Origin of the sequence: Microbacterium sp. VKM Ac-2923, assembly GCF_022815605.1 — a bacterium.
In the GTDB taxonomy this organism is placed as follows: domain Bacteria; phylum Actinomycetota; class Actinomycetes; order Actinomycetales; family Microbacteriaceae; genus Microbacterium.
Genome location: NZ_JALGRP010000002.1, coordinates 429897 through 486725 on the forward strand (window position 1 = coordinate 429897; position 56829 = coordinate 486725).

A 56829-nucleotide genomic window follows, 5' to 3' on the forward strand; every position below is an offset into this window, starting at 1 on the left:
GAGGGACGGGTCCGCACGACCTCGACGCGCGAGGGACGGGTCCGCACGACCTCGACGCGCGAGGGACGGGTCCGCACTACCTCGACGCGCGAGGGACGGGTTCGGACTACCTCGACGCCCGGCCGACGGGTCAGACTGGAGGCATGCCCGACACCCAGACCGCCCGCGTCGCCGTCTATCTCGACTTCGACAACATCGTCATGTCGTGGTACGACCGCGTGCACGGGCGCAACGCCTACTCGCGCGACCGGCAGAAGATCGCCGAGAATCCCGTCGACCCCGAGATCACCGAGCGGCTGACCAAGGCGACGATCGACGTGGGTGCCATCATCGACTACGCGGCATCCTTCGGCACCCTCGTGCTGACCAGGGCATACGCCGACTGGTCTGCGCCGGTGAACGCCGAGTACCGCTCCCAGCTCGTCGCCCGTGCGGTCGATCTCGTGCAACTCTTCCCCGCCGCGGCCTACGCCAAGAACGGCGCCGACATCCGTTTGGCGGTGGATGCCGTCGAGGACATGTTCCGCCTGCCCGACCTCACCCACGTGGTCATCGTCGCCGGAGACAGCGACTACGTCCCGCTCGCGCAGCGGTGCAAACGCCTCGGGCGTTACGTCGTCGGCGTCGGTGTGGCGGGCTCGACGGCGAAGTCGCTCGCCGCGGCCTGCGACCGCTTCGACGCGTACGATTCCCTCCCCGGCATCCCCAAGCTGTCGGAGACCAAGAAGGATGCCGCCCCTTCCCGACCGCGCACGCGCAAGCGCTCGAAGGACCCGGCGGTCGACCTGCTCGAGCGGGCCATCCAGCTCGAGGGCGAGCGCGCCGACGGGGAATGGCTGCACGCGTCCGCGGTGAAGGATCTGATGAAGCGGCTCGACCCGTCATTCAGCGAGAAGGCGCTGGGGTTCCGCAGCTTCTCGGACTTCCTCAAGGCGCAGACCGAACACGTCGAGGTGGACGAGGAGTCGAACGTCGTGCAGGTGAAAGCGGTCGTGCGCGGCTGATCCGCGAGGTCGGCGGTGCCGCCTGCCGCCGCGCCTTCGGGACGGTGCGTCTTCGGGACGGCGCATCCGCGGACCGGTGCGCCTTCGGACGGGCGCGCCGTCGGGCCGGCCCGTCTTCGGACCGGCGCGTCCGGCGCCTATCGATTGCCGGCGCGGGGCGGGCGGTCAGCGGCGCTCGGCGCCGGGTGCCACGTGCGCGAGAACGCGCTCCCACACAGAGGTGAGGGTCACGTGCCCGTTGACCGAGGCGATCTCGTCGGCGGGAACGACCTCGGCGTCGGCAGATCGCATCCGTTCGACGTACCATCCGGCGTCGTCGGCATCAGCCGGTCCCTCGCCACCCACGATGACGAGCACCTCGGCTTCGAGATGGTCGAGGAGGGGCGTGCGCAGGTCGCGGCTGAGGGGGTCGGAGGGACTCTCGACACCGACGATGGCTAACCGATCGACGACAGGGCCCATCGCCGCAGCGAGGTAGATCGCGATCGGCCCCGCGGACCGCTCCCCCACCAGCCCGACGGTCGCGCCGGGCGCCTCACGCTCCATCAGCGCCCGGAGCGCCTCGACGGTCAGACCTGCCGGCGTCTGCCCCCCGAAGACCGGCGGATCCTCGAGTTCGGGCGCGTCGAGCCCCACCGCGACGATGCGGACGTCGAAGGCGGAGGTGACGCGGGCATCGGGATCGGTGGTGGCCACGTCGCCGGTACGCAGCACGAACACGGCGCGAGGGGCTCCGGGTGTGCCGAAACTGCGGTAGCCGAGCTCGCCGTCGAGCCAGGGGGCAAGACTCATCGCATCGTCCTCTCGTGGTGGTGGTGTGCGGTGAGGCGACCGCCGCGAGCGACCGCTGCGTCGCACCGCGGCCTCACGTGAAGGGGCGTCGCCTTCGGCGTCATCCCTCACTCGTCTCGTCGGAACCGGATGCTGCGCCGCCCCCGGGGAGCAGGGAACGCAGCGTATCGATGGTGTCTGCGTCGACCGCGGGCTTGTCGGCACGGTATGCCTTCACGCGCGCGAAGCGCAGCGCCACGCCGCCCGGATACCGCACGGAGCGCTGAACTCCGTCAATCGCGATCTCGACGACCGTGTCGGGCACGACGCGGATGCCGCCCGGCAACTCCCCCGTCTCGCGCTCGGCGAAGTGCGCCGTCTGCCAAGTCAGGAGATCATCGGTGAGTCCCTTGAAGGTCTTGCCGACCATCACGAACCCGCCGGGCTCACCGAAGCGGCCCTCCGGGTCACGTGCCCCCAGGTGCAGGTTGGAGTACCAGCCCGCGCGACGCCCCGATCCTCGTTCCACGCCCAGCACCACGAGGTCGAAGGTGTGCACGGGCTTCACCTTCAGCCAGCTCTTGCCGCGCCGTCCCGCGGTGTAGGCGGCGTCGAGACCCTTCACCATCACTCCCTCGTGACCTGCCGCGAGCGCTTCGCGCGCGAAAGCCTCGGCCGCCTCCCCGTCGTCGGTCGTCACGGCGGGGATGCGCCATGACGCGGCGATGCGGTCGAGTTCTTCGAGCCGTGAAGAGAGGGGCTCATCGACGAGGTCGCGACCGTCGAGGTGAAGGATGTCGAAGAACCAGGGCCGCAGGGCGATCTCTCGCGCCGTCTCGGCACCGAAACGCGCCATCGTGTCTTGGAACGGGCGTGGACCGCCGTCTTCGTCGAGCGACAGCGTCTCGCCGTCGAGGATCACGTCCGACACCGGCAGATGGAGAGCCACCTCGACGATCTCGGGCACGCGATGGGTGACGTCGGCCAAGGTGCGAGTGAACACGCGGACCTCGTCGCCGTGCCGGTGCACCTGCACGCGCGCGCCGTCGAGCTTGTATTCCACCGACGCCCGGCCGCTGATCCCCAGAGCCTCGGAGACGGATGCCGCCGTCGAGGCGAGCATCGGCTGAACCCCGCGGCCCACGACGAGCCCAACCGCGGCGAGGTCGTCAGCCGAGCCGACGAGCGCCACGCGTGCCGTCTCGCCCAGGTCGCCGGAGAGCATCGCTGCCCGCCGCACCGCGGCCCCGTCGCGGTCGGAGGCGCGGGCAATGGCATCCAGAAGCACCCCCTCGAGTGCACCGGTGCGCAGCTCACCCGTCATGACGCGGATCAGCAGCTGCCACTCGGCGACGGTCGCGCGTTCGGCGAGGCCGTCGAGGACTTCGGTGCGGATCGCTGCCGAGCCGGCGCCGCCGACCTCGGTCAGCCGCGAGAACGACGCGTCGATATCGCCCACCGTCAGTGACGGCGCGTCGGCGTGGGAGCCTCCGCGCTGCCACAGGGTGCGCCACCCGACGCCGAGCCGCCCCTGACGCGGCGCTGCCGTGAGCAGGCCGACCGCCGGGACGATCTCGTCGGGCGCGAGGGCCCGCAACACCGGCGCGAGCGCGTCGACCTTGGCAAGCCGGGAGCGCGTGTTCGTCACGGCCACCAGGGTCGTCTCGATCTCGCTGAAGAGCATGTCGGCATCCTGGCATCCCCCTCCGACATCGGCGGCGTGGTTGCGTCGGCGCGGATGTCGTGAGATCCGGAAGGCGGGTCCACGATCACGAGCCCGTATGCCGTCGACCAGACCGTGCGCCTCGTCGGGACCGCGCCGGGTCGTCGGGAACACGCGCACCGTCGAGAACGCACGGCCTTGCTGAAACCGCATCGAATCGTCACCGATCACGAGCGCGCTCGGACATCTCGTTCGGTCTCGGCGGCGGCGATCCGCGCCGCGCGTGGACCACACGTCGCTGACGGCCGCAACCCCCGACACGATGTCGGAGGTCTGAGATGTGCTGGTGACCTCCCCCAGGAATGAGGCTCCCGTGAACGCTCCCGCCACCCTCGAACAGTCCGCCCGCACCGCCCGCGAGGTCTTCGGGTGGGACGACCTGCTGCCGGGGCAGGCCGAGGCGATCGACGCGGTCGTCGGCGGGCGCGACACCCTGGTCGTCTTCCCCACCGGCGCGGGCAAGTCGGCGGTGTACCAGATCGCCGGGTGCGAGCTCGGGGGTGTGACCATCGTGATCTCGCCGCTGTTGGCGCTGCAGCGCGACCAGATCGACTCGATCGACGCCGCCCCCGATGCTCCCGCCGCCGTCGCACTGAATTCGCGCACGAGTGCGGCCGGCAAGAAAGCCGCCTGGGCGGCGATCGAGAGCGGCGACGCCGTCTACGCCTTCCTCGCGCCCGAGCAGTTGGCGAACACCCAGGTCTTCGATCGTCTCGCGCGTGCCGACGTGCGCCTGGTCGTCGTCGACGAGGCGCACTGCGTCTCGGCGTGGGGCCACGACTTCCGTCCCGACTACGCGCGCATCGGCGACGCCGTCGAGGCGCTCGGGCACCCGCCGGTGCTGGCACTCACGGCCACCGCATCCGCTCCCGTCCGTGAGGACATCGTGGCGACACTGGGCATGCGCGAGCCGCACCTCGAGGTGCGCGGCATGGACCGCCCCGAGATCCACATGGCGGTGCGCCGCCACGAGCACGACATCGACAAGCGTCGCGCCGTCCTCGACGACGTCCGGGATGCCGAAGGCGCGGCGCTGCTGTACGTCGCCACACGCAAAGAGACCGAGGCCTATGCCGACGAACTCGGCGCTCTAGGCCTGCGCGCGGCCGCCTACCACGGTGCGATGGCGCAGAAGCGCCGCGATGAGGTGCACACGGCCTGGAGTGCGGGCGAGCTCGACGTCGTGGTCGCGACGTCGGCGTTCGGGATGGGTGTCGACAAGAGCGATGTCCGCCGCGTCGTGCACGCCGACGTCACCGAGTCATTGGACTCGTACGCGCAGGAGATCGGCCGCGCGGCCCGCGACGGCGAGCCCGCCCGGGCGATCCTGCACTACCGCGCCGAGGACTTCTCGTTGCGGTCGTTCTTCGCGGGCGGGCACACCAAGCGCGCCGACATCGCCGGGGTGTGGGACGCATTGCTCCGCGCGACGACGCCCTTGCGCGCGAAGGACATCGCCGACGAGAGCGGTCGTTCGACCCGCGCCATCGGTCGGGTGCTGAACCAGCTCGTGGCGTGCGGTCTGGCCGTGTCGGGTGCCGAGGGCATCACCGTGGTCGAGAAGGTGTCGGCCGGCGACGCCGTCAGCGCCGTGCGCGAGCGCGATGAGGCCGAGGAGCGCATCCGCGCGTCGCGCATCGAGATCATGCGCGGCTACGCCGAGACCACCCGCTGCCGCAGGCGGGCGCTGCTGGAGTACTTCGGCGTCGAAACGCCTGAGCACTGCGGCGCGTGCGACCGCTGCGACGCCGGCGCCGTGGCACCGGTCGAAGACGTCGCCCCCGCCGAAGCTCCCGCTCCCGCGGACGCCGCGCCCGGCGACATCCGCATCGATTCAACGGTGGAGCACGGGGAGTTCGGCACGGGCACGGTCATGGGCATCGAGGACGACCGGCTCACCGTCTTCTTCCCCGAGCACGGGTACAAGGTGCTTGCCCGAGCCGCCTTCGAGAACGGCATCCTGGAGCTCGGCGAGGCGGCGTAGGTGCGTTCGGGCCCCACGCGTGGTCGCGGCGTCGCGTGGTCGCGGATCGCGGCTTCACGGGGCGCCGTGCGTTCGGGGCGCTCTACGTGCAGCGGGGCAAACAATGGCCGCCCCGCAGCACACGACGCGCCCCGAAAGCCCACGTCCGCCCCCCACAACGCCGCGATGCGCCCGTTCGGGGTGCGATTTGTGCAGCGGGGCGAACAAGGGCCGCCCCGGCAGCACATCACGCGCCCCAAAGACCACGACCGCCTCACAACGCCGCCAATGCGCGCGTTCGGGGCGCACTTTGTGCAGCGGGGCGAACAAAGGCCGCCCCGGCAGCACATCACGCGCCCCAACCAACGACCGCCTCCCCGACCCCGCGATGCGCCCGTTCGGGGCGCACTTTGTGCAGTAGGCCGAACAAGGGCCGCCCCGGCAGCACATAACGCGCCCAAAAGGACCACGACCGCCTCACAACGCCGCCAATGCGCGCGTTCGAGGCGCACTTTGTGCAGCGGGGCGAACAATGGCCGCCCCGCAGCACATGACGCACCCCGAGGATCAACGACCGCCCCCACAACGCCGCCGGTGCGCCCGTTTGCGGCGCCGTCCACCGGGGGCATCCGAGTGAGCGGCGCCCAGAGACCCGCCCCATCCTGGACGAGGCCGTTCCGCGAGTGTCAGCGCTCCCGCGTCGCCCACCACGCCCACGCAACGAGCGGCGGCTGCAGGAACAGGCGCACGAGACGCGCCCGGTCGGTGTTCAGTCCCGGCGCTGAGCGCCCGGTGCGCCACTGGTGCACATTGCCCGGGAAGACCGCGACGAAGAACGCGGCGATGACCGCGCCGATGCGACGGCGCTCGCGCGGCAACGCGACCAGCGCCGTCCCGAGGATCATCTCGACGGCTCCGGATGCCACAACGATGGCGTCCTTATCCGTGCGCAGCATCCGCGTGGCCCAGCCGGGCACGACGATGCGGTAGCCCCGCCGTCCCCACGTGAGATGACTGACGCCCGCCCCGACCAGCAGCAGTGCCAGCGCCCCGCGCGCGACCGAGCGGATGGTGAGACCTCGACGACGTGGCATCCGGTCAGTCTTCCATCCGCGGGAGATACGCGGGTCGCGGGACGCTGAGCATCAGTGTCGCGAGACGGCGCATCCGCAGGGGCGTGGTGACCCGGTCAGCCTGTCGACGGCGCCGCTCGACGTATGAAGTCGAGGTACCCCTCGACCGTGTCGTCGGGCACGACCGCGCGCAGCACGACCTCGTCGGCCGCCGCCGCGTATGCCTGGAGCGCATCGCTCAGGCGCGTAACGTCGCGGATGGTGGTGTCGGCGGCATCCACCCCCATCCGCTCGAAGTTGGCGGCGTAGTGCGGGAACGACGCGTAGCGTGCGGTTTCGGCGTCGAGGCGTGCGCGGGCGGCGGGGACCATGGCCGTGCGCACGTAGACGGCGATGTGGGCCGCGGGAGCGATTGCGTGCAACGCTTCGGATTGCGCGCGCGCCTCGAGTGGCGGCACCCAGTTGAGCACCACACCCTGTGCCCGCTCTACTCCCACACGGCGCATCTTGGGCCCCAGTGCCCCGACGACCACTCGCGGTACCCCGGCGTCATGCAGCACGTCGATGGCCTCGCGGACGCGGGAAAGCGACCCCTCCTTCGCCACACCCGAGCCGATCCCGATGGTCAACCGGTCGACTGGGAGGCCGAGAGATCGCACGTCGGCGGCGATCGTTTCGGCCGGGCGGCGATCGACCGGGATCACCCCTGTCGCCAGATGCAGGCGGCCGGTGACGCGGGCGGCCGCGGCGAGCGCCACGAGGGCATCGCCGTCGGGGGTGTCGTTGATCCAGAGCGTGTGGAAGCCTGCGCTCTCGACCGCGGGGGCGATCTCGGCCACGGCATCGGGCCCCAGCGACCCTGCGAGTCCGAGCGAGACGGCGCCCCGCGTCACGACACGCCCCCGGCGGCGGGGAGGGCGAGCGCGACCTGGCCGACGGCAGCGGAGAACGCCGCCAGATCGACGTCGTCGGTGGGGAGGAGCACCACGTCGTCGACACCGGCGGCCTGGAACCGCGCGACTCCTTCGGCGACCTCGGACACGGAGCCGGCCAGCACGCGATCGGCGGCATCGGGGCGGTCGCGCATCACCGCGGTCGCGCGCTCGCGAGCGTCGGGACCGAATGCCGTGAGCACGTACGCCACCACGTCGGCACGGCCCTCACGCCCCGCGTCGGCGCGCCCCGCCTGCACGGTCTCGACGGCGGCGGCGATCTCGGGCACGGTGTGCCGGCTGTCGAGGATGACCCCGTCGGCCTCCGCCCCGGCGAGGGCGAGCGTCTTCGGGCCCTCGGCCGCGGCGTACACGCGCAGCGGAGAGGCGGGCGGCCAATCGAGCGCGACACCGCGAAGCTTCACGTACCGCCCCTCGGTGCTGACCGTCTCGCCCGCGAGCAGGGCACGGAGCGCCGGCAGGTGCTCACGCATGAGCGTGAGCGGGGATGCGGCCTTGGCGCCGACCTGTCGCATCCAGTCCTGCACACCGTGGCCGAATCCGGGGAGCAGACGACCGGGGAACATGCGCTCGATCGTCGCCACCTCCATCGCCGAGGCGGCGACGTTGCGAAGGGGGAGCGGCGCGATGCCGACCCCGATGCGCAGATGGTCGGTGACCGCGAGCGCCGCCGCAGCCGCCGCCCACGCCGACGATCGGAAGCAGTCCTCCCACAACCAGAGCTCTTCGACACCGGCGTCTTCGGCCGCGCGCGCGGCGTCACGGAGTTGCTCGGGCGGGTGGGGGTACGGGCTGAAGATCGTGCCGATACGACTCATGGGTCTACTCTGCCCCGAACCTCCGACATCGCGGCAGGGGTTCCGTCCGTGCACGACTCCGGTAGAACAGGGGCCACCGCCCCCTCCCGGCGCCGATCACGACACAACGCAGGAGTTCTGCGGGCGACCGGGCCCGACGCCCCGCCGAATCGAGGATCCCGCCGCGAAACTCCTGCACTGTGTCCGGTGGATCCCGCGCAACGCCCATCGAGGGATGCCGAACCTCCCACATCGCGGCAGGCGTGTCGTCTATGCAGGACTCCGGCAGAACGGTGGCCATCGCCCTCTTCCGGCACCCACGACGACACAACGCAGGAGTTCTGCGCGCGACCGGGCCCGACGCCCCGCCGAATCGAGGATCCCGCCGCGAAACTCCTGCATTGTGTCCGGTGGATCCCGCGCAACGCCCGTCAGGGGATGCCGGAGCCCCGACACCGCGACCGGATACCCCCGCAGAGCCGTCCGGGATCCCGAACACCGAGACGCCCCCGGCGCCGAAGCACCGGGGGCGCAACCCGCGCGCGAACCCCCGCGCGGGAGGAACGACTCAGGCGGCGAGCGCCGGTACGACCGGCATCACCACGAAGCCCGCGCCGGTGGCATCCACCGTCACCGCGCCGCCGTCCGTCAGCTCCCCCGAGACGAACAGGTCGGCGATGCGGTCGTCGACCTCCCGCTGGATCACCCGTCGCAGCGGACGGGCGCCGTACTCGGGCTCGTAGCCGACCTCGGCCAGGCGGTCGATCGCGGCATCCGTCACCTCGAAGGTCACCTCGCGAGAGGCGAGCCGCCGCGACGTGGCTCCCAGCAGCAGCCCCACGATCTCGCGCAGCTGCGCCCTCTCGAGCTTGCGGAACAGCACGATGTCGTCGATGCGGTTGAGGAACTCCGGCCGCATGGCCTCGCGCAGCTTGCCCATCACGCGGTCGCGCAGGTCGTCGTCGGCGAACTCGCGGCCCGTCGTGGTGAACCCGATGGCACCGGACCGGGATGCCAGCACCTCGGCGCCCAGGTTCGAGGTCATCACGATGACGGCGTTGCGGAAGTCGACCGTGCGCCCCTGGCCGTCGGTGAGCCGCCCGTCGTCGAGCACCTGCAGCAGCAGGGTGAACACGTCGGGGTGGGCCTTCTCGATCTCGTCGAACAGCACCACCGCGTAGGGGTTGCGGCGCACACGCTCGGTGAGCTGACCGGCCTCGTCGTAGCCGACGTATCCCGGAGGGGCACCGATCAGGCGCGAGACCGTGTGGCGCTCGCCGAACTCGCTCATGTCGAAGCGGATCACGGCGCCGTCGTCGTCGAAAAGGGATCCGGCCAGGGCTTTGGCCAGCTCGGTCTTGCCGACGCCGGTGGGGCCGAGGAAGAGGAATGACCCGACCGGGCGGTTCTCGTCACCCATGCCCGTGCGATTGCGGCGCACGGCCTTGGCGACGGCGGCGACCGCGTCGTCCTGCCCGATCACGCGAGCGTGCAGCTCCTCCTCCAGGTGCGACAGTCGCCCGCGCTCAGTCGCGGTGAGGCGCGCGACCGGGATGCCGGTCGCCCGACTGATGACCGCGGCGATCTCGGGCTCGTCGACGACGGCGGCGGCGCTCGGCCGGCTGGTCGCCTCGTCGAGGCGCGTCTGCACCGCCGCGATCTCGTCGCGCAGGCGCGAGGCCTCTTCGTAGTGCTCGGCCGAGACCGCGGCGTTCTTGTCGGCCTCGAGGGTGGCGAGGCGCTCCACCACTGCCGAGGTGTCCACGCTCACCCCCAGCTTCAGGCGCAGGCGCGCCCCCGCCTGATCGATCAGGTCGATGGCCTTGTCGGGCAGCACCCGATCGCTGAGGTACCGGTCGCTGAGCTCCACCGCGGCACGCAGGGCATCGTCGGTGTAGGTGACGGCGTGGTGCTCCTCGTACGCGGGACGGAGCCCCCGCAGGATCTGCACGGCATCCGGGATCGACGGCTCCCCCACGCGCACGGGCTGCAAGCGCCGCTCGAGCGCGGGGTCCTTCTCGATCGTCCGGTACTCGCGCAGGGTGGTCGCGCCGATCAGGTGCACGTCGCCACGGGCGAGGCGCGGCTTGAGGATGTTGCCGGCGTCCATCGAGCCGTCGCCGCTGCCGCCGGCCCCCACGAGCGTGTGCACCTCGTCGATGAAGACGACGAGCTTGTCGGATGCCGAGATCTCGTCCATCGTCTGCGTCAGACGTTCTTCGAAGTCGCCGCGGTACCGGGCCCCGGCGAGCATGGCGGCGAGGTCGATCGACACCACGCGGGTGCCGCGCAGCTGTTCGGGTACCTCGTCCGCGACGATGGCGCGCGCGAGTCCCTCGACCACCGCGGTCTTTCCCACGCCGGCTTCGCCGATGAGCACGGGGTTGTTCTTGGTGCGGCGGCTGAGGATCTCGATGGTCTGCTCGATCTCGTCGCTGCGTCCGATCACCGGGTCGAGCTCGCCCGCCGCGGCGCGCGCGGTCAGGTCGGTGCCGAACCGGTCGAGATGGGGAGTGGCGGATGCCGACTCGTCAGGCGTCTGGGCGGGCTCGCCGCCGACGACCGTCTGGCGGACACCCTGGGTCAGCGCCTCGGCGGTCACTCCCGCCTGCGCGAGGATCTGACCGGCCGGCGCGTCCTGCGCCAGCACGAGCGCGAAGAAGAGGTGGTCGGGGTCGACGTACGTCGAACCCGCGGCGCGCGCGACCTGGAACGCATGGAACAGCGCGCGCTGGACGGAGCCTGCGACGACGGCGCCGTCGACCTCGGCCGGGGCGCCGGCCGCGGGGAGCCGACTCTCGGCGGCGCGGGCGATGGCGGCTGGGTCGGCGCCGAGACGGCTCACGGCCTCGTTCGCGGGCGAACGCCCAACGAGCACGTGAAGCACGTGCAGCGCGTCCAGTTCGCGCTGGCCGCGACCGATGGCGAAGCGGCCGGCGGCCTGGAGGGCGTCTTGCGTGCGGGCGCTGAGGAACCGGCTGAGGTCGATCGAGCGCTCGGCGCGCGCCTGCTCACCCGCGAGGTAGCGCGCGAGGAACTCGTCGAACGACTGCGCGCCGTCGCCGGCGCCGGGGGTGACATTCTCGGGCAATTCCGTCTCCTGTGATACGTGAGCGCGATCGACTCAAGTTTGCGACTTGAGCGTCGCCGTATCAAGTTCAACGGCGTGGCGCTTCGCCTATTCCCGGTTCGCCCTCAGGGTCGGGTCGGGGTCGTTCCACAGCTCCACGGTCTGCACGATCCAGAACACCGCGAACAGGACGAGGGCGACGGACTCCCCCACGAGCACGACAGGAAATCCGGCGTTCTCGAGGCCGACCAGCATTCCGACGGCGAGCAGGATGAGGGTCAGCACCATCGCCGCGGCGACGACGGCGTAGGCCACCCCAACACCGCTCCGATGCGGTCGCCACGCCGCGATCGCGGCCACCACGGCGATCAGGGAGAAGAACGCGACCGCCGCGACCGTGTGAGCGGCCGCCAGGAACGACTCGGGCGCCGCCACCGCCCACAACGCGCCGCCGACGACCAGCGTGGCGATCACCGCGATCGTCCAGGCCACACCCCGGGTCGCCGTCCCCTGCGTGCGCGCCAGAATCCCCGCGGCGACCGTTCCGACGACGACGATGGATGCCACCGACACGGCGTTGTTCACCACGGTCGGTCGCACCTCGGGGGGAACGCACGAGGCGCCCACGGCGACGCAGTCGAGGGTGGTGGGGACGAAGGTCACCACGAGGAGGAGGACGGCGGCGATGTCGAGCAGCCCCTGCTCGAGGCTCCGCCCCGACAGCGCGAGCAGGGCGAGGGCGATGGCGCTGAGCGCGCCGACGAAGACCGGTCCGGCGGAGGTGTAGTACGACGCGCTCACCGAGGCCAGGTCACCGCCGCCGCCGAGTTCGAGACCGACGGAGATCGCGAGGAACACCGTCGCGCCGACGATCGCGAGACGCACGTACCGGTACGTGCGCTGGGTCGAGGTGGTGCGCAGGCGCATGACGGCATCCTCGCAGGCCCCGCCGACACTCCCCCTTCCCGATGTCGGTGGTCCCGGACATACTGGCCGCACGACGAGAGGAAGTCAGCCATGGACTGGAAGATCGAGCTCATCTTCGTGCCGGTATCCGACGTGGACCGGGCCAAGGAGTTCTACGAAGGCATCGGATTCCACGCCGACCACGATCAGCAGGTCGACGACGGCCTGCGCTTCGTGCAGATGACACCGCCCGGTTCGGCCTGCTCGATCGCCTTCGGCACGGGACTGGGACTGACGCTCGCGCCGGGGCAGCAGGACACGATCCAAGTCGTGGTCCCCGATGCCGACGCCGCGCTCGCCCAGCTCCGGGACGCCGGCGCGACGGCCGAGGGCGTCGACGAGCAGGACTGGGGGCGCTTCGTCACCTTCGCCGACCCGGACGGCAATCGCTGGACACTCCAGCAGTTGCCCGCTCGCTGAGAGGTCCTGCCCACCCGGCCCGGTCTGGAAGACTTCCCGCATGCGCGAATTCCTCGCCGGAGCCGGTCTGCTCGCTCGCGGCCTCGGGCAGTGGCGCCGCACCCCCGGCGCGATGGCTCTCGGCCTCATCCCCGGCACGCTCGTCGGACTCGTGTTCGGCGCGGCCCTCGTGGTGTGGGGTCTCGCCCTGCCCGGCCTCGTCGAGGACTGGACGCCGTTCGCCGACACCTGGGCGCCGTTCTGGGCGGGGGTGGTCCGCACCGCCATCGGGGCGGCCTCGTTCGGAGCGGCCCTGCTGCTGGTGGTCGTGTCGTTCACGGCCGTGACCCTCGCCGTGGGCGAGCCGTTCTACGACCGCATCTGGCGCGCCACCGAGCGCAGCGCGACCGGCACCGTGCCCGACGCCGATTACGGCTTCTGGCGCGCGGTCGGCGACAGCATCCGTCTGATCCTCCGCGGCGTCGTGGCTGCGGCCCTGGCGTGGGTGATCGGGCTCATCCCCTTCGTCGGCGGTGCACTCGGCTTCCTCACGGGTGTCGCGCTGACGGGCTGGCTCCTCGCCGACGAGCTCACCTCCCGCGCCCTCTCGGCCCGCGGGCTCGACCGGGCGGCGCGGCGCGCGATCCTGCGGGCGAATCGCGCACGCGCGCTCGGCTTCGGCGTCGCGACCCAGCTGTGCTTCCTCATCCCCCTCGGGGCCGTCGCCGTCATGCCGGCCGCCGTCGCCGGCAGCACGCTCTGGGCCCACACGGCGCTGGGCGTGCGGTCGCGCCACTCCGGGCCGTCGAGTGCCGCCGCCGTCGCCCAGGACGCGCCCGCCGCGCAACCCGCCGCACCCGCCATGCAACCCGCCGCACCCACCACCCGCCCCGCCGCACCCACCACACAACCGGCCGCACCCACCACCCGCCCCGCCGCGCCCGCCACGCGACCCGCCCCACCCGCGGACCGCCGCGCGGACTCGGCACGATAGCCTGGAGCGACCGAAGGGATCCTCATGTTCATCGTCTCGCTCATCCTGTTCGTCGGCGGAATGCTGCTGACCGGCCTGTCCTTCTCGATGGCCGCTCCCGCACTGTTCTTCGCGCTCGGCGTCATCCTCGTCTCGGCCTCGCTGGCCCTCCCCTTCCACTTCGGCACCCGGTAAGCGGCACGGCGGCCATGACGGCGTACACGGTCGCTGATTATCTGCTCGACCGTCTCGCCGAGGCGGGCGTCCGGCATCTCTTCGGTGTTCCGGGCGACTTCACGTTGGCCTTCCTCGACCATGTGGAGCGCCACCCGACCGTCGACTGGGTCGGCTGCGCCAACGAACTCGGCGCCGGGTACGCGGCCGACGGCTACGGTCGACTGCACGGTCTCGGTGCCCTGAGCACGACGTTCGGCGTCGGCGAGCTCTCAGCGATCAGCGCCGTCGCCGGCAGCTACGCCGAGCACGTGCCCGTCGTGCACATCGTCGGCGCGCCGACCACGGCTGTGCAGGCCGCCGGTCGGGCCAGCCACCACTCCCTCGGCGACGGTGACTTCGCCCACTTCGCGCGCATGACGGCCGAGGTCACCGCGTCGCAGGAGGTGCTGTCGGTCGCCGACGCTCCCTCGCAGATCGACCGGCTCATCGCCGAGGTGCGCCACCGGCGCCTGCCCGGCTACCTGCTCGTCCCGGCCGACGTGGCCGAGGCACCGACCGAACCACCCACCTCTCCCCTGCCCGACGCCGACGTCGTCACCGACCCCGTCGTCCTCGCGTGCTTCCGCGACGCCGTCGCCGCCCGCCTGGAGGCGGTCGACACCGTCGCCGTGCTCGCCGACATCCTCGTCGCACGCCTCGGCGCCGAAGACGCGCTGCACCGCCTGCTCTCGCACGGACTCGCCCACGCCTCCCTGCTGTGGGGTCGTCGCGTCGTCGACGAGTCGGCATCCGCCTACCTGGGCCCGTATCTCGGAGCGGCGAGCGCCCCCGCGGTGCGCGCCGGCATCGAGGACGCCGACCTGCTCGTCCTGGCGGGCTTGCAGTTCACCGACCTCACCAGCGGCTTCTTCTCGCAGCGCATCGATACGGCCCGCACGGTCGAGATCCGCGGCGAGCACGCGCGCGTGGGCGACGACGACTTCCGCCCGCTGGCGATGCGCGACGCGCTGGACGCCGTCGCCGCCGAGGTCGCGGCGCGGGTCGACCGTTTCCGCCTCCCCGACCCGGCGCCGGCTCCGCCGACCCCGCAGACCCCGGATGCCACCGGCCGGCTCTCCCAATCGACTCTCTGGCACGAGGTGGCGGCGTTCCTCCGCGACGGAGACACGGTGCTGGCCGACCAGGGAACCTCGTTCTACGGCATGGCCGGAGAGCGGCTCCCGCACGGCGTCGTCTTCGGCGGCCAGCCGCTGTGGGCCGCGATCGGCTTCACCCTCCCCGCCATCATGGGTGCTGCTCTCGCGCGCCCGGAGCGACGGCCGGTGTTGCTCATCGGCGACGGCGCCGCCCAACTCACCGCGGCCGAGCTCGGGACGCTCGTGCGTCAGGGCGTCCCCGCGATCATCGTGGTCGTCGACAACGCCGGGTACACCGTCGAGCGGGTCATCCACGGGCTGCACGAGAAGTACAACGACATCGCGACGTGGGATTGGACGACCCTGCTCGCGGCGATGGACCCCGGCCGGACGAGCACCGGCGTGCGGGTCGACACGACGCACGATCTGCGACGGGCACTGGCCGAAGCGCGGGAGTCGCCGACGTTGACGCTCATCCAGGCGGTGGTGCCGCAAGACGACGTGCCGCCCGTGCTGGCCGATCTCGCCGCCGCGGCGGCCGCGGCGAACCGCCGCGCCTGAGCCGGCTCCACCCGCGACGAACAGCCCCACCCGACCCGGGTAGCGTGTGACGATGCCCTTCTCCCTCGACGCCCTCCGTCGCCGTCCCGACCTCGAGGGTCCCGACCTTGTCGCCGTCGACGCCGCCGACCGCCTGCTCCTCGACGAGTCGGCTGCCGCGCGTGTCGACCTCGCCGACGGCGCCCTCGTCATCATCGGCGACACGCACGGCGCGCTGACCCTGACCGCAGCGGATGCCGGCGCGCGCGGCATCCGGGTGCACCAGGACGAACTGCTCGGCGAGCGGGCCCTCGCCGCCAACGCCGCCGACGCCGGGCTCGACACGGTGTTCACCTCTCACCCGCTCGACGCGGAGCTCCTCACCGGCGCACGCGTGGTTCTCCTGCGCCTCCCGCGTTCCCTCCGCGCCCTGGCCGACATCGCGGGACTCATCGCGCTGCACGCCGATCCGTCCGTGTCGGTGTTCGCGGGCGGGCGGCTGAAGCACATGACCGTCTCGATGAACGAGGTGCTGCGTGCGCACTTCGACCGCGTCGACGTCTCGCACGCCCGGCAGAAATCCCGTGTGCTCCTCGCCCGCGGGCCTCACGACGGGGTCGCCCCTGTCCCCGAGGCGGCGGAGATCGACGGCATCCGGGTGCGCGCTCTCGGGGGTGCCTTCGCGGGAGCGTCCATCGATATCGGGACGCGGCTGCTCCTGGAGCACCTGCCCGCGCCGTCGGGCCCCGAGGCCATCGACCTCGCCTGCGGCACGGGGGTCGTCGCCGCGGCCCTCGCGGTGCGGCATCCGTCCCTTCGAGTGCTCGCCTGCGACCAGTCGGCGATCGCGGTCGCTTCGGCGCGCGCCACCGCCGAGGCCAACGGCGTGGCCGATCGCGTGCGGGTCGTGCGCGACGACATGCTCGAGACACAACCGGATGCCAGCGCGTCGTTCATCGCGCTCAACCCGCCGTTCCACGCCGGGGGCGCGGTCGCCGACCGTCTCGCTCCACGCATGTTCGCCGACGCCGCCCGGGCGCTGCATGCGGGCGGAGAGTTGTGGACGGTGTGGAACTCCGCGCTGCAGTACCGGATGCCCCTCGAGCGCATCGTCGGGCCCACTCGCCAGGTCGCGCGCGATCGCAAGTTCACCGTGACGGTGTCGACGAAGCGTTGACACCGTCGGGTCTCTTGACCCGACGCCGGTTCCCCACCCCGCCTGCGCGTCAGCACGCGACCCATGGCGCGAGACGACCGGCGGGCGTAGATTCGCAGGCGTCCACGGGGAGGTACGGCATGCGGATGCGCTGGATCGTGGCGACGGTGTGCGGCCTGGGGCTGCTCACCGCTCTGCTCGCGACCGCCCCCGCAGCCATGACCACGGCCACCTCCGCAGCCGGTGTGCCGCACATCCCGTTGTCCGAGAGCGTGTCATCGCCCCTCCTGGCCGACTGCTCGAGCGTCACCACCAACGGTCGCGGCTACGCCCGGTTGCACGGCATCGCCCTGTGCGGCGCGGACACGATCCCGCCGGATCAGCCGTTGCGCGTCGAGACCGTGGGGGGCGAGGAGTGCGGGTCGGCGTCGATCAGCCTGACCAGCCGCGGGGGCGGGCTGGCCACCGTCGCGTGGCGAGTGACATCCACCTCGGGTCCCATTCTCGACGTCGAGCTCGACGCGTCGTTCTCGGGCCGGGCGGGCGGTGCGATGCGCCGATTCGCGGTGCGCGAACCCACTCTGCATGCGGCCGGCAGTTCCGTCGCCCTCCTCGGCTCCGGACGCGCGACGGCCACGATGTCGGGCACGGTCGAGACGTTCACCGCCACGTGCCGCATCGCCCCCGCGAGCGTCCACGTGCACCTGCGCTGACGCGCCGGGACCCGCGTCCGCGACACAACGCAGGACTTCTGATCGACACGGCGGCTCGAATCGGCCAGGTGTCGACGCCAAGCCCGCTACATTCCTGCGTTGTGTCCGTCGCGCTCGCGACACCCGCGGAAACCGCGCCGAATGCGGATCGCGTCGGGCCGGGCTCAGCCCTTGCCGCCGGGCGGCCCCACGATGAGCAGCACGACGAACGCCAGCGCCACCGCAGCGACGAGGGCGAGCGCGAGAATCCAGGGTCGCCGCAGGAAGAACCGCAGCAATCGGTCGATCGGCCGCCGGTCCCGCGGATCGGCGGTTTCGTCGAGCCGCCACGCGCCGCGCAGGCGACCGGTGCGGTGCAGCCAGATCTCGGTCGGCACGGTCGCGTACGGGATCACGGCGCTCACGATCGCGAGGGCGGTCGGGCCGACACCCCAGCGCTGGTTCAGCGCCACGAGCACCGCGGTCGCGCCGTAGGCGAGGAACACGAAGCCGTGGATGCCACCGCCGATCGTCACGGCGAGCGGCAGGTCGGCGGCAGCGCGCAGGATCAAGCCGCCGATCAGCAGTGTCCACGAGATCGCCTCGGCGATCGCGAGCGTACGGAACAGGGTCAGGGGCGTGCGGAACACGTCTCTCCTCGCTCGGGTCGGGGTTCTTCCCACCCTATGCACGCCCGCCGCCCTCCCCTGCGGCTCACCTCGACGTCGAGGAGTCACTCGATGGGCTGATCGTCCCCGTCCAGTGAGGAGTCGGAGGTCGCGCCCTCCGCGGCGGTCGTCGTGTCGGGTTCGGGTCCGGGCTCGATCGGGGGCATCTCACGTTCGGCATCCATGGGTCCACCCCACCAGAAATGCGACCGGATGCCACGGCCTTGACGCCGCGCGCACCGCCGGCCCGTTCGTCGGGGCGGCAGCCGGAGCCCCCGTCGATCCGACCACCGGCCCGACCGCCGCCGAAGCGTAGGGTGGTCGGGTGGCGGAATCCCGGGGGCGCGTATGGACCGGAGTCCTTCGCGTCGGGCCGCGCCAGGGAGACCACCGCGTCGCGGTCCGCGCCGTGCTGAGCGTCGGCGTCCCGCTGCTGGCTCTGCTCTTGCTCGGCCGTCTCGACCTCGCCGTCTACGCGAGCTTCGGTGCGTTCGCCGCGCTGTACGGACGCACCGATGTCCCACGCACGCGGGTGCGCATGCAGGCTGCAGCGGGCGGCATCCTCGTCGCCGCGATGCTCGTCGGCACCGCCCTCTCGATTCTGGCGACACCCGCACTCGTGAGCGTGGCCGTGGTCGCCGTCGTCGCGGCATCCGTGACGCTCTTCCCCTATCGGGCGCAGTGGCATCCGCCGGGCGGGTTGTTCGCCGTCTTCGCGGCCGGGGCGACAGCCAGCTTCCCGGCCGTCGGCGCCACGTTCGCGACCGTGCTGCTCGTCGGCGGCGCGAGCGTGGCGTGGAGCCTGCTGGTCACGACGGTCTTCGTGCTCGCGCGCCGCGGCTCGTGGAGCCGCGCCCGCCGGCCCCGCCCGTCGATCGGTCCCGTCGCATGGGAGATGACCGCGACGGTGGGCATCGCCGCGCTCCTCGCGGGCGTCGCGGGTGTCCTGCTGGTCCAGACGCACTGGTACTGGGCGATGGTCGGGGCGGTCGCCGCCGTGGGCGGAGCACACGTGACGGCGCGGCTCATCCGCGGCGTACAACGCCTGGTCGGCACCCTGCTCGGCGTGCTGATCGCGGCGGGACTCCTCGCCCTGCAGTTGCCGCCGTGGCTCGTGATCATTGTCGCCGTCGTTTTGCAGGCCGGGGCCGAACTGTTCGTCGGGCGCGATTACGGCATTGCGATGCTGTTCATCACCCCGCTGGCGCTGCTGATGGTGTCGCTCGCCTCCCCCGTCGCCCCCGGACTCCTGCTGCGAGACCGTGTCATCGAGACCCTCATCGGGGTCGCGGTCGGCACAGCCGTCGCCATCGTCTCCGCCCTTCTTCGCCGTCGACCCTCGAGGAGCTGACACCCCCATGGCCACGTCGAACGCCAAACCTCTCGGTCAGGTCGCCGCCGAACGCATCAGTGCGGGATGCTACGGCGCCCTGGTCTCGGCATCCACCCTGATCGGTCTCGGAACCTCGGACCTGGCTGTCGTCATCGCGGTCGTTGCCCTGACGAACGTGGTCTACTTCGCGACCCACGTCTTCGCCTACTCCGTCGGAGACACATCGTCGGAGCGCCCGTCGAGGATCATCGCGCACCACCTCCGCGTCAGCGCCCCGATGGTGTCGGTGACGTTCCTTCCCCTGCTCGTTGTGGTGCTGTTGGTCGGGTTCGGGGTCGGTCTGTCGACGGCCCTGCTCTGGGGTGTCGGGGTCGCGATGTCGTACCTCGTCGTCGTCGCCACCGCCGGAGCACGCCTGCGCGGCTACTCCGGCCTCGGCGTCGTGCTGACGGCGATCGGTGCGGCACTGATGTCGGCTCTGCTGATCGTGGCGAAGCTGCTGCTGCACTGAACGGACGGATGCCACGACGCTGTCGTCCCTCAGCCAGCAGCGCGACGAGTGACGCCGCGCTGCTCGCTGCGTGCTGCCTTCGCGAGGTGGTCAGGAGCGGGTCGACGACAGGACCGCTTCCAGATCCATCCGCGCCTCACCGGGACCCCCGCACTGCTCCGAGCCACCGACCCGTGTCCACTCCACGGCGATGCCCTCGCGAACGAGCACGGCCCCATCCGTCCCGGTCGCGCGCACGGAGATGACATCGGGCGTCGACATGTCGGGGAGAGAGAACGTCCAGACGGTCCCGTCGACCGATGGCGGTTGGATGCCGAGGAGATCCGGCCGGCGGGCGCTCTCGGCGGCGCAGCCCCGTTCGTCGCACAGGTCCACCGCGCTGACACCGTCGGCGGGTCCGGTGACGACGATCGTGTTCGACCACCCGATGGCCGGACACTCCACGGGGAACACGCTCCCGCACCCGCTGAGCACGACCGGCACCATCAGCACGATGCCCGCCAGCGTGGCCCGCCACGAAACGTCCGTCACGTGCTCCAGCCTGGCGTGCGCGGACCAGACGGCGCGCGATCGTCATCGAATCGCAATTCGGTTCGACGCCGGACAGTGTGCTTACGAGGCCCCTGCGTACCGTGGTCTCGCCGTCACATGGTGGTCGTGGTGTGGTCGCCGTGACGGTGGACGATGCGCCAGACGCCGTCCTCCCGACGCCAGACGTGCGTGACCCGCACGACGAACGAATGAGGCTCCGCCCCGTCGACCGACAGGGTCCCCCGTTCCCGCCCGGCCGTCATCGCCCAGTCGTCGCCGACGAGCACGCGGTCGTACTCCGGCACGAGGGCTCCGCCGTGGAACCGTCGGGCCACGGCCCGCAGGGTCGACTCCACCTCCGCAGCGGTCGTCGCGTGCGTGCCAAATCCGCCCATCAGGGTGGCGTCGTCGGACGGGGTCCACAGCGCCGCGAACGGATGCGGATCGCCGTGCCCCATGGCATCCAGAGCCGCCGCCACCGCGCGGAGCGCATCATCGAAGGGCTGCAGCGACGGCGCTGCCGACGTGTCACCGAGGGGTCCGCTCGTCATGGACACATCATCCCGTGTCGCGGCGCGGAGCAACTCAGTGCGTGACAGGGTGGATTCTCGTGACCCCTCCTCCCCCGACGCCCGAACTCACCGTGGTCGGCGCGATCAACGTCGACCTCACCGCCCGCGTCGAACGGGCACCCGCCGCAGGTGAGACCGTCGCCGACGGCGTGCTGCATCGCGGACCCGGCGGCAAAGGCGCGAACCAGGCGGTCGCCGCCGCCCGGCTCGGAGCCGCCGTGCGGTTGATCGGTGCCGTGGGCGACGACCTCGACGGTCGTGGCATCCGGGATCAGCTCGTCTCCGTCGGCGTGGATACGACCGGCGTCCAGACCTCGGATGCCGCCACCGGCACCGCCCTGATCGTGGTCGACGCGACGGGTGAGAACTCGATCGTCGTGTGCGCCGGCGCGAATGCGGCGATCGACGCCGAGGCGCTCGACATCGAGTCCGGGGCGGCGGTCCTGATGCAATTGGAGGTGTCGGATGCCGTGGTCTCGGCCGCCGCGCGCGCGGCCGGGTTCTTCGCCCTGAACGCCGCCCCCGCGCGCCCTCTCCCCGACGGGGTGCTCGAACGCTGCGACCTCGTCATCGTGAACGAGACGGAGTACGCGCAACTGCCCGAGGTGCACGACGCCCCACTGCTGTGCGTGACGCTCGGAGCCCAAGGTGCGCGCCTGTACCGGCACGGTGAGGTGGTGGCATCCTCACCCGGCGTCGCGACGACCGTCGTCAACACGGTCGGCGCGGGTGATGCCTTCTGCGCGGCCCTGGTCTGCGGGCTGCTGCGCGGCGACGATCCCGACGACGCGCTGGCGCGCGCGTGCGCCGTCGGTTCAGCGGCCGTCGCCGACGAGGCCTCGCAGCCCGCGCTCCAGAACCTCGACGCGTACGAGGTGGCCCCGTGACCCGCCGCCCGATCCTCGTCGACTGTGACACCGGCATCGACGACGCCCTCGCTCTCGCGTACCTGCTTGCCGAACCCGCGGTCGAGATCGTCGGCGTCACGACGGTGTCCGGGAATACGGATGCCGCCCGCGCCGCCGCCAACACCCTCTCGCTGTTCGACCTCGCCGGGGCCGACGACATCCCGGTCGCGGTCGGCGCGCACGACTTCCGCGGCCGGGCCTATGCGGGGGGCGCCCCGCACGTGCACGGCGACGACGGCGTCGGCGGGATCGCGCTGACCGCCTCGGCCCGCGCACACGACGCCCGCGCCGCCGTCGAACTGATCGACCACCTGGCGTCGCGGCATCCGGATCTCACCGTGCTCGCCCTCGGACCCCTGACCAACCTCGCCGCCTACGCCGAGGCTCCCGGCGTGGCCCGATTCGACCGGCTGGTGGTCATGGGTGGGGCGTTCGCGCACTCGGGCAACGTCACGGCGTGGGCCGAGGCGAACATCCACAACGACCCCGAGGCCGCCGCCGTCGTCTTCGCGCAGGATTGGGACACCACCCTCGTCCCCCTCGACGTCACGATGACGCAGACCCTGGATGCCACCGACCTCGTGCGCCTCGAAGCGATCCCGGGTGCGCTCCCCCAGGCCCTGGCCGCGATGCTGCCGCTCTACCTCGACTTCTACGCCGGCCGCGTCTTCCCCGACCGGCGCTGCGCGCTGCACGACCCGCTGGCGGCGATGGTGGCGGCGGGGGTGCTGCGGGGCGTCAGCGTCTCGTCCGGCCAGGTGGAGGTGCGGCTCGAGCGCGGGGAGCGCGGGCGGACGGTGTCGTCGCGCGGGTCCGACACGCAGCGGTGGGTGCGCGGGATGGAGGGGTCGGCGGTGGAGGTGCTTCTCGGCGCCCTCGAGGCTCGGGAGTGGCCGGAGTAGTCCCGTCGCGGGCCACTCCTAGGGCCGCGTGATCTGCACCACGTGTGTTTCGTCAAACTCGGGAAACGAGATAGTCGCCTCGAGGGGGACGGCGTCGCCGACCCGATCAGCGGAGAAGGTGTGCGTCGTCGCGGCGATGTCGGCGGTGCACACGCCCTGGCTCGACGTGGAGAACACCACGACGAGCGAGTCTCCGTCGTTGTCGAAGGTCGTCGCCGTCGCCGGGCAGCTGCTGCTCCCCCACGTCACGACCGCGACCGATCCATCCGACTGGAGGTGGACGACCGGTTCGAAGTCCATCCCCGTCGCCGGGATTCCGGTGGGCATGCCGGGCGTTCGCGAGTCCGCGGCGCCGGCGTCAGAACAGGACGTGAGGACCGCGGCGAAGACCGCCAGCGCGGAGACGGCGACGTATCGTCGAGTGCGTCCGGGAACCATGTCCTCATCCTGACGCACACGCCGGCCACGCGCACGGAGAGCATGGGCCACTGTCCGCGAGTCTCGCCCTGTCGCCGAGTCGCCCTCCGCACGACGGAACCGCCGCTTCACCCACGCCTTCACGCAGTCGGCGTGCCGATGGGTGAACTCGTTCGACAGCGCGAGCGTTTCAGCGCCGACGTCGGCTCCGGCGTTGATGGCCTCGATCGACGGGATGGCTCGACGTTCCTGCTCGTCGGCGTCGCGTTCCATGGCGTCCATCGTAAGAACGGTGCGAGCGAGGCGGCCCGCACGGAGCCCACGCCGGAGAGCATCCACCTCCGGGTCACGGCGGCTCAACTTCCGGTTCTCGACCTGTGAGGCTCGGTGAGGGCCAGCGCGGTATTTCGCTCGACGGTGGCTCTCATGACCTCCACGTGGTCGTCGTCCAATTGCACCCAGGCACTGTCGTTCATCTCCGCCATGCCGATTGCAACACCGGAGACGATGGACACCACGTCATCCGGGTCCATCGCCACTCGGCGGGCGAACTTTCGCCAGTGGTCACGGCTGACCGCCTGCGGGTAGCGGGCGCCGGAAATGCGCATCGCGAGTTCCTGCTCGAACGACGGGTACAACCCGGTTGGCACGACGTCGTAGATCGGTGCGAGACTCACCCCGCCCGGCCGTAGGAGGACGGAGTAGTTCTTCGCATGGGCGTCAGCGTTGCCGACCAAAACGTTGAACGCCAATTGCTGAATGAAGGCCCGGGCGAGCGAGCCGGTGCCGTCCACCTCACGGAGTTTTCCGACGATCTGCTCTGCTGTGACGCCGTACTTTTCACCGGGCGAAAGACCGATCGACTGGGCGAGGTCTTCGGCGTGCAGGCGTTTCGCAAGGAGAGAAGTGGATGTCACGGCTCTGTCGAAGCGCTCGATGATGAAGGCGGTCTGGTCGTACGTGTGCAGGATCGCCACCTTCGGCGCGGGTACGCCGACGTCCGCGGCAAGGGTCATCGCCGCCGCCTCCGCGAGTTCACGGTCGCGATGCTCTCTGTTGCCCGGCTTGAGGATGTGGGTGGATGGGACGGACTCGTTAGACCAATACCAGTCGGCGTCTACCCGAGCCAGAGCGAACTTCCCTTGCGTGCCGGCAAGAGAAAACCGCGCGGGGACATCTCTCGGTGCCCATGCGTCCGGGTCGAGCTTGATGCTGTTGATGCGGTCGGCCACATCGCGATCGAGCGCCGGGTTCAGCCGAGCGGGGCCCGCGGAAGGCACCTCGCCTTCTGGAAGGAGAAGCAGCCCGCCGGCGACATCTCCCCCGGCCTTCTGGAGCAACTCGAAGGTGCCGGTCCCGGACGCTCCGTACACCTCCGCCATTCTGCGCCTGGCGTGCTCCCTGTCCGGGACGAGGTTGTCCAACAGATTTGTCGGCGCAGCCCGGGTCCACCCCCCTTCGCGCGGGAGCGAGAGGGAGATGGGGGTCGCTGGAGCGTCCTCCGAGTAGGTGAAGGTCACGACACCGTCGTCTGCTCGGGCGAACTGACCGGCGTGGATGCCCTCCAGCCATGCCTCCAGACGTTCGCTCACGCGAGAGCTAGATCCGGTAGGGCCGTCGGTTCGATGTCGAGTACCCGGAGCACACTCCTGCTGGTGGTGGGCGAAGACAACGGACGACCGTTCTCGATGGCGCGGACATCTGCGACGGAAACCTCGGCCTCTCGCGCAAGCTGTTGAAGAGACAGCCCGCGCACCCGTCTCTCGGTGCCGACCACCTCTGCCAAATCTTCCGGGCGGCGCAGGTACTCCCGGCGTGGGCGTCGAAGGGCTTCGCGAACGTATCCTGCGTGGCCGGCGAGGGCGTGGCGGACGAGGTTCGTACCGAAGTTGACGGGCGCGTTGTCGACGTTCCCTCGCCACCAGTCCACGAGGAGCTCGGCGGGGTTCTCAGACGAACGAAGCTCACGGATGCGCGCCGCCGTCCGATACAGTTCTTGCCCATGCACGCCTGCAAGGCTCCGCGTGTGCAACGCCCGCGCAAGCAGCGACTGCGACTTCTTCGACAGCGGACGACGCCGGGACCGCACGCTGGGCACCTCGGTGATCTGCCAGCCTCCCCTGGCCTTCGTCGCGGTAATCTGCCCGGCGGCGATCATTGCGACGACGCGGCGCGGAGAGACATCCAGGGCTGCCGCCGCCTCTCTCACGTTCATGACACAAGTATGCCGTCGAGGGAGACCCCGTGGGCGAGATCCGGGTACCTTGGTGCCCTCGTTCACTGCCGACTGGGTCGCTCGGCACATCGCGCGGACGGTTCGGGCGGCGGGCTAGCGTCGGCGAACGCCAGGAAGGTTCGGTCGGCGGTAACCCCTGAAGGTGGTCACTTCTCGCCGAGCGAGCCCATCTCCCACTCGAACGACAGTTCGCCGGCGTCGCGCTCGAGATGGTTCCGGATATCGCGCGAAAGTTCATCGGCGCAGGCCAGCGCGACGAGACGTTCACTCCAGACGTCGACGAGGCAGCCTCGCTGCGCGTAGGTCTCCGTGAGCTTTTTCCACGTCCTGGCGCACTCATCGCCGAGCCAGACCCGGAAGGTGGTGTAACCGCCCCTCGCGATGACCTTCGTGATGACCTGCGGACCTTCCGCAGACGCGACGACGCCCACCGTGTCTCCGTAGTGGATCCCGTAGACGTGTGTGGGAACGGCCCAGACGCGCGCGGTGTCATCCCCGATCATGGTCGCATTGAGCGCTTCCCAGAGTGTGCCGTTCGCCTCGGCCAGGTGGCCCAGACCTCACTGGTCGCCGCAGCAGACTCGGCAACGGATTCGAGGTCCGTGCCCGTCCATCGCGTCACAAGACTGGAATGCCGGCGGTAGAGGTCCTGGGGATGAGGGGAGGCCACTGCCCCATCATCCGGCAGAAACCATGCTGAAGGATGCAGGGACGTTCCCGTTCACGACCGAGGACCATCGCGGAACTAGACCGGCGCCCGCAGCCTGCACCGACGCCTCAGCTCCGACAGACGACAGACCCGCCGTCGCGAGTGCGACGGCGGGCAAGTCGATCATGTGGCGGACTGTCAGAAGTCCCAGTCGTCATCCTCGGTCGCCTCGGCCTTGCCGATGACGTAGGACGAGCCCGACCCGCTGAAGAAGTCGTGGTTCTCGTCAGCGTTGGGCGACAGGGCCGACAAGATCGCAGGGTTCACGTTCGTCACCGAGGCGGGGAACATCGCCTCGTAGCCGAGGTTCATCAGCGCCTTGTTGGCGTTGTAGTGCAAGAACTTCTTGACGTCCTCGCTCAGGCCGACCGAGTCGTAGAGGCTCTGGGTGTACTGCACCTCGTTGTCGTAGAGCTCGTACATCAGCGAGAACGTGTAGTCCTTGAGGTCCTGACGACGGGCCTCGTCGACGGTCTCGAGACCGCGCTGGAACTTGTAGCCGATGTAATACCCGTGCACGGCCTCGTCGCGGATGATGAGGCGGATCAGGTCGGCCGTGTTCGTCAACTTCGCCCGGCTCGACCAGTGCATCGGCAGGTAGAAGCCGGAGTAGAACAGGAACGACTCGAGCAGGGTCGAGGCGACCTTGCGCTTGAGCGGGTCATCGCCACGGTAGTAGTCCATGACGATGCGCGCCTTCTTCTGAAGGAACTCGTTCTCGCTCGACCAGCGGAACGCCTCGTCGATCTCCTTCGTCGAGCACAGCGTCGAGAAGATCGACGAGTAGCTCTTGGCGTGCACCGACTCCATGAACGCGATGTTCGTGTAGACGGCCTCCTCGTGCGGGGTGAGCGCATCGGGGATGAGGGAGACCGCACCGACCGTGCCCTGGATCGTGTCGAGGAGCGTGAGCCCCGTGAACACGCGCATGGTGAGCGTCTGCTCCTCGGGGGTGAGCGTGTTCCACGACTGGATGTCGTTCGACAGCGGCACCTTCTCGGGGAGCCAGAAGTTGTTCACCAGACGGTTCCAGACCTCGAGGTCCTTGTCGTCTTGGATGCGGTTCCAGTTGATGGCCTGCACGTGGTTCAGCAGCTGCAGCTTCTCAGCCATGGGGTTCCTTCGTCCTTGATCTCGGTCGTGATCAGCGGCTCAGAGCATGCACGAGACGCACTCGGTCATGTCGGTGCCCTCGAGCGCCAGCTGACGCAGACGGATGTAGTAGATGGTCTTGATGCCCTTGCGCCACGCGTAGATCTGCGCCTTGTTGATGTCGCGCGTGGTGACAGTGTCCTTGAAGAACAGCGTCAACGACAGGCCCTGGTCGACGTGCTGCGTCGCCGCAGCGTACGTGTCGATGACCTTCTCGTAGCCGATCTCGTACGCGTCCTGGTAGTAATCCAGGTTCTCGTTCGTCATGAACGGCGCCGGGTAGTAGACGCGACCGAGCTTGCCTTCCTTGCGGATCTCGATCTTCGACGCGATCGGGTGGATCGAGCTCGTGGAGTTGTTGATGTACGAGATCGAACCGGTCGGGGGCACCGCCTGCAGGTTCTGGTTGTAGATGCCGTGCGCCTGCACAGACGCCTTCAGCTCGCGCCAGTCGTCCTGCGTGGGGATCTGCACGCCGGCGAAGAGCTCCTTCGCCTTGGCCGTCTCGGGAGCCCACACCTGATCGGTGTACTTGTCGAAGAACTCCCCCGACGCGTAGGTGGAGTTCTCGAAGCCGTCGAACGAGGTGCCACGCTCGATCGCGAGGCGGTTCGAGGCCCGCAGCGCGTGGAACAGCACCGTGTAGAAGTAGATGTTCGTGAAGTCGATGCCCTCGTCGGAGCCGTAGTAGACGTGCTCACGGGCGAGGTAGCCGTGCAGGTTCATCTGGCCGAGGCCGATGGCGTGCGAGCGGTCGTTGCCGTCTTCGATCGAGCGCACCGAGGCGATGTGACTCTGCACGCTGACGGCGGTGAGGGCACGGATCGCCGTTTCGACCGTGAGGCCGAGGTCGCCGCCGTCCATCGCCAGGGCGATGTTCATCGACCCGAGGTTGCACGAGATGTCTTTGCCGATCTCGGCGTAGGACAGGTCTTCGTTGTACGTCGTGGGCGTGTTGACCTGGAGGATCTCCGAGCACAGGTTCGACATGTTGATGCGGCCGGCGATGGGGTTCGCCTTGTTCACCGTGTCTTCGAACATGATGTACGGGTAGCCCGACTCGAACTGGATCTCGGCGAGGGTCTGGAAGAACTCGCGCGCGTTGATCTTCGTCTTCTTGATGCGGGGGTCGTCGACCATCTCGCGGTACTTCTCGGTGACCGAGATGTCGCCGAAGGGCTTCTTGTAGACCTTCTCGACGTCGTACGGCGAGAAGAGGTACATGTCTTCGCCGTTCTTGGCGAGTTCGAACGTGATGTCGGGGATGACGACACCCAGCGACAGCGTCTTGATGCGGATCTTCTCGTCGGCGTTCTCGCGCTTGGTGTCGAGGAAGCGCAGGATGTCGGGGTGGTGCGCGTTGAGGTACACCGCGCCGGCGCCCTGGCGGGCCCCCAGCTGGTTGGCGTAGCTGAAGCTGTCTTCGAGGAGCTTCATGACGGGGATGATGCCCGACGACTGGTTCTCGATCTGCTTGATCGGAGCCCCCGCCTCGCGGACGTTCGACAGCAGCAGGGCGACGCCCCCGCCGCGCTTCGACAGCTGCAGCGCGGAGTTGATGCCACGGGCGATCGACTCCATGTTGTCTTCGATGCGCAGCAGGAAGCACGACACGAGCTCTCCGCGCTGGGCCTTGCCTGCGTTGAGGAAGGTCGGGGTCGCGGGCTGGAACCGGCCCGAGATGATCTCGTCGACGAGCTGCACCGCGAGACGGGGATCGCCGTCGGCGAGCGCGAGGGCGGTCATGACGACGCGGTCCTCGAAGCGCTCGAGGTAGCGCTTGCCGTCGAAGGTCTTGAGCGTGTAGCTCGTGTAGTACTTGAACGCGCCGAGGAAGGTCTCGAAGCGGAACTTCGCCCCGTAGGCGCGGTCGTTCAGTTCCTGGATGAACTCCATGGAGTACTTCGCGAGCACCGTGGGCTCGTAGTACTCCTTCTCGACGAGGTAGTCGAGGCGCTCCTTGAGCGAGTGGAAGAACACCGTGTTCTGGTTGACGTGCTGCAGGAAGTACTCCCGCGCCGCGCGTTTGTCGGCGTCGAACTGGATCTTGCCGTCGGCGTCGTACAGGTTCAGCATCGCGTTGAGGGCGTGGTAGTCCAGTCCCTCGAAGCGCGCCTCGGTCGTGAAGTCCACGTCGGTCAGCTCAACTTCCACCATCGTTCCAATCCCTCGTTGACCCGCTCGACATCGTCGGGGGTGCCGAAAACTTCCAGCCGGTACAGATGCGGCACCGCGCACTTACGCGCGACGATGTCGCCGGCGAGGCAGAACGCGTCGCCGAAGTTCGTGTTTCCCGCGGAGATGACCCCGCGGATGTTGCGTCGATTCCGCTCCTCATTGAGGAATCGGACGACCTGCTTGGGGACCGCGCCCTTCTCGACACCCCGGCCGGCACCCCCACCGTATGTGGGGGTGACCAGCACGAACGGTTCGTCGACCCACAGGGGCGGATCCGTCGGCAGAAGCGGTATGCGCACGGCCCGCTTGCCGAGCTTGTCGATGAAACGTGCGGTGTTGCCCGACACGCTCGAGAAGTAGACCAGCAGCGGAGCCTCGGTCGCCGACATGACAGCGCTCATGACAGGGGTCTGAGAGCCTGTCGCAGGATCAGGCGAGGCGCGACGCGAGCTCGTCGATCTTGTCGGGACGGAAGCCCGACCAGTGGTCCTCGTCGGTGATGACGACGGGTGCCTGCAGGTACCCGAGCGACTTGACCTGCTCGAGTGCCGACGGGTCTTCGGACAGGTCGAGCACGTCGTACTCGATGCCCTTCGAGTCGAGTGCGCGATAGGTCGCGGTGCACTGGACGCAGGACGGCTTGGTGTAGACCGTGATCGCCATGTCGTTTCCTCTTTCCCCTGGAAAATCATCGTCCGGGCGGGCAGGGCTCGCCGGGACCTCAATACTACATATGGGGACAGACATCGGAAGGCACCACAAGGGCTAGTAGTTACATCCGTGTGATTTTCCACCGTCTCTCCCCATGTACAACACAGGTTGTCCACGATTTCATCCACAGATCGACCCCCTTCCAGCGTCTTGTTAACAGGCGCGATTCCGCGGTTGTCGCGGCGCCCGCCGGTGGTTGTCCACAGCTCGGACGGTAGACGGGGGTTCCGACATTGCACAGGGCGTCGAGTTCGACACCCGGCGTGTCTCGGCGTGTCGCGGCATCCCCCGTCCGACGGCCCCGAAGCGGGTGTCGGAGGTCGGCGGTAGCGTGGTGCGGTGGCCGGCTACCGCGTACTGCTTCGAACCCCTGGCGTGGGGCGCATCATCGCCGCGCAGCTGACGGCACGCTTCCCCAACGGCATGACGAGCCTCGCGGTGCTGCTGCACATCGAGCACGTCACCGGTTCGTACGGGGCGGCGGGCCTGGTGCTGGCCGCCACGAGCATCGGCCAGGCCATCGCCGGTCCCGTCACGAGCCGTTGGATGGGCATCTGGGGCATGCGCCGCGTCCTCACAGCGACCCTGCTGGTGTGCGCGACGGCGATCGCCACGCTCGCGCTCATCGAGATGCCCCTCCCCCTCTACATGGCACTCGGACTCGTCGCCGGCCTGTCGACCCCGCCGATCCAGTCGGCGGTACGCACCATCTATCCCAAGATGGTGCCGTCGAAGCAGCTCACGCCCCTCTACTCGCTCGACGCCTCCCTGCAGGAGATCATCTGGGTGCTCGCGCCCGTGGTGATCACCCTCGTCGCCACGCAGATCGGCACCGTCCCGGGTCTGCTGCTGGTCGTGGTCATCCTGCTCGGCGGCGGTGCGTGGTTCATCCTCAGCCCCGAGGTGGGTCGCGTCCGCATCCCGCGCAGCCGCCGCGCCCTCGGCCGCGTGCTGGCCAAACCGCCCGTTCTCCTCGCCACCGCCACGGGCTTCCTGCTCATCGGCGCGTGCGCCGCGGTCGAAGCGGGCGTGGTGGCGACGTTCGATCACGGCGGGCTCGAGGCGGGGCTCATCCTCGCGGTGTTCGCCGTCGGCAGCCTCGCGGGCGGCCTCTCGTTCGGTCACATCCCCATCGGCCCGTGGGCCATGGCCCGCCGCTTCGCCATCGTCGCGCTCGGTCTGACGCTGACCATCGTGTCGCTGAACGCGTGGTGGCTCGGTGCGACACTCCTCGTCGCCGGCGCCGGCATCGCGCCCGCCCTCGCCGTCATGTTCGCGATGACCTCGGCGAGCGTGCGGTTCAGCGAGACCGCCGAGGCCTACGGGTGGATCGGCACGGGTCAGCTCATCGGCGCGGCCGCGGGATCGGCCGTCGCGGGCTTCCTCGTCGACGGCGTCGGACCCACCGGTGCGTACGTCGCCGCGGCCGGCTTCGCTGTGGCCGGCTTCATCGTGTCCGCAGTGTTCGTCCGCGGCTTTCCCGACCTGCGCCACCGCGACTCGAGCCCCATCCCCGACACCGAACCCGTCGAGACCATCACCTGATCGGATGCCGCGGCGCCCGGCATCGCCTCTCTCTCGGACCGCGCCTCCCACATCGAGGCGCGACGGGCCGACACGTGCACCTCCCGGTTCGGGGCGGATTCCGCACCCCGGGGCGCGAATCACCCGCCCCAAGCCGCGGAATGCGCCCCAAACCAGCTCACGCGACCGCGCCGCCCACGACGAGGCGCGACAGGCCGACACGCGCACCTCCCGGTTCGGGGCGGATACCGCACCCCGGGGCGCGAATCACCCGCCCCAAGCCGCAGAATGCGCCCCAAACCAGCTCACGCGACCGCGCTGCGCGTCCCCGTGCATGCAGCGAACCAACTCACACGACCGCGCGGCGCGTTTTCAGTGCGTGCGGCGCAGCAGCTCCAGGACCGCGAGGGCGTACGCGTCCGCCGGCGCCGGGTGATCGAACACCAGGGTCGACCCGCCGATCGAGATCTCGACCTCGAACGTGTCCGACAGACGCCGCAGCGACCGGAACGTCGCGCGCAGGAGCTCGCGTAATTGCGACTCCGAAGGCAGCCACAGCGCGTCCTCGGTCGCGACCGAGTCGAGCGCCCACTCCGTGGTGCCGTTGAAGGCGAGGATGCGTCCGGTCGGGTAGTCGCGCGGCTCGACGGTCATATCGCTCACCGTGAAGACGTCGGCCTCGAACTCCGGCTCGTCCAGTTGGAAGCGGTCGCCGGAGCGCGGGTGCCACACCAATCCCGCCGCGCGGAGCGCTTGGGCCATCTCGGTCGAGATCATGGCATCCATTCTGGGGGCGATCCATGGGCTCGGGCCCTCTCGCGCCGTTCCGGGGCGGAAGAATGGATGCCATGCCCGCACCCGTGACCCTCCCCCGCCTGTCGTGGGGCCCTTTCGACGGCCCGCACGCGCTGCTCGCCCACGGCCTCGGCTCGGACGGCGCCCTGATGTGGCGCTACGGCACGGCGCTCGCGGATGCCGGGTGGCACGCGGTGGCGGTCGACCTGCGCGGGCACGGCGTCGCCCCTCGCGCCCTCGACTACTCGATCGCCGCGTACGCCGGCGACCTCGCCGCCACCGCACCCGTCACGGGCGGCGAGTGGGACGCCGTCATCGGGCACTCGCTGGGCGGGGCCGCGGCGACCGCGGTGGCGGCGGATGAGCCCGGATGGACGCGCCGGCTCGTCCTGATCGACCCCGCCATCTCCCTGTCCGACGACGATCGCGAGACCGTCCGCGCGAGCCAGGAAGAGGCGTTCGCCGATCCGAGCATCGAGGCGGTGCGTGCGGCGCACCCCGACTGGCATCCGATCGACATTGAGTTGAAGGCCCGCGCGACGCAGCGGGCGAGCCGGTGGGCGGTCGAGCAGACGAGCCTGCAGAACGCGGTGTGGGACGTGCGAGCAGCGGCCGCCGCGCTCACGGTGCCGACCCACGTCATCGGCGCCGATCCCGCCGTGCTCTCCCTCTTCACGGGCGATCTCGCCGCCGAGGTGCTGCAGAATCCGGTTGTGACGATGAGCGTCATCGCGGGCGCCGGTCACTCCCCGCACCGCGATCGGCCCGAGGCGACCGTCGCAGCGCTGCTCGAGGCGCTGGCCTGAGGAGCCGCCCCCGAGAACGCCACCGTCTGCGCGTTCCCTGTCACCCCCGGGCGCAATGTCGGTGGTGCCGAGCACAATGGATGCCATGACCTCGTTCGATCCGGCTCGGTACCTGCCCGACGATCTGCTCGCGCGCATCCGCGAGCGGGCGGCGGTGCACGACCGTGAGAACACCTTCCCCCACGACGATCTCGACGACCTGCGCGCGGCGGGGTACCTCCGCATCCTCGCCCCCGAAGACGTGGGCGGCGGCGGGTTGAGCCTTGCCGAGGCGTCGCTGCTGCAGCAACGACTCGCGGGTGCCGCTCCGGCGACAGCGCTCGCAGTCAATATGCACCTCGTCTGGACGGGCGTCGCCAAGGTGCTGCGCGACCGCGGCATCGACGATCTCGCGTTCGTCCAAGAGGGCGCCGTGGCCGGGGAGGTGTTCGCCTTCGGCATCAGCGAGGCCGGCAACGACCTGGTGCTCTTCGGCAGCGACACCGTCGCCGAACCCGATGGAGCGGGCGGCTACACCTTCACGGGCACCAAGATCTTCACCTCGCTGTCGCCCGCGTGGCAGCACCTGGGGGTGCACGGCCTCGACACCGCCTCGCCCGACGCCCCCAAGATGGTGTTCGCCTTCCTCGACCGCAGCGACGCCGTCGTCGCCCGCGACGACTGGGACACCCTGGGAATGCGCGGCACGCAGAGCCGCACGACCGAACTCCGCGGCGCGCACGCCCCCGCCGATCGCGTCGTCCGGCGGATCGATCCGGGGCCACAGCCCGATCCGCTGATCTTCGGGATCTTCGCGGTCTTCGAGATCCTGTTGGCCTCGGTGTACACCGGCATCGCCCGACGCGCTCTCGACCTCGCGGTCGAGGCGGCGACGTCGCGCCGGTCCAAGAAGACGGGCACCACCTACGCCAACGATCCCGACATCCGGTGGCGCGTGGCCGACATGGCCCTGGCGTACGAGGCCCTGCCCCCGCAACTCGCCTCCCTCGCGGGCGACGTCGACGCCGTGACCGACCACGGAGGGCGCTGGTTTTCCCTTCTGGCCGGGGTCAAGTACCGCGCCGTCGCCGCCGCCAAAGACATCGTCGACGACGCGATCCTCGTCGGGGGCGGAGCCGCCTACTTCACGCAGAACGAGCTCAGCCGCCTCTACCGTGATGTGCTGGCGGGCATGTTCCACCCCTCCGACGCCGAGTCCGCTCACTCGACCGCCGCGTCCGCGTGGCTCGGACCGGTGACCGACTGATGGCGCGCACCCCGGCCACCGCACTGAGTCCGGCCGACCAGGAGAGGCGACGCGCCCTCCGCGTCATGAAGGGGGTCGCCCTCGGCGCGCTGCTGGGCATGGCAATCGTCTTCGCCGTCTCGTTCTCGCTCCAGCGCGAGGTCGAATGGCTCCAGTACGTCCGCGCGGCCGCCGAAGGCGGCATGGTCGGCGCCCTCGCCGACTGGTTCGCGGTGACGGCGCTGTTCCGGCATCCGCTGGGGCTGCCCATCCCCCACACCGCGATCATCCCGCGGCGCAAAGACGAGATCGGCCAGCAGTTGGGCGAGTTCGTCGAGACGAACTTCCTCGAGGGCGACGTCGTGCGCACCAAGCTCGAGTCGACCCCGCTGTCGGCGCGCGCGGGCGCGTGGCTCGCCGCGCCCGCCCACGCCGATCGCGTCGCCGCCGAAGCCGCCACGCTGGCATCCAGCGTGCTCACCGCCCTCGACGACGACGACGTGCAGGGCCTCATCGAAGACCTTGCGCGCGAGCACCTGCTATCGCCCGACTGGGGCCCCTCCCTCGGCGGGTGGCTCGAGCGCGTCGTCGACTCGGGCGCCCACCACGGCGCCGTCGACCTCGCACTCGACAACATCGCGGTCTGGCTCGCCAACAACCGCGAAACTTTCCACGGGCTCGTGTCGCGGCGCCTCCCCGCGTGGGTTCCGGGGGTCGCTACACGCTTGGTCGACGACACCGTATACCGCGAAGCCGTGCAATTCGTGGACGCCGTGCGCGCCGACCCCCGGCACCAGGCCCGCGGAGCGATCGACGGCTACCTCCGCCGCCTCTCCGACAACCTTCAGCACGACCCGGCGACCATGGTGCGCCTGGAGGAGGCGAAGGCGGCGGTGTTCGACAGCCCGCGGGTGCGTCAGCTCGCCGCCGACGCGTGGAACACGGCCAAGGCCGGCCTCCTGCGCTCGCTCGCCGACCCCGAGAGCGGTCTGCGTCGCCGGGCGTCGGCGGCCCTCGCCGAGGTCGGTTCCCGTCTGCAACGCGACGAGACCCTGCAGAAGCGGGTGGACGGGTGGATCACCGACGCCGCCGTGTTCGTGGTCGGCCGATACCGCCACGACATCGCCTCCATCATCACCGACACGGTGGAGCGATGGGATGCCGAGGAGACCACCGAGAAGATCGAGTTGATGGTCGGCCGCGACCTGCAGTACATCCGTCTGAACGGAACCATCGTGGGCGCGCTCGCGGGCCTGGTGATCTTCACCGTCGCCCACTTCGTGTGGGGCGCATGAGCACCGTCCTACCCCGGAAACGAACGATCCCGCGTCGCAGCACTGCCCGCCGCAGCCGGATGGGTACCCTGGGCCACGTGAGCGACGGTTCGGGGACCGCGGAGTCCCTCTTCACCTACGGGGCGCTCCAAGCGCCCGACGTGCAACTCGACACCTTCGGTCGCCTGCTCGGCGGAGAAGACGACGCCCTCACCGGGTTCCGCCTGGCCGATGGCGAGGGTGGAGACGAGCGGGACGGGCACCTCGCGAGCGCCCCCCGCCGCCGGATCCTGCGGCAGACCGGCGATCCACTCGACCGCGTGTTCGGCCGGGTGGTGCACCTCAGCCCCGTCGAACTCGACGCGGCCGACGAGTACCTGATGTCGGGAGCCCGCCGCATCTCGGTCGTGCTCGCGAGCGGGCTGAGCGCCTGGGTCTACGTGGCCGCATGAGCGCCCTCTCGGTCGATGCGCTCTGGCCCCGCGCCGGAGACTGGCCCGCGCCCGAGTCTCTGGAGGCGCCCGATGCCGTGCTGCTCGGGGTGCCCGCGTGGCGCACGTCGCTGTCGCCGACCGGCGCGGGCGAGACACCCGCCGCCGTGCGGGATGCTCTGCGCCGTTACTCCACCACCGTGATGGGCCCCCCGCCCCTCGATCTGAACACGGTCCTGCGCATCGCCGACGCCGGCGACGTCGACGAGCCTGACGGTCGCGCGGGCGAAGAGCGCGTGCGTGCGGCCGTGGCGGCGCTGGGCTCCGCGACGCTGCTGATCGCCCTCGGCGGCGACAACTCGGCCACCTACGCGGTCGCGCAGGGCCGACGAGCACGCGGCCTCATCACCCTCGACGCCCACTTCGACCTGCGTGACGGCGAGTCCAACGGCTCCCCCGTGCGTCGCCTCCTCGCCGACGGCCTCGACCCGCGAAGAGTCGTGCAGATCGGCATCGCCGACTTCGCCAACTCCGCGGCCTACGCCCGGCGCGCCGCCGACGCCGGCATCACCGTCATCACCCTCGACGAGGTCCGCCGGCGCGGCATCGACGCGGTCGTCGCCGACGCGCTGCGCATCGCCGGCGGGGGCGCCGACGAGCCGTCCCCTCGAGGATCACGCGCCGACGACGCGCGCGCTGCACGAGCGGGAACCGACGAACCGAGCGCTGCGGGAGCAGGAACCGAAGCACACGCCGCGCGAGAAGGAACCGAAGCACACGGAGCGCGAGCAGAAACCCAAGCGCGCGCCGCGGGAGCGGGAACCGACGATCCGCGCGCGCTTCCGGGGGCCGAAGACAGCGGCATCCACCTCGACATCGACGTCGACGTCTGCGACCGCTCGGTCGCTCCGGGCTGCCCCGCCAGTGTGCCGGGCGGACTGGCCGCGTGGGAACTCCGCGCGCTGGTCCGCCGCATCGCGCAGCACCCGCTCGTGATCAGCGCCGACATCGTCGAGGTGGATGCCACGGCAGACACCGCCGACGCCCGCACCGTACGACTCGCCGCACTCTGTGTTCTGGAACTCCTGGCTGGATTGGCGGAAAGACCATGATCCAACTCATCCTCGCGCGACACGCGAAATCGGACTGGGCCGACGAGGGACTCGACGATCACGACCGCCCGCTCAACGACCGCGGGCGGCGCGACGCCCCCCAGATCGCACGTACGGTCCGGCGCGCGGGAGTGCGTCCCTCGGTCCTGCTCTCGAGCACGGCCCTGCGCGCGCGGCAGACGGCGGACGCGTTCGCCGAGGCCTTCGACGTCGACGTCACCGAACTCCCCGAGCTCTACCTCGCCACGCCCGATCGCCTGCTCGACGCGGCCCGATCCAGCGGCGCCGACGAGGTCATGGTCGTCGCCCACGATCCCGGTATGACCGCGCTGGTGTCGCGCCTCGCCGATCGCGACGAACGCATGGTGACCTGCGCGGTCGCCGTCTTCACCTGGCACGACGGCACCTGGGACGACGTCGACGAGACGCCGCCCGATGAGTTCGACCTGTACACGCCGTAGGCCGTCTCGTCCGCGCGCCATCTCGACCAGGAACACGGGTTTCGTCATCCGCCCGACATCGGTTCGGCTCACGGCGCGAACATTCGTCTGGTAGAACTGTCTAGCCCGACGCGGTCGTCTGCGCCACGTGGGGACCCGGCGAGCGCACACGGCGGATCTGAGGAATGGTCATGACTGCCGAAATTCCATCTGCGCCCGCGCAGAGAGTCGCGTGGATCGATGTTGCGCGCGGCATCGCGATCACGCTCGTGGTGTTCCACCACTCCATCCAGTTCCTCGATGCCACCGGCTGGCAGGTCGGCCCGCTGATCGAGGTGACCGCCGCGCTGTCGACGTTCCGGATGCCACTGTTCTTCCTCGTGTCCGGTCTGCTCGCATCGTCTGCGATCGCGCGGCTGCGCTTCACCTCCCTGTTCTGGAAGCGCCTGGCGCTGCTCGTCTACCTGTACGCGTTGTGGTGCGTCATCTGGTGGGCCTGGTTCCTGGTGGTCCCGCGTCCGTTCGACCCGCAGACTTCGCCGGTCGGCGACCTGGCGACGGCGCTTTACCTGCCGTGGTCGGGCCTGTGGTTCCTGTACGCCCTCATCCTGTACACCGTGGCGGCATGGCTGCTGCGCCGCCTCCCCCGCCCCGCGCAACTCGGCATCGCGTTCGCGGTGGCGTGTCTGTTCGCCACCGGCATCGTCACGATCAGTTCCTCGTACACGTGGCGGTCTGTCGGAACGTACTTCGCCCTCTTCATGACCGGGGTGGTCTGCCGGAAGCTCGTCGAGGACTACGCGCGTCGCGTCACCGTGTGGTGGCTGTTGGGAACGGGAGCGGTTCTGGCCGCGGGGACCATCGTGCTCCCCTCCCTGCCGCTGCAGGGTGTCGTCCGGGTCGCATTGTGCGTCGTCGGTGCGGCATTCGGCGTCTCCATCGCGGTCATGCTGTCGCGTTCCGCAGGGGCCCGACGAGCGATCGGGGCGCTCGGCTCACGCACCCTGCCGATCTACGTGCTCAACTCGCTGCTGCTCGCGCTCGCGGTCGCTCTCCTGCCCGTCGAGCTGGTCCCGGGGTGGCTCGCCGCCGTGCTCCTGACGGCCCTCGTCGTCACGACGGCGTTGATCATCCGCCGCGCGGTCGGATCCGTTTCGGGCATCTTCACCCTCCCCTCCCCAATTCACCGCTTCGCCCAGCGACGCCTCGAAGCCGATCGCCTCGGAGCCGGACGTGGTCGCTGACATCCTGACCAGACCGACAACGCGCCGTCGGCGTGGGCGCCTGGTCGTCGCACTGGTGGGCGTCGCCGTCGCGGCCCTCGTCGCGGCGATCACCGTCTCGGCCTACGTCTTTCCCGCCACCGCCGCGCTCCCCGCTCGTGCCGACGTCATCTACGTGATCGGCCCGCCGACAGAGGGTCGGATCGCGCTGGCCGAGCAGCTGAGGAGTGACGGCGTCGCCGACGAGATCCTCATCTCGGTTCCCTCGGAGGGGGAGCAATCGGCGGCGAAACTGAGCGCCTGCCAGGAAGCGTGGGTGACCTGCGGGCATCCGGAACCGTTCACGACCGCGGGAGAGATGGCACTGCTCAACTCGCTCTACGGGGCCGACGCGCGGGCGGTCGTCATCACGTTCACTCCCCACGTGAGCCGGACGCGCTTCATCGCGTGGCAGTGCGCCGCCGCGGAGGTGACCGTGATCGATGTGCCGACCTCCATCGCTTTCGGTCAGTGGGTCTACCAGTTCGCGTATCAGACGGGCGGGTTCGCCAAGGCGCTCGCGTTCCCCTGCTCCTGAGGCACTCCCGCGCGAGTCACCCCTCCTCGCCGTCCTTCCACACCCGGCTCACCAACGGAACGCCGGGGCGATAGGCCAGGTGCACGCGCGAGGGCGCGTCGAGCAGCACGAGATCCGCCCGAGCTCCGGGTGCGATCACGCCGACGTCGGTGCGGCGCAGCGCCCGCGCGCCCCCGGCGGTGGCCGCCCACACGGCTTCGGCCGGGGTCATCCGCATCTCGCGCACGGCGAGCGCGACCATCAACGGCATCGAGGTGGTGAAACTCGAGCCGGGATTGCAGTCGCTGGCGAGCGCGACGGTGACGCCCGCATCGATCAGCCGACGCGCGTCGGGATACGGCTGGCGCGTCGAGAACTCCACGCCCGGCAGCAGCGTCGCGACGGTGCGCGATCCGGCGAGCGCGAACACGTCGTCGTCGGACAGGAACGTGCAGTGATCGACGGCGGCCGCGTCCAGCTCGACCGCGAGCCGCACCCCGTCGCCGTACCCGAGCTGGTTGCCGTGCACCCGTATGCCGAGACCCGCCGCCCGGCCCGCCTCGAGCACCCGCCGGCTCTGGTGTGCGGTGAAGGCCCCCTCGTCGCAGAACACGTCGACCCACCGTGCGTGCGGGGCGACCGCGTCCAGCATGTCGCCCACCACGAGGTCGACGTAGGCCTCGGCGCGGTCGGCGAATTCGGGGGCGACCACGTGCGCCCCGAGGAAGGTCACCTCGTCAGTCACCTCCGCGGCGAGCCGGGCCAGACGCGCCTCCGTTTCCACGTCGAGGCCGTACCCGGTCTTCACCTCGAGCGTCGTCGTCCCCTGGGCGCGGCACTCCGCGACGAGCGCGTGCAGTCGTCGGCGGAGGTCGTCGTCGGTCGCCGCCCGCGTCGCGGCGACCGTCGTGCGGATGCCCCCCGCCGCGTACCGCTCCCCGGCCATGCGCGCCGCGAACTCCTCGGCGCGGTCGCCGCCGAAGACGAGGTGCGTGTGGCTGTCGACGAACCCGGGGATGACGGCCCCACCCGCCGCGTCGACGACGGTGACGCCTGTCAGGTCGTCGGATGCCATGGCATCCGGGATCTGCGTCCGGGGCCCCGCCCACGCGACGCGCCCCTCGCGCACCAGCACGGCGGCATCGAGGATCGTGCCGCAGGGGTCGGCGTCGAGGCGGGCGTTGGTGGTCAGTTCGCCGATGTTCGACAGCAGGAACGTGCTCACGGCATCGGCACCTTGAGCCCTCGCTCGGCGGCGACCTCGCGAGCGCGGTCGTAGCCGGCATCCACGTGCCGCATCACGCCGGTCCCGGGGTCGTTCACCAGCACGCGCGCCAGCTTCTCGGCCGCGAGCGGGGTGCCGTCGGCGACGCACACCTGACCGGCGTGGATGCTGCGACCGATGCCGACGCCCCCGCCGTGGTGGATCGACACCCACGCCGCCCCGCTGGCGGTGTTGAGCAGTGCGTTGAGCAGGGGCCAGTCGGCGATGGCATCCGACCCATCGGCCATGGACTCGGTCTCGCGATAGGGCGAGGCGACGGAGCCGGCGTCGAGGTGATCGCGACCGATGACGATGGGCCCCGCCAGCTCACCGGACGCGACCATCTCGTTGAACTTCAGTCCGGCGAGGTGACGCTCCTGATAACCCAGCCAGCAGATGCGCGCGGGGAGTCCCTCGAAATGCACCTGCGCGCTCGCCTTGTCGAGCCAGCGGTGCAAGGCAGTGTCGTGCGGGAAGAGCTCGGCCACGGCGCGATCGGTCTTGGCGATGTCGTCCAGGTCGCCCGACAGCGCCACCCATCGGAACGGTCCCTTGCCCTCGGCGAAAAGCGGACGGATGTACGCCGGCACGAACCCCGGGAACGCGAACGCGCGGTCGTAACCGCCGAGCTCCGCCTCGCGGCGGATCGAGTTGCCGTAGTCGAACACCGCCGCCCCGGCATCCTGGAATCCCACCATCGCCCGCACGTGCGCGGCCATGCTTTCGCGCGAGCGGCGGGTGAAATCCTCCGGGTCGCGCGCGGCCTCGGCCTGCCAGGCGTCGACGGACACTCCGGCGGGCAGGTACGACAGGGGGTCGTGGGCGCTCGTCTGGTCGGTGACGATGTCGATCCGGATGCCGCGGGCGAGCAGCTCGGGAAAGACCTCGGCCGCGTTGCCCGCGACGCCGACCGACAGCGCCTCGCCCGCCTCGCGCGCGGCGCTCACCCGCTCGATCGCCGCATCGAGGTCGTCGGCCACCTCGTCCAGGTAGCCGTGGGCGACGCGGCGATCCAGGCGCGTGCGATCGACGTCGACGATGAGCACGGCGCCACCGTTCATCGTCACCGCGAGGGGCTGCGCGCCTCCCATTCCGCCGCACCCGGCGGTGAGGGTGAGGGTTCCTTTCAGCGAGTCGTGTCCGAGCGAGGCGGCGACGGCGGCGAAGGTCTCGTAGGTGCCCTGCAGGATGCCCTGCGTGCCGATGTAGATCCACGATCCGGCCGTCATCTGCCCGTACATCGTGAGTCCGAGGTGCTCGAGCCGGCGGAACTCCGGCCACGTGGCCCAGTCGCCCACGAGGTTCGAGTTGGCGATGAGCACGCGCGGCGCCCACTCGTGCGTGCGGAAGACGCCGACGGGTTTGCCCGACTGTACGAGCAGGGTCTCGTCGGGTTCGAGCTCGTCGAGGGTGCGCACGATCGCCTCGTACGCCGCCCACGAGCGCGCGGCCTTACCGGTGCCGCCATAAACGACGAGGTCGTCGGGACGCTCGGCGACCTCGGGGTCGAGGTTGTTCATGAGCATGCGCTTCGCGGCCTCGGCGCCCCAGCTCTTGGCGGTGCGGACGTTGCCGCGGGCGGCGCGGACGACGTGGGCCGACGGTGAGGCCGGAGCGGATGCCGTGGGGGCGGGCGCGACCTCGGGGGTGGCGTTCGGTTCGCCGGAAGGTCGTGTCGTCGTGTCGGTCATGCGTGATCTCCTTCGATCCGGGTGAGAGCGGCCGCAGCGACCGCTCCAGAGGCGACGAGGTCGGTGACGGCCTCGATCTCGGGCGAGACGAATCGGTCGGGGCCGGGGCCCGCGACGCGCGTGCGCACGAGGTCGCGCACGGCACCGGTGGCCGCCGCGGGACCGAGTGGGGCGCGCAGGTCGAGGGCACGGCATCCGGTCATCACCTCGATCGCGAGCACGCGCGCGAGTCCGTCGAGGGCGCGGCGGAGCTTGCGCGCCCCCGCCCAGCCCATCGACACGTGGTCCTCCTGCATGGCGCTCGAGGGGATCGAATCCACCGACGCGGGCACCGCCAGACGCTTGAGCTCCGACACGATCCCCGCCGCGGCGTACTGCGCGATCATGAGGCCCGAGTCCACCCCCACCTCGTCGGCGAGGAAGGGCGGCAGTCCGTTGCTGCGCGCCACGTCCAGCGCGCGGTCGGTGCGTCGCTCCGACATGGATGCCACATCGGCCACCGCGATCGCGAGGAAGTCGAGCACGTAGGCCACCGGCGCGCCGTGGAAGTTCCCGTTTGACTCGACGCGTCCGTCGAGGGTCACGACGGGGTTGTCGATCGCGGATGCCAGCTCACGCTCGGCGACGACGGCCGCGTACGCCAGGGTGTCGCGCGCGGCGCCGTGCACCTGGGGGGCACAGCGCAGCGAGTAGGCGTCCTGGACACGCGTGCACCCGGGTCCGCGGTGGCTCGCCATGATCGGGGAGCCCTCGAGCAACGCGCGGAGGTTCGCGGCGGATTCGGCCTGACCGAGCTGCGGCCGCAACGCCATGAGATCGGCCGCGAACACGGCATCCGTCCCCAGCTGCGACTCGATCGACAGGGCCGCCGCGACGTCGGCGGTGAGCAGCAGGGTCTCGAGGTCGTGCACGGCGAGCAGCAGCATGCCGAGCATGCCGTCGGTGCCGTTGATGAGGGCGAGCCCCTCCTTCTCGCGCAGGGCGACGGGGGCGATGCCGGCGGCGGCGAGGGCGTCGGCTGTGGGGAGCGCCTGGCCTGAGGCATCCCGGACCTCCCCTTCGCCCATGACGGCGAGCGCCACGTGCGAGAGCGGCGCGAGATCGCCCGAGCAGCCCAGCGAGCCGTACTCGCGGACGATCGGGGTGATTCCGGCGTTCAGCAGCGCCGCGTACGTCTCGACCACGACGGGGCGCACGCCCGTGCGACCGGTGGCGAGCGTCTGCAGGCGCAGCAGCATGAGCGCGCGCACCACCTCGCGCTCGACCTCGCCGCCCGTGCCGGCGGCGTGGGAGCGGATCAGGCTCGCCTGCAGCTGCGCGCGGCGGTCCTCGGCGATGAACGTGGTCGCGAGGGCGCCGAATCCCGTGGAGATGCCGTAGTGCGGCTCCGGGTCGTCGGCCAGACCCTCGATGAGGGCGCGGGTGTCGGCGACACGCTCGAGCGCGTCGGCGTCGACCACCACGCGAAAGCCGTCGCGCGCGACATCGACCACCTCGCGGGGAGTGAGAGGGCTGGCTCCGACGGTGACGCTGGCGTTCATACGGCGATTCCACCGCGATCGCTGGCCCGCGGCGAGGGGGTTCTGGCATCCTGTGTCTGTCATGCCAGACATTCCCCGCCCCCAGGTTCCCGCCGCAGACCAGACGCTGCGGATCCTCTCCCTGCTCGCGCGCCAACCGGGCCCGGTCGCCGCGCATACGATCGCGACGAGCCTTCGCATCCCCCGCTCGAGCACCTACCATCTGCTCGCCACCCTCGAGGAGCACGGCTACGTGGTGCACCTGCCCGGTGACCGGCGGTGGGGTCTCGGCACTGCAGCGTTCGAGCTCGGCGGCGGGTACGCCCGGCAGCAGCCCCTGGCCCGCTTGGGTCGGCCCCTGCTGGCGGCGCTGTCCGACCGCGTCGGGGAGTCGGCGCACCTCGCCGTGCTCGCGGGTCGCGACGTGCTGTACATCGTCGAGGAGCGTGCCCCGCGCCGTCCCGCGCTCGTGACCGACGTCGGCGTGCGCCTGCCCGCCCATCTCACCGCGACGGGGCGGGCGATGCTCGCCGCCCTCCCCCGCGAGCAGGTACGCGCGTCGTTCCCGGATGCCACGGCCCTCACCGAGCGTCACGGTTCGGGCCCCGCCACGCCGCGGGCATTGCGGGAGCTGCTGCGCGAGGTGCGCGTCGCGGGCTTCGCGAGCGAAGACGGCGAGGTCACGCCGGGATTCCGCTCCGTCGCCGCCGCGGTACTCGACCACACCGGCTGGCCCGCGGCCGCGGTGGCGATCACGTGGCCCACGGACGGTCCGGAGAGGGATGCCGCCTTGCTCGCGGACGCCGCGTCCACCACCGCCGCCGAGCTCGCGCGTCGCATCGGCCGCCACCCCTGACCCGCTTGTCCGCCGGTTCGCCCTGGCGCCGCGTCGGCATTCCGCCCCGCCGGTTTGGGGCGAATTCCGGTTTCGGGGCCCATGCCGGTTTCGGGGCGCCTGCCGGTTCTGGGGCGCGTAATGTGCACCGGGGCGATCGCCGACCGCCCCACTGCACATTTCACGCCCCCATGCTGTTCAACACGGCCCGGCACCACGCCGCGGCATCGACGCGTCGGCCGGTTCGGGGCGGATTCCGCCCGTCATGCGGGGTGCCACGCCGGCTGTGGGGGTGCCTCGCCGGTTCGGGGCGAATTCCGCCGTTCGGGGCGCGACCTCCCCGCCCCAACCGGCCGATCCCGCCCCAACCCGGAGAATGCACGCGGTCACCCCCTCCGGGGCACGAAATGTGCACCGGGGCGAACGCCGACCGCCCCGATGCACATTCTCCGCCCCCATGCTGCTCACCACGGCCCCGCACCGCGCCATGCTGCATTCACGCGCCGGCCGGTTCGGGGCGGATTCCACCCGTTGCGAGGGGGTGCCTCGTCGGTTCGGGGCGGATTCCGCCGTCCGGGGCGCGACCTCCCCGCCCCAACCGGCCGATCCCGCCCCAAAACCAGAGAATGCACGCCGCCACCCCCTCCGGGGCACGAAATGTGCACCGGGGCGAGCACCGACCGCCCCACTGCACATTCCACGCCCCAATGCTGACCCCCACAGCGACGCCTCAGCCGCTGACCCCCACGGCTGAGCCCCACAAGCCACGCCCCCACGGCTGAGCCGCACAGCCACGCCCCACAGCCAGCCCCCACAGCGACGCCCCAGTGCAACGCCCCACCCGCGGCTCAGCGCACGACGAGCCGCGGCTCCACCAGCACGTGCGCCGCACCCGCGGTCGCGGCACGTGGCGCGACGACCGTCCCGTCGCCCATGAGCAGATCGAGGGCCCCGGATGCCACCCGCTCGGGCAGTTGCTCCACGCTCGAGAGCCCGAGGGCTTCGGCGGCGGGGGTGTTGTCGAAGCCGACGACCGTGATGTCGGGGCGGCCGGCGAACGACGTCGCGAGGTGCGCCCCGACGGCCAGGGAATCGCTCGCGCACACGATGCCGGTGACACCCGGATCCGCCACGAGACCGGCCGCGACCACCTCGCGCGCGGCCGAGACGTTCTCTTCGACGACCCACCGGGGTCCGTCGCCGGCGGTCTCGCGCCAGCCGCGCTCGCGCTCGTCGCCGGTGCCCGACCCCGCGGGCCACCCGAGGAAGGCCACCCGTCCGCCGCCGCGCGCGCTCGCGTGCTCCGTCGCGGCTCGTGTTCCCGCCGCTCCGTCGACGTCGACCCACAGATGCGCCGGTGCTTCGACGTCGTCCTCTCCCCATGGCCGGCCGAACGACACGAACGGCAGGCCGCGTGCCGTCAGCCACCCGGTGCGGGGGTCGCCGTGGAACGTGCCGGTGACGACCACGGCATCCACTTCTCCGCCCTCCAGCAGATCGCCGAGGCGGGCGATCTCCTCTTCGGGCGTGCGCGCGGCGTACAGCAGCACGCGCATGTCGCGCTCTCCCGCGCGTTCCGTGAGGGCGTGCACGAACCGGTCGAGGACCACGCCCGAAATGCCGCCCGCATACGGATCGAGATGGATGCCGATGGTGGAGCTCCGACGCATCCGCAACCGGCGCGCGGCGGCGTGCGGGCGGTAGCCGAGTTCGGCGATCGCCGCCTCCACCCGCTGCCGTGTGGCTTCGCGGACGATGCCGGGAGAGTTCACCACGTTCGACACGGTCTGCCGCGAGACGCCGGCGGCTCGGGCGACGTCGTCGACGGTGGGCGCCTTCGCCATGTCATCCCTCCCCCGTGTCGGTCGGCGCAAGCCGCTCTCGGTCGGCGACCCGCTTTCGGTCGCGCAAGCCGCCCTCGGTCGGCGAGCCGGTGTCGGCCGGCCCGAGCCGCTGTCGATCCCCGCCGGCCGATCTCCGTCGGTGCCAGTCGGTGTCGACCGCCACGATCCGGTGCCGGCCCGCGGAAGCCGCCGTCCGATGTCGCGTCCGCAGACCGATGACGACCACAGCAGACCCCGGAGGTACGCCCAGACCGACAGCCTAGGCCGAGCGGCAACCTCTTGACATCTGCCGCGACGGGTTCGTACCGTGGAACAACCGTCATTTGAACGTTCAAACTGACGGCCCTCCGACCACATGCGGAGGGGTCGCATGCCTCATCGAAGGAGAGAGACACATGACACGGCACACGCCCGCACCCCGCACACGCACGGCGCTCGCCGCCGGCGCGCTGCTGGCCACCGGAGCCCTCACGCTCACCGCCTGCGGCTCGGGCTTCAACGACACCCCCGGCGAGGGCCGGGCCTCCGGCAGCGGCAGCCTCAGCATCCTCATCGGCTCCTCGGGCGACGCCGAGACCGCCGCCGTCACCGACGCCGTCGCCGCGTGGAGCGAGCAGTCCGGCGTCGCGGCCGAGGTGCAGACCGCCAACGACCTGCCCCAGCAGCTCTCGCAGGGCTTCGCCGCGGGCTCCCCGCCCGACCTCTTCTACCTCGCGCCCGAGGCCCTCGCCGGCTACGCGGCGAACGGCTCGATCGCCGCCTACGGCGACGACCTCGCCAACAAGGACGACTTCTACCCCTCCCTGGTCGACAATTTCACCGTCGACGGCAGCTTCTCCTGCGCCCCCAAGGACTTCTCCACCCTCGCGCTCATCATCAACACCGATCTGTGGACCGCGGCCGGACTCACGGATGCCGACCTCCCCACGACGTGGGACCAGTTGGCATCCGTCGCCCAGCGCCTGACCGCCGACGGGCGCGTCGGGCTCGCCTTCGGCGCCGAGTACCAGCGCGTCGGCGCCTTCATGGCCCAGGCCGGCGGCGGGCTCGTCACCGACGGCGCGGCCACGGCCGACAGCGCCGAGAACGTCGAGGCCCTCACCTACGTAAAGTCGCACCTCAACGACGGCACCTTCGCCTTCGCCTCCGACGTGGGCGCCGGTTGGGGCGGCGAAGCCCTCGGCACGCAGAAGGCCGCCATGGTCATCGAGGGCAACTGGATCACAGGTGCGATGTCCGCCGACTACCCCGACGTGAACTACACGGTCGCCGAGCTCCCTGCCGGCCCCGGCGGCAAGGGCACGCTGCAGTTCACGAACTGCTGGGGCCTCGCCGCCGACAGCGGCAACCAGGAGCAGGCCCGCGACCTGGTCGAGTACCTCACCGGCACCGACCAGCAGCTGGCGTTCTCGAAGGCGTTCGGACCGATGCCGTCGATCCAGTCCGCCGCTGACGCGTGGTCCAGCGCCAACCCCGACCTGACCGCGTTCCTCGCGGGCGCCGAGTACGCGCAGTTCCCGCCGAACATGGCCGGCGCCGCCGACGTCATCACCGACTTCAACGCGCAGCTCGAGTCACTGAAGACCGGCGACCCCCAGGCACTGCTGCAGACGGCGCAGTCCAACCTCGAGGCGATCGTCCCGTAATCGTGAGTGCTCTCACCACCGCGCCGCGCCGCGTCGGATCCTCGGGGATCCGGCGCGGCGAGGCCGCCGCCGGCTGGCTCTTCACCGCACCCGTGCTCGTCATCCTGGGTGTGTTCCTGCTCGTCCCCGTGCTCATGGCGCTGTGGGTCAGCTTCTCCGACTGGACCGGTCGCGGCAGCCCCTTCTCGTCGAACGTGAACTTCGTCGGCGTCGACAACTACGCCGCCGTCACCACCGGCGGGGGTCTCGCCGAACGTGACTTCGGCACCGCGCTGCGCAACAACGGCTGGTACGTGCTGCTCGTGGTGCCGCTGCAGACGGCGCTCTCGCTCTTCCTCGCGGTACTCGTCAATCGCGCGGTCCTGCGCGGTCGCGGGTTCTTCCGCACCGCGTTCTACTTCCCCTCCGTCACCAGCTCGGTCGCCATCACCGTCCTGTGGCGGTTCCTCTTCTCGGCATCCGGCGCCGTCAACGAGACGCTGTCGTGGCTCGGCATCAACGGCCCCAACTGGTTCAGCGATCCCTCGGGCGTCGTCCACAACCTCCTGGGCGCCGTGGGCATCACCACCGGACCGGCGTTCCTCACGGGCAACACGATGCTCGGCGTCTCGTGGTGGGACTGGCTCGCCGGCCCCTCGGTGGCGATGTCGGCGTTCATCCTGATGGCCGTGTTCACGACCTCGGGCACATTCATGCTGCTGTTCATCGCGGGCCTGCAGAACATCGGCGGCGACGTGCAGGAGGCCGCCATGATGGACGGCGCCACCGGCTGGCAGCGCTTCTGGCGGGTCACCCTGCCGCAGCTCAAGCCCGTGCTGTTCACGGTGCTGACCCTGGGCCTCATCGGCACCTGGCAGGTGTTCGACCAGATCTACACCGGCACACAGGGCGGCCCCGGCAAGACCACCCTCACCCCCGCGTACCTCAGCTACTCCTCGGCATTCTTGTCGCAGCAGTGGGGGCAGGGTGCGGCGATCGCCTTCGTGCTGTTCGTCATCATCGTCGCGTTGACGATCCTCCAGCGCTTCGTGCTGCGCGATCGCCCCGTCTCGAAACGGCGGATCCGCCAGTACGAGGTGCGCACGCCGAAGCCTGCACCCTCCGTCGACACGAAGGGAGCCCGGCGATGACCGCCACGGTATCCCCCCAGACCACCGTCCTCGCCGAACAGCGCCTCGAGGGCCCCGCCCGCCCGAGGAAGCACCGCCTGTCGGGCAAAGCGTTGCGCTGGCAGATCGGTCTGTACGTCCTGCTGATCGTCCTCGCGCTCGTCTACATCTACCCCTTCCTGGTGCAGGTGGCGACGTCGTTCAAGACGGATGCCGCGGCCGCCGCCGACCCCATCTCGTTGGCGCCGCAGCCCTTCACGTGGGCGGCGTACGAGCGCCTGTTCCTCAACTCGGACTTCCCCGTGTGGTTCGGCAATTCGGCCGTGGTGACGGTGTTCGTCACGGCCGGTCGGGTGTTCTTCAACTCCCTCGCCGGGTACGCGCTCGCGCGCCTGCAGTTCCGCGGTCGCGGCTTCGTGTTCGCAGGCCTCATCGCTGTGATGGCCGTCCCGACGGTGGTGCTGCTGATCCCGAAATTCCTCGTCATCAACCAGCTCGGCATCTACGACTCGTACGCCGGCATGATCCTGCCGCTCCTCGTGGATGCCGCGGGCGTGTTCATCATGAAGAACTTCTTCGAGTCGATCCCGCCGTCCGTCGAGGAGCAGGCGCGCATCGACGGCGCCGGCACCTTCCGCATCTTCTGGTCGGTCGTGCTGCCGATGGCGCGCCCCGCCCTGATTACGATCGTGATCCTGTCGTTCCAGGGATCGTGGAACGAGCTGAGCCACTTCGTCATCTCCACCCAGTCCCCCGAACTCACCACCCTGACCAAGGGCGTGGCCGCTCTGGCGAGCGGACAGCTCAGCCAGGGGAGCCAGTTCCCCCTCAAGCTCGCGGCCGCCGCCATCATGACGATCCCGGTCGCCGTTGTGTTCTTTATCTTCCAGCGCCGCATCATGAACGCCAGTGAAGGAGCCGTCAAAGAATGACCACCGCGCCCACCGCCTCTCCCCCCGGGACCCCCCTCGACACCGCCGCGCTCCAGCCTCTGCTGAACGACGCCCTGATCGCACTCCGCGCCCCGACCCAGGTGTGGTCCGACACCACCGGCGACATGGGTGCGACTGCCGTCCACGGGGTCTACCACGGTGACGTCCGGCACGTGCGCTCGCTCGCCGCCGCGTGCGCCGGCTCGCCGATCGAGTGGATCTCGGTCGCCCCCGACGGCGCCTCGCGCGTGGTCTTCGGCGGCCTGCTGCGCGGCCTCGACGACACCACCCCCGACCCCAAGGTGCGGGTGCTGCGCGACCGTCGCGTGGGCGACGGCGTCGTCAGCGAGGCGTGGACCGTCCAGTCGCGCCTCGACCGACCGATCACGACGTCGCTGCGCCTCTCGTTCCGACCGGAGTTCGCACAGTTACACGAGGTCAAGTCCGGTCACGCCCAGCCGGTCGCGGCCGACATCACCGTCGACGACGACCGCCTGCTCGTCGACGCCGGTGCGCAGGGCCTCGAGCTGGTCGCACCGGGCGCGCAGCTGGCATCCGGGGCCGAGGGTCTCGAGGCCGTCTGGGACGTGGAGCTTCCGGCGTTCGGCACCGCCGAGGTGGCCTGGACGCTGACCCTGCGCGACGACACCCTCGTGGTGGGCGCGACGGCCGCCCCCGCGCGGTGGGATGCCGCGGCCGTCGCCGCGGGAGCGCCCGACCCTCGCCTGGCGCGGTGGCTGCGGACCGCGCTCGACGACCTCGACGCGCTCCGTCTCGTGCTGCCCGAGCACCCCGACGACGAGTTCTTCGCCGCGGGGGCGCCGTGGTTCTTCACCCTCTTCGGTCGCGACTCGATCTGGGCCGCCCGCCTGGCGCTGCCGCTCGACCCCGCGATCGCGGCATCCACTCTTCGCGTGCTCGCGCGGCTGCAGGGGGTCGACGACGACGCGCAGACCGCGCAGGAGCCGGGCAAGATCCTCCACGAGCTGCGGGCCTCGGCCCTCGAGATGCCGGGCGAGGGCATCGTGCTGCCGCCGAAGTACTACGGCAGCGTCGACTCCACCCCGCTGTGGATCTGCCTGCTCGCCGACGCGTGGCGCGCCGGCATGCCCGAGGCGGAGGTGCAAGCGCTCCTCCCCACGCTGCGCGGCGCCCTCGGCTGGATCCGCGACAGCGGCGACAGCGACGGCGACGGCTTCCTCGACTACATCGACCGCTTCGGCACCGGGCTTTCGAACCAGGGCTGGAAGGACTCCGGCGACTCGATCCAGTGGCGCGACGGCCGTCTCGCCGAGGGTCCGATAGCCCTGTGCGAGGTGCAGGCCTATGCGTACGAGGCCGCTCTCGCCGGTGCGGATCTGCTCGACGCCCTCGGCGAGGCGACGGATGCCGACGACGTCCGCTTCTGGCGCGCCTGGGCCGACGACCTCAAGGCGCGCTTCGCCGAGACGTACTGGGTCGAGACCCCCGAGGGGCGCTATCCCGCCGTCGCCCTCGACCGCGACAAACGTCCCGTCGACTCGCTCACGAGCAACATCGGCCACCTGATCGGCACCGGCATCCTCTCGCCCGACGAGGAGGCGCACATCGCCGACCTCCTGCTCGGCGAGAGCATGTCGAGCGGGTACGGCATCCGCACCATGTCGACCGGCGCCGCGGGCTACTGGCCCCTGTCGTACCACGGCGGGAGCGTCTGGGTGCATGACACCGCGATCGCCGCGCACGGGATGCAGCGTGCGGGCCTGCGCGATCAGGCGCGCGCGGTGGTGGACGGGCTGCTGGATGCCGCGGAGGGCTTCGCCTCCCGCGTGCCCGAGCTGCACTCCGGCGACCCGCGCAGTCACTCCTCCGTGCCGACGCCGTATCCGGCCGCGTGCCGGCCCCAGGCGTGGTCGGCCGCCGCCGCGGTGGTGTGCCTGACCGCGCTCACGCCACCCCCCGGGGCGTGAGCCGCCGGGCGGCGTCGCTCTCGAGCGTCGTCGCCCGGCCCGATGCCGCGTCGCTCACCTGCCTCGAGACCCCGCCGGTCGCGCCGCCCCCCCGGTTCGGGGCGGAATCCGCTGATCGGGGCAGCAAAAGCCCGCCCCAACGCGCAGATCCCGCCCCGAACCCGCCGTCACCCGCCCGACCACTACGACGCCGCCGCCGGTCAGGGCAGCCACCCCCGGGTTCGGGGCGGGATGCGCCGTTCGGGGCGGCATCAACCCGCCCCAACGCGCAGATCCCGCCCCGAACCCGCCGTCACCCGCCCGCGGCGCGCGCGGTCACGCGACGCGCGCGACCGTCCCCCGGGTCAGACACACCAGCTCGTCGAAGGTCAGCGGAAAGACCGTGTGCGGTGTGCCGCCCGCCGCCCAGATCTCGGCGAAGGCTGCGAGGTCCTCGTCGACCACGGTGGTCAGCGGCGCGGGATGCCCGGTCGGCGCCACTCCCCCGATGGGTTGTCCGGTCGCGGCCAGCACCTGATCCGGCGTCGCCCGACGGATGCCACCGCGCCCGAGCCGCTCGGCCAGAGCCACCGTGTCCACGCGGTGCGCGCCACTGGTCATCACCAGCAGCGGCTCGTCGTCGCTCCAGAACACCAGACTGTTCGCAATGGCGCCGACCTCGATGCCGAGGGCTGCCGCCGCGAGCGCGGCCGTCGACGCGGCATCCGGAAGCACGACGATCTCGCCCTCGATACCGACGTCCCGGAGGGCTGCGGCAACGAGACGACTTCGGGCGGGGAGGGCGTCGGACATGTCCGCCAGCCTAGAACGACGCCGCGCCCTGCAGCCTCGACGCACGCTCCGCGATGCGCGCACTCTCAGCCCGAGACCCGCCACCCGACTGATCCTCCGCGCATCGCTGAGGTGGTGCGCGATCCCACCCCGCGCACGCGCAACCGCCCGCCCGACCCCACCCGCGCACGCGCAACCGCCCGCCCCACCCCACCCCGCGCACGCGCAACCGCCCACGCCACCCGCGCGATCTCGACCTGACCGGCCACCCCGCGCGGCTCGTCGAGACCATGCCGCGCGCCCCTCGCGTCCGTCGACGACGCGCGACACAATGGAAGACGGATGCCGCGACGCTGCGGCCTCCGAGAAGCGCCGCCCACAAGGCGGCCGACGACAAGGAACGCGATGACCAACGCTCTGCCCCTGCCCGAATTCGCGCACGAACGCGTGGAGGTGATCACGGGGCGACGCAGCGGTCTGTTCGTCGCCGTCGCACTGCACTCCTCCGTCCTCGGTTCCGCCCTCGGCGGCGCGCGCCTGTGGACCTATCCCTCCTGGACGGATGCGCTCGGAGATGCCCTGCGCCTGTCGGCGGCCATGACGCTGAAGAACGCCGCCGCGGGCCTCGACGCGGGTGGTGGCAAAAGCGTGATCGGCCTCCCCGAGGGCACGATGCTCGACGCCGACCGACGGCGCGCGGCTTTCCTCGACCTGGGCGACGCCGTCGAGAGCCTCGGCGGCCTGTACCGCACGGCCGAGGACGTGGGTTCCACGACCGACGACATGCTCGTCGTCAGCGAGCGCACCGCGCACGTGGTCGGGCTCCCCGACTCGGTCGGCGGCTCGGGGGAACCCGCGGGTCCCACGAGCCTCGGGGTCTACTCGTCACTGGTGGCCACGCTCGAGCGCGCCGTCGGCACGGGCGACGTCGCCGGCCGTCGCATCACGATCGCGGGTCTCGGTCAGGTCGGTGGCCGCCTCGCCGAGCGCCTGGCCTCCGAGCACGCCGCGCTGACCGTCACCGACGTCAATCCGGCGAAGCGCGCGCGGGCCGCCGAGCTCGGCGCGGCGTGGGTAGAACCGAGCGAGGCGCACCTCGTCCCGGCCGACGTGTTCGTCCCGGCCGGCATCGGAGGCGTCCTCACCGACGAGGTCATCGACGCCCTCGACGCCCGCGCGGTCTGCGGCCCCGCCAACAACCCCCTGGCCGAGCGCTCCGGGGCCGAACGCCTCGCGCAGCGCGGCATCCTGTACGCCCCCGATTTCGTCGTCAACGCCGGCGGGGTGATCTACCTCGATCTCGTGGCCAAGCAGCGCGGAACCCTGGACGAGATCATGGGCCGCGTCGCCGGGATCGGCGACACGATCCGCCGTGTCTTCGACGAGGCGGCCGCCCGCGGTGTGACCCCGCTCGCCGCCGCCGAGGGTCTCGCCGCCGAACGTCTCGCGGTGGGCGCGGGGAGCACCGCGCTCGTCTGACGCCGCCGCCGCCCCAACAGAAAAGAACCGGATGCCACGGGCTCGTGGCATCCGGTTCTGCATATGGGGGTCAGTGGACGGCGTCGTAGGCCTCGAGGACCGACGACGAAATGCGGCCGCGCGTATTGATGGGATGACCGTTCTTCTCCGCCCAGGCCCGCACGTCGGCGAGATCCCGAGTCGGAATCGCGCGACCGCGAGGGGTCCGCCGCGGTGTCGAGTGAGGAGAATCCGCCGCTCGACCGGCAGAGATGTACGGCCGGAGTGCGTTGCGCATCTTTTCGGCGTTGGTTTCTGACAGGTCGATCTCGTACGCGCGTCCTTCGAGGGAGAACTGCACGGTCGTGCCATCGTCGATCACTGAACCGTCGAGATCATCGATCACCTGTGTGATGTGCTTTTTCGCCATGCGCCGACCTTAAACCGCCGACCGGGGGCTTCTCGGCGAAATTAATCCGAATTCACCCTCGCGTTCGCCCGCATTTGCGGTGATTCTTTCAAGCCGCGGACGACGAGGCCCCGCGGCTCTCGACGGCGACGATTCGGTGATCGTCGTCGTGCGTGAGTTCCGTCGAGAGGAATTGTCCGTCGCGCGGCAGCCGCAGGTGCAGATCGGCGTAGGCCGACATACGAAGTCGCCCTTCGCGAAGGCGCACATCGAGCACATGGCCCCCGACGGAACGGTCGTCGCTGAGGAAATGCAGATGCAACCCGGCGACCGTGACGCCCTGATAGATGCGCGGCATCCAGAAGCCCACGAGAGTACCCGCGCAGTCGCGGGTGACGGTCTCGAGCTGTTCCGCAGCGACCTCGGCGAGGGGGCGGAAAGGTGGCAGCTGTCGGCGCGTGACGCGCGTCAGGACCTTCGCGACCACTCCGTCGATGCGCACCGCGTGGAACAGGTTGCGGCTGAGCAGGCCCTCCTCGATCACCGATTCCACACCGCGCAGATCGAGGTCACCGATGGGGATGCCGGGGGCCTCCCCGAGCGGACAGACGTCGACGAAAGGCAGGAACTCGTCGTCCGTCATCAGCCGCGGAGGCTCATCCGCCGTGCATTCGAAGAGCTCGCCGTCGAGGATGACGACCTCTCCGCCGAGACCTTCGCAGCACCCCACGCCGGTGTCACCCGCCACCCTCACGTCGACGACCGACGTCCCTTGCGAATACACACCGGCCAAGAGCGCATCGAGCACGGCGAATTGCGTGACCGCACCGGTCTCCAGCTGCGCCGTCATGTGCAGGCCGCGCTGATGCGGAGAGTGATCAGGAATTCGCTTCGTTATACGCGTCGAGCACCGTGGCCGGAACACGACCGCGATCGCTCACCGTGTGTCCGTTGGCGCGGGCCCATTCGCGTACGGCACCGAGGTCGACGTCGCTCGCGCGGCGCGCCGGACGATTGCGGCGGGTCGCGGCATTTCCCCGCGACACCGAACGCGCGGCATCCACGAACGGCGCGATCGCGGAATAGAACTTGTCGGCGTTGCGGTCGGAGAGGTCGATCTCATAGGCGCGACCCTCGACCGAGAAAGTGAGCTGCTTTCCCTGGCCGTCTTCGAGAACGGAGCCGTCGAGATCATCGACGAGGTGGGTGATGTGTTTCATAGCCATAATGCGTAAAGATTACACCCACGCGAATTCATTTACATGCACTCTCAATTCCGTGACATCATCCGCGGCGCGCGTGCGGCGACGGATAGGCAGGGAGCGCGGAAGGGACTATCCTCCGGGGGTGGTGTCCGCTCCCTGGGCATCTCCTGAGACAGAGGATGCGCAGCGTGAGCCTTTTCCGAACGAAGTCGGTGGAGCAGTCCATCGCCGACACCGACGAACCGGAGTTCCGACTCAAGAAGTCCCTGACGGCGGTCGATCTGACCGTCTTCGGCGTCGGTGTCGTGATCGGTGCCGGCATCTTCACGTTGACCGGCCGAGCCGCCAACGAAGTGGCGGGCCCCGCCGTCGTGATCAGCTTCATCATCGCCGCGATCGCGTGTGGTCTCGCGGCCATGTGCTACGCCGAATTCGCCTCCACCGTCCCCGTCTCGGGATCGGCCTACACCTTCTCGTACGCCTCGCTCGGTGAGCTGTTCGCGTGGATCATCGGCTGGGATCTCATCCTCGAGATGTTCCTCGGAGCCAGCGTCGTCGCGCAGGGCTGGAGCGCCTACCTCGGCACCTT

The 56829-nt window shown here is 70.6% G+C and carries 55 protein-coding genes (1 of these 55 cut by a window edge); 28 read left to right on the plus strand and 27 right to left on the minus strand.

What is annotated here, in order from left to right; translation table 11 throughout:
• Positions 1-143: 143 nt before the first annotated feature.
• Entirely contained in the window at positions 144-1004 is an 861-nt protein-coding gene (locus MT347_RS05175; protein WP_243499065.1) for an NYN domain-containing protein, read from the plus strand.
• 165 nt (positions 1005-1169) lie between these two features.
• On the opposite strand, the gene MT347_RS05180 is transcribed toward MT347_RS05175, so the two are convergent.
• Together MT347_RS05180 and MT347_RS05185 are read right to left on the minus strand one after the other, a co-directional pair.
• Positions 1170-1796 (minus strand): hypothetical protein, encoded by a 627-nt coding sequence (locus tag MT347_RS05180; protein ID WP_243498725.1) that lies wholly within the window; start codon positions 1794-1796, stop codon positions 1170-1172.
• Between the two features lie 100 nt (positions 1797-1896).
• Positions 1897-3459 (minus strand): ATP-dependent DNA ligase, encoded by a 1563-nt coding sequence (locus MT347_RS05185; protein WP_243498727.1) that lies wholly within the window; start codon positions 3457-3459, stop codon positions 1897-1899.
• Positions 3460-3784: 325 nt separating this feature from the next.
• Here MT347_RS05185 and MT347_RS05190 point away from each other — a divergent pair, with 325 nt between their 5' ends.
• Positions 3785-5482, plus strand: coding sequence for an ATP-dependent DNA helicase RecQ (locus tag MT347_RS05190; RefSeq protein ID WP_243498729.1), 1698 nt, complete (start codon positions 3785-3787; stop codon positions 5480-5482).
• A gap of 665 nt (positions 5483-6147) precedes the next feature.
• Here MT347_RS05190 and MT347_RS05195 read toward each other — a convergent pair.
• The 5 genes from MT347_RS05195 to MT347_RS05215 form a co-directional block, all read right to left on the minus strand.
• Positions 6148-6555, minus strand: a complete 408-nt coding sequence (locus MT347_RS05195) for a hypothetical protein (protein ID WP_243498731.1) — start codon at positions 6553-6555, stop codon at positions 6148-6150.
• Between the two features lie 95 nt (positions 6556-6650).
• On the minus strand, positions 6651-7427 hold the full coding sequence (locus MT347_RS05200; protein WP_243498733.1) for an LLM class flavin-dependent oxidoreductase: 777 nt from the start codon (positions 7425-7427) through the stop codon (positions 6651-6653).
• The gene (locus MT347_RS05205) at positions 7424-8305 is read right to left on the minus strand and encodes an LLM class flavin-dependent oxidoreductase (RefSeq protein ID WP_243498735.1); all 882 of its coding nucleotides are present in this window, start codon (positions 8303-8305) and stop codon (positions 7424-7426) included. Before MT347_RS05205 ends, MT347_RS05200 begins: the two co-directional genes overlap by 4 nt.
• A gap of 547 nt (positions 8306-8852) precedes the next feature.
• Entirely contained in the window at positions 8853-11375 is a 2523-nt protein-coding gene (locus MT347_RS05210; RefSeq protein ID WP_243498737.1) for an ATP-dependent Clp protease ATP-binding subunit, read from the minus strand.
• 87 nt (positions 11376-11462) lie between these two features.
• Positions 11463-12281, minus strand: a complete 819-nt coding sequence (locus tag MT347_RS05215; protein WP_243498739.1) for a hypothetical protein — start codon at positions 12279-12281, stop codon at positions 11463-11465.
• Between the two features lie 90 nt (positions 12282-12371).
• Between MT347_RS05215 and MT347_RS05220 the strand changes: the two genes are divergently transcribed.
• The 6 genes from MT347_RS05220 (at position 12372) to MT347_RS05245 (ending at position 17414) form a co-directional block, all read left to right on the plus strand.
• Entirely contained in the window at positions 12372-12740 is a 369-nt protein-coding gene (locus MT347_RS05220) for a VOC family protein (protein ID WP_243498741.1), read from the plus strand.
• Positions 12741-12780: 40 nt separating this feature from the next.
• Positions 12781-13713 carry an EI24 domain-containing protein gene (locus tag MT347_RS05225; protein ID WP_243498743.1) on the plus strand — a complete coding sequence of 311 codons (933 nt, stop codon included), beginning with the start codon at positions 12781-12783 and terminating at the stop codon, positions 13711-13713.
• Between the two features lie 24 nt (positions 13714-13737).
• On the plus strand, positions 13738-13887 hold the full coding sequence (locus tag MT347_RS05230; RefSeq protein ID WP_243498745.1) for a hypothetical protein: 150 nt from the start codon (positions 13738-13740) through the stop codon (positions 13885-13887).
• A 14-nt stretch (positions 13888-13901) separates the two neighbouring features.
• The gene (locus MT347_RS05235; RefSeq protein ID WP_243498747.1) at positions 13902-15566 is read left to right on the plus strand and encodes an alpha-keto acid decarboxylase family protein; all 1665 of its coding nucleotides are present in this window, start codon (positions 13902-13904) and stop codon (positions 15564-15566) included.
• A gap of 52 nt (positions 15567-15618) precedes the next feature.
• The gene (locus MT347_RS05240) at positions 15619-16722 is read left to right on the plus strand and encodes a class I SAM-dependent methyltransferase (RefSeq protein ID WP_243498749.1); all 1104 of its coding nucleotides are present in this window, start codon (positions 15619-15621) and stop codon (positions 16720-16722) included.
• Positions 16723-16841: 119 nt separating this feature from the next.
• Positions 16842-17414 (plus strand): hypothetical protein, encoded by a 573-nt coding sequence (locus MT347_RS05245; RefSeq protein ID WP_243498751.1) that lies wholly within the window; start codon positions 16842-16844, stop codon positions 17412-17414.
• 164 nt (positions 17415-17578) lie between these two features.
• On the opposite strand, the gene MT347_RS05250 is transcribed toward MT347_RS05245, so the two are convergent.
• Entirely contained in the window at positions 17579-18043 is a 465-nt protein-coding gene (locus MT347_RS05250) for a DUF3817 domain-containing protein (RefSeq protein WP_243498754.1), read from the minus strand.
• Positions 18044-18386: 343 nt separating this feature from the next.
• Between MT347_RS05250 and MT347_RS18355 the strand changes: the two genes are divergently transcribed.
• Both MT347_RS18355 and MT347_RS05260 read left to right on the plus strand, forming a co-directional pair.
• Entirely contained in the window at positions 18387-19412 is a 1026-nt protein-coding gene (locus MT347_RS18355) for an FUSC family protein (RefSeq protein WP_243498756.1), read from the plus strand.
• Between the two features lie 7 nt (positions 19413-19419).
• Positions 19420-19905, plus strand: a complete 486-nt coding sequence (locus MT347_RS05260) for a hypothetical protein (protein WP_243498758.1) — start codon at positions 19420-19422, stop codon at positions 19903-19905.
• Between the two features lie 90 nt (positions 19906-19995).
• Here the strand turns inward: MT347_RS05260 and MT347_RS05265 are convergent, their stop codons facing one another.
• Together MT347_RS05265 and MT347_RS05270 are read right to left on the minus strand one after the other, a co-directional pair.
• Positions 19996-20436 (minus strand): hypothetical protein, encoded by a 441-nt coding sequence (locus MT347_RS05265; protein ID WP_243498760.1) that lies wholly within the window; start codon positions 20434-20436, stop codon positions 19996-19998.
• Between the two features lie 113 nt (positions 20437-20549).
• Positions 20550-20987, minus strand: a complete 438-nt coding sequence (locus MT347_RS05270; protein ID WP_243498762.1) for a DUF4440 domain-containing protein — start codon at positions 20985-20987, stop codon at positions 20550-20552.
• A 59-nt stretch (positions 20988-21046) separates the two neighbouring features.
• Here MT347_RS05270 and MT347_RS05275 point away from each other — a divergent pair, with 59 nt between their 5' ends.
• Together MT347_RS05275 and MT347_RS05280 are read left to right on the plus strand one after the other, a co-directional pair.
• On the plus strand, positions 21047-21895 hold the full coding sequence (locus MT347_RS05275; RefSeq protein ID WP_374206497.1) for a PfkB family carbohydrate kinase: 849 nt from the start codon (positions 21047-21049) through the stop codon (positions 21893-21895).
• Entirely contained in the window at positions 21892-22818 is a 927-nt protein-coding gene (locus tag MT347_RS05280; protein ID WP_243498764.1) for a nucleoside hydrolase, read from the plus strand. The genes MT347_RS05275 and MT347_RS05280 overlap by 4 nt, the downstream gene beginning before the upstream one ends.
• A gap of 18 nt (positions 22819-22836) precedes the next feature.
• Here the strand turns inward: MT347_RS05280 and MT347_RS05285 are convergent, their stop codons facing one another.
• The 8 genes from MT347_RS05285 to nrdH all read right to left on the minus strand — a co-directional run bounded on the left by MT347_RS05285 (position 22837) and on the right by nrdH (position 30173).
• Entirely contained in the window at positions 22837-23508 is a 672-nt protein-coding gene (locus MT347_RS05285; RefSeq protein ID WP_243498766.1) for a hypothetical protein, read from the minus strand.
• Positions 23509-23591: 83 nt separating this feature from the next.
• Entirely contained in the window at positions 23592-24827 is a 1236-nt protein-coding gene (locus MT347_RS05290) for a HipA domain-containing protein (RefSeq protein WP_243498768.1), read from the minus strand.
• Complete coding sequence (locus tag MT347_RS05295) at positions 24824-25450, minus strand: helix-turn-helix domain-containing protein (protein ID WP_243498770.1); 627 nt, start codon at positions 25448-25450, stop codon at positions 24824-24826. Before MT347_RS05295 ends, MT347_RS05290 begins: the two co-directional genes overlap by 4 nt.
• 167 nt (positions 25451-25617) lie before the next feature.
• On the minus strand, positions 25618-26028 hold the full coding sequence (locus MT347_RS05300) for a DUF4265 domain-containing protein (protein ID WP_308194211.1): 411 nt from the start codon (positions 26026-26028) through the stop codon (positions 25618-25620).
• A gap of 290 nt (positions 26029-26318) precedes the next feature.
• Positions 26319-27293 (minus strand): class 1b ribonucleoside-diphosphate reductase subunit beta, encoded by a 975-nt coding sequence (gene nrdF, locus MT347_RS05305; RefSeq protein ID WP_243498774.1) that lies wholly within the window; start codon positions 27291-27293, stop codon positions 26319-26321.
• Positions 27294-27332: 39 nt separating this feature from the next.
• Entirely contained in the window at positions 27333-29489 is a 2157-nt protein-coding gene (gene nrdE / locus MT347_RS05310; RefSeq protein ID WP_243498776.1) for a class 1b ribonucleoside-diphosphate reductase subunit alpha, read from the minus strand.
• Positions 29471-29911, minus strand: coding sequence for a class Ib ribonucleoside-diphosphate reductase assembly flavoprotein NrdI (gene nrdI, locus MT347_RS05315; RefSeq protein ID WP_243498777.1), 441 nt, complete (start codon positions 29909-29911; stop codon positions 29471-29473). The genes nrdE and nrdI overlap by 19 nt, the downstream gene beginning before the upstream one ends.
• Positions 29912-29939: 28 nt before the next feature.
• Positions 29940-30173, minus strand: coding sequence for a glutaredoxin-like protein NrdH (gene nrdH / locus MT347_RS05320; protein ID WP_243498779.1), 234 nt, complete (start codon positions 30171-30173; stop codon positions 29940-29942).
• Positions 30174-30560: 387 nt separating this feature from the next.
• Here nrdH and MT347_RS05325 point away from each other — a divergent pair, with 387 nt between their 5' ends.
• Complete coding sequence (locus tag MT347_RS05325; protein ID WP_243498781.1) at positions 30561-31766, plus strand: MFS transporter; 1206 nt, start codon at positions 30561-30563, stop codon at positions 31764-31766.
• Between the two features lie 351 nt (positions 31767-32117).
• On the opposite strand, the gene MT347_RS05330 is transcribed toward MT347_RS05325, so the two are convergent.
• Positions 32118-32522: a pilus assembly protein CpaE gene (locus MT347_RS05330; RefSeq protein WP_243498783.1), complete on the minus strand. Its 405-nt coding sequence runs from the start codon at positions 32520-32522 to the stop codon at positions 32118-32120.
• A gap of 71 nt (positions 32523-32593) precedes the next feature.
• Here MT347_RS05330 and MT347_RS05335 point away from each other — a divergent pair, with 71 nt between their 5' ends.
• The 8 genes from MT347_RS05335 to MT347_RS05370 all read left to right on the plus strand — a co-directional run bounded on the left by MT347_RS05335 (position 32594) and on the right by MT347_RS05370 (position 39628).
• Positions 32594-33346, plus strand: coding sequence for an alpha/beta fold hydrolase (locus MT347_RS05335; protein ID WP_243498785.1), 753 nt, complete (start codon positions 32594-32596; stop codon positions 33344-33346).
• Positions 33347-33431: 85 nt separating this feature from the next.
• Positions 33432-34592 carry an acyl-CoA dehydrogenase family protein gene (locus MT347_RS05340; protein ID WP_243498787.1) on the plus strand — a complete coding sequence of 387 codons (1161 nt, stop codon included), beginning with the start codon at positions 33432-33434 and terminating at the stop codon, positions 34590-34592.
• On the plus strand, positions 34592-35866 hold the full coding sequence (locus MT347_RS05345) for a DUF445 domain-containing protein (protein WP_243498789.1): 1275 nt from the start codon (positions 34592-34594) through the stop codon (positions 35864-35866). Before MT347_RS05340 ends, MT347_RS05345 begins: the two co-directional genes overlap by 1 nt.
• 77 nt (positions 35867-35943) lie before the next feature.
• The gene (locus MT347_RS05350; RefSeq protein WP_243498791.1) at positions 35944-36297 is read left to right on the plus strand and encodes a gamma-glutamylcyclotransferase family protein; all 354 of its coding nucleotides are present in this window, start codon (positions 35944-35946) and stop codon (positions 36295-36297) included.
• Positions 36294-37388 carry an arginase family protein gene (locus tag MT347_RS05355; RefSeq protein ID WP_243498794.1) on the plus strand — a complete coding sequence of 365 codons (1095 nt, stop codon included), beginning with the start codon at positions 36294-36296 and terminating at the stop codon, positions 37386-37388. The genes MT347_RS05350 and MT347_RS05355 overlap by 4 nt, the downstream gene beginning before the upstream one ends.
• Entirely contained in the window at positions 37385-37849 is a 465-nt protein-coding gene (locus tag MT347_RS05360) for a histidine phosphatase family protein (protein ID WP_243498796.1), read from the plus strand. Before MT347_RS05355 ends, MT347_RS05360 begins: the two co-directional genes overlap by 4 nt.
• A gap of 170 nt (positions 37850-38019) precedes the next feature.
• Positions 38020-39072, plus strand: a complete 1053-nt coding sequence (locus tag MT347_RS05365; RefSeq protein WP_243498798.1) for an acyltransferase — start codon at positions 38020-38022, stop codon at positions 39070-39072.
• Positions 39062-39628 (plus strand): YdcF family protein, encoded by a 567-nt coding sequence (locus MT347_RS05370; protein ID WP_243498801.1) that lies wholly within the window; start codon positions 39062-39064, stop codon positions 39626-39628. Before MT347_RS05365 ends, MT347_RS05370 begins: the two co-directional genes overlap by 11 nt.
• Before the next feature lie 16 nt (positions 39629-39644).
• On the opposite strand, the gene hutI is transcribed toward MT347_RS05370, so the two are convergent.
• The 3 genes from hutI to hutH are packed head-to-tail and all read right to left on the minus strand — an operon-like array spanning position 39645 to position 44103.
• Positions 39645-40832: an imidazolonepropionase gene (gene hutI / locus MT347_RS05375; protein ID WP_243498803.1), complete on the minus strand. Its 1188-nt coding sequence runs from the start codon at positions 40830-40832 to the stop codon at positions 39645-39647.
• On the minus strand, positions 40829-42562 hold the full coding sequence (locus MT347_RS05380; protein WP_243498805.1) for a urocanate hydratase: 1734 nt from the start codon (positions 42560-42562) through the stop codon (positions 40829-40831). The genes hutI and MT347_RS05380 overlap by 4 nt, the downstream gene beginning before the upstream one ends.
• The gene (gene hutH, locus MT347_RS05385) at positions 42559-44103 is read right to left on the minus strand and encodes a histidine ammonia-lyase (RefSeq protein ID WP_243499069.1); all 1545 of its coding nucleotides are present in this window, start codon (positions 44101-44103) and stop codon (positions 42559-42561) included. The genes MT347_RS05380 and hutH overlap by 4 nt, the downstream gene beginning before the upstream one ends.
• Positions 44104-44164: 61 nt before the next feature.
• Between hutH and MT347_RS05390 the strand changes: the two genes are divergently transcribed.
• Complete coding sequence (locus MT347_RS05390) at positions 44165-44938, plus strand: IclR family transcriptional regulator (RefSeq protein ID WP_243498807.1); 774 nt, start codon at positions 44165-44167, stop codon at positions 44936-44938.
• An 827-nt stretch (positions 44939-45765) separates the two neighbouring features.
• On the opposite strand, the gene MT347_RS05395 is transcribed toward MT347_RS05390, so the two are convergent.
• Positions 45766-46761: a LacI family DNA-binding transcriptional regulator gene (locus tag MT347_RS05395; RefSeq protein ID WP_243498809.1), complete on the minus strand. Its 996-nt coding sequence runs from the start codon at positions 46759-46761 to the stop codon at positions 45766-45768.
• A 395-nt stretch (positions 46762-47156) separates the two neighbouring features.
• On the opposite strand from MT347_RS05395, the gene MT347_RS05400 reads away from it, so the two are divergent.
• Genes MT347_RS05400 through MT347_RS05415 form a run of 4 tightly spaced genes read left to right on the plus strand, consistent with a single transcriptional unit; the run spans position 47157 to position 52397 of the window.
• Complete coding sequence (locus MT347_RS05400; protein ID WP_243498811.1) at positions 47157-48407, plus strand: extracellular solute-binding protein; 1251 nt, start codon at positions 47157-47159, stop codon at positions 48405-48407.
• A gap of 2 nt (positions 48408-48409) precedes the next feature.
• Complete coding sequence (locus MT347_RS05405) at positions 48410-49537, plus strand: carbohydrate ABC transporter permease (protein WP_243498813.1); 1128 nt, start codon at positions 48410-48412, stop codon at positions 49535-49537.
• A complete protein-coding gene (locus MT347_RS05410; protein ID WP_243498816.1) occupies positions 49534-50448 on the plus strand; it encodes a carbohydrate ABC transporter permease in 915 nt (304 codons plus the stop codon). Before MT347_RS05405 ends, MT347_RS05410 begins: the two co-directional genes overlap by 4 nt.
• On the plus strand, positions 50445-52397 hold the full coding sequence (locus MT347_RS05415; protein ID WP_243498817.1) for a glycogen debranching N-terminal domain-containing protein: 1953 nt from the start codon (positions 50445-50447) through the stop codon (positions 52395-52397). The genes MT347_RS05410 and MT347_RS05415 overlap by 4 nt, the downstream gene beginning before the upstream one ends.
• Before the next feature lie 315 nt (positions 52398-52712).
• Here MT347_RS05415 and MT347_RS05420 read toward each other — a convergent pair whose 3' ends face one another.
• Positions 52713-53189: a YbaK/EbsC family protein gene (locus MT347_RS05420; RefSeq protein ID WP_243498819.1), complete on the minus strand. Its 477-nt coding sequence runs from the start codon at positions 53187-53189 to the stop codon at positions 52713-52715.
• 384 nt (positions 53190-53573) lie between these two features.
• Between MT347_RS05420 and MT347_RS05425 the strand changes: the two genes are divergently transcribed.
• On the plus strand, positions 53574-54647 hold the full coding sequence (locus MT347_RS05425) for a Glu/Leu/Phe/Val dehydrogenase family protein (RefSeq protein WP_243498821.1): 1074 nt from the start codon (positions 53574-53576) through the stop codon (positions 54645-54647).
• Positions 54648-54717: 70 nt separating this feature from the next.
• On the opposite strand, the gene MT347_RS05430 is transcribed toward MT347_RS05425, so the two are convergent.
• The 3 genes from MT347_RS05430 to MT347_RS05440 form a co-directional block, all read right to left on the minus strand.
• A complete protein-coding gene (locus MT347_RS05430; protein ID WP_243498822.1) occupies positions 54718-55056 on the minus strand; it encodes an Lsr2 family protein in 339 nt (112 codons plus the stop codon).
• An 88-nt stretch (positions 55057-55144) separates the two neighbouring features.
• Positions 55145-55885: an acetolactate decarboxylase gene (locus MT347_RS05435; protein ID WP_243498824.1), complete on the minus strand. Its 741-nt coding sequence runs from the start codon at positions 55883-55885 to the stop codon at positions 55145-55147.
• Positions 55886-55913: 28 nt separating this feature from the next.
• Entirely contained in the window at positions 55914-56255 is a 342-nt protein-coding gene (locus MT347_RS05440) for an Lsr2 family protein (protein ID WP_308194207.1), read from the minus strand.
• Between the two features lie 173 nt (positions 56256-56428).
• On the opposite strand from MT347_RS05440, the gene MT347_RS05445 reads away from it, so the two are divergent.
• A protein-coding gene (locus tag MT347_RS05445) for an amino acid permease (RefSeq protein WP_308194208.1) crosses the window boundary here: on the plus strand, positions 56429-56829 show its 5' portion. Its footprint extends 1090 nt past the window's final position; the window shows 401 of its 1491 coding nt (coding positions 1-401); it begins with the start codon at positions 56429-56431; its stop codon lies off the right edge, out of view.

Coding starts and splice junctions, on each gene's coding strand:
- MT347_RS05410 (WP_243498816.1), top strand. CDS start 49,534: ATGACCGCCACGGTATCCCCCCAGACCACCGTCCTCGCCGAACAGCGC.
- MT347_RS05360 (WP_243498796.1), top strand. CDS start 37,385: ATGATCCAACTCATCCTCGCGCGACACGCGAAATCGGACTGGGCCGAC.
- MT347_RS05245 (WP_243498751.1), top strand. CDS start 16,842: ATGCGGATGCGCTGGATCGTGGCGACGGTGTGCGGCCTGGGGCTGCTC.
- MT347_RS05185 (WP_243498727.1), bottom strand. CDS start 3,459: ATGCTCTTCAGCGAGATCGAGACGACCCTGGTGGCCGTGACGAACACG.
- MT347_RS05435 (WP_243498824.1), bottom strand. CDS start 55,885: ATGACGGCGCAGCTGGAGACCGGTGCGGTCACGCAATTCGCCGTGCTC.
- MT347_RS05175 (WP_243499065.1), top strand. CDS start 144: ATGCCCGACACCCAGACCGCCCGCGTCGCCGTCTATCTCGACTTCGAC.
- MT347_RS05330 (WP_243498783.1), bottom strand. CDS start 32,522: ATGATCTCGACCGAGATGGCCCAAGCGCTCCGCGCGGCGGGATTGGTG.
- MT347_RS05270 (WP_243498762.1), bottom strand. CDS start 20,987: ATGACGAGCGGACCCCTCGGTGACACGTCGGCAGCGCCGTCGCTGCAG.
- MT347_RS05345 (WP_243498789.1), top strand. CDS start 34,592: ATGGCGCGCACCCCGGCCACCGCACTGAGTCCGGCCGACCAGGAGAGG.
- MT347_RS05220 (WP_243498741.1), top strand. CDS start 12,372: ATGGACTGGAAGATCGAGCTCATCTTCGTGCCGGTATCCGACGTGGAC.
- MT347_RS05225 (WP_243498743.1), top strand. CDS start 12,781: ATGCGCGAATTCCTCGCCGGAGCCGGTCTGCTCGCTCGCGGCCTCGGG.
- MT347_RS05400 (WP_243498811.1), top strand. CDS start 47,157: ATGACACGGCACACGCCCGCACCCCGCACACGCACGGCGCTCGCCGCC.
- MT347_RS05380 (WP_243498805.1), bottom strand. CDS start 42,562: ATGACCGACACGACGACACGACCTTCCGGCGAACCGAACGCCACCCCC.
- MT347_RS05240 (WP_243498749.1), top strand. CDS start 15,619: ATGCCCTTCTCCCTCGACGCCCTCCGTCGCCGTCCCGACCTCGAGGGT.
- MT347_RS05355 (WP_243498794.1), top strand. CDS start 36,294: ATGAGCGCCCTCTCGGTCGATGCGCTCTGGCCCCGCGCCGGAGACTGG.
- MT347_RS05205 (WP_243498735.1), bottom strand. CDS start 8,305: ATGAGTCGTATCGGCACGATCTTCAGCCCGTACCCCCACCCGCCCGAG.
- MT347_RS05365 (WP_243498798.1), top strand. CDS start 38,020: ATGACTGCCGAAATTCCATCTGCGCCCGCGCAGAGAGTCGCGTGGATC.
- MT347_RS05340 (WP_243498787.1), top strand. CDS start 33,432: ATGACCTCGTTCGATCCGGCTCGGTACCTGCCCGACGATCTGCTCGCG.
- MT347_RS05235 (WP_243498747.1), top strand. CDS start 13,902: ATGACGGCGTACACGGTCGCTGATTATCTGCTCGACCGTCTCGCCGAG.
- MT347_RS05420 (WP_243498819.1), bottom strand. CDS start 53,189: ATGTCCGACGCCCTCCCCGCCCGAAGTCGTCTCGTTGCCGCAGCCCTC.
- hutH (WP_243499069.1), bottom strand. CDS start 44,103: ATGAACGCCAGCGTCACCGTCGGAGCCAGCCCTCTCACTCCCCGCGAG.
- nrdF (WP_243498774.1), bottom strand. CDS start 27,293: ATGGCTGAGAAGCTGCAGCTGCTGAACCACGTGCAGGCCATCAACTGG.
- MT347_RS05430 (WP_243498822.1), bottom strand. CDS start 55,056: ATGGCGAAAAAGCACATCACACAGGTGATCGATGATCTCGACGGTTCA.
- MT347_RS05295 (WP_243498770.1), bottom strand. CDS start 25,450: ATGAACGTGAGAGAGGCGGCGGCAGCCCTGGATGTCTCTCCGCGCCGC.
- nrdE (WP_243498776.1), bottom strand. CDS start 29,489: ATGGTGGAAGTTGAGCTGACCGACGTGGACTTCACGACCGAGGCGCGC.
- MT347_RS05395 (WP_243498809.1), bottom strand. CDS start 46,761: ATGGCGAAGGCGCCCACCGTCGACGACGTCGCCCGAGCCGCCGGCGTC.
- MT347_RS05285 (WP_243498766.1), bottom strand. CDS start 23,508: ATGGAACGCGACGCCGACGAGCAGGAACGTCGAGCCATCCCGTCGATC.
- MT347_RS05195 (WP_243498731.1), bottom strand. CDS start 6,555: ATGCCACGTCGTCGAGGTCTCACCATCCGCTCGGTCGCGCGCGGGGCG.
- nrdH (WP_243498779.1), bottom strand. CDS start 30,173: ATGGCGATCACGGTCTACACCAAGCCGTCCTGCGTCCAGTGCACCGCG.
- MT347_RS05215 (WP_243498739.1), bottom strand. CDS start 12,281: ATGCGCCTGCGCACCACCTCGACCCAGCGCACGTACCGGTACGTGCGT.
- MT347_RS05425 (WP_243498821.1), top strand. CDS start 53,574: ATGACCAACGCTCTGCCCCTGCCCGAATTCGCGCACGAACGCGTGGAG.
- MT347_RS05415 (WP_243498817.1), top strand. CDS start 50,445: ATGACCACCGCGCCCACCGCCTCTCCCCCCGGGACCCCCCTCGACACC.
- nrdI (WP_243498777.1), bottom strand. CDS start 29,911: ATGAGCGCTGTCATGTCGGCGACCGAGGCTCCGCTGCTGGTCTACTTC.
- MT347_RS05335 (WP_243498785.1), top strand. CDS start 32,594: ATGCCCGCACCCGTGACCCTCCCCCGCCTGTCGTGGGGCCCTTTCGAC.
- MT347_RS05180 (WP_243498725.1), bottom strand. CDS start 1,796: ATGAGTCTTGCCCCCTGGCTCGACGGCGAGCTCGGCTACCGCAGTTTC.
- MT347_RS05390 (WP_243498807.1), top strand. CDS start 44,165: ATGCCAGACATTCCCCGCCCCCAGGTTCCCGCCGCAGACCAGACGCTG.
- MT347_RS05440 (WP_308194207.1), bottom strand. CDS start 56,255: ATGAAACACATCACCCACCTCGTCGATGATCTCGACGGCTCCGTTCTC.
- MT347_RS05230 (WP_243498745.1), top strand. CDS start 13,738: ATGTTCATCGTCTCGCTCATCCTGTTCGTCGGCGGAATGCTGCTGACC.
- MT347_RS05260 (WP_243498758.1), top strand. CDS start 19,420: ATGGCCACGTCGAACGCCAAACCTCTCGGTCAGGTCGCCGCCGAACGC.